This is a genomic window from Candidatus Sericytochromatia bacterium (assembly GCA_035285325.1).
In the GTDB taxonomy this organism is placed as follows: Bacteria; Cyanobacteriota; Sericytochromatia; order S15B-MN24; family JAQBPE01; genus JAYKJB01.
On record JAYKJB010000061.1, the window covers coordinates 1 to 57671 of the forward strand.

Annotated in this window: 48 protein-coding genes and 1 pseudogene (1 of these 49 running past the window's edge); 25 read left to right on the top strand and 24 right to left on the bottom strand. The window is 62.0% G+C overall.

Annotated elements, in window-relative coordinates:
- The 7 genes and pseudogenes from VKP62_07785 to rpoB form a co-directional block, all read right to left on the bottom strand.
- Window positions 1-217: GTP-binding protein (locus VKP62_07785; GenBank protein ID MEB3197091.1), on the bottom strand; the 217-nt coding region annotated here is incomplete at its 3' end.
- Window positions 218-325: 108 nt separating this feature from the next.
- Window positions 326-2413: an elongation factor G gene (gene fusA, locus VKP62_07790; GenBank protein MEB3197092.1), complete on the bottom strand. Its 2088-nt coding sequence runs from the start codon at window positions 2411-2413 to the stop codon at window positions 326-328.
- A gap of 62 nt (window positions 2414-2475) precedes the next feature.
- Complete coding sequence (gene rpsG / locus VKP62_07795) at window positions 2476-2946, bottom strand: 30S ribosomal protein S7 (GenBank protein MEB3197093.1); 471 nt, start codon at window positions 2944-2946, stop codon at window positions 2476-2478.
- Window positions 2947-2978: 32 nt separating this feature from the next.
- The gene (gene rpsL / locus VKP62_07800) at window positions 2979-3386 is read right to left on the bottom strand and encodes a 30S ribosomal protein S12 (protein MEB3197094.1); all 408 of its coding nucleotides are present in this window, start codon (window positions 3384-3386) and stop codon (window positions 2979-2981) included.
- A gap of 381 nt (window positions 3387-3767) precedes the next feature.
- The gene (locus tag VKP62_07805; GenBank protein MEB3197095.1) at window positions 3768-4901 is read right to left on the bottom strand and encodes a metallophosphoesterase; all 1134 of its coding nucleotides are present in this window, start codon (window positions 4899-4901) and stop codon (window positions 3768-3770) included.
- Between the two features lie 216 nt (window positions 4902-5117).
- A complete protein-coding gene (gene rpoC / locus VKP62_07810) occupies window positions 5118-10736 on the bottom strand; it encodes a DNA-directed RNA polymerase subunit beta' (protein MEB3197096.1) in 5619 nt (1872 codons plus the stop codon).
- Window positions 10737-10858: 122 nt separating this feature from the next.
- A pseudogene (gene rpoB / locus VKP62_07815) lies at window positions 10859-14041 on the bottom strand (DNA-directed RNA polymerase subunit beta).
- 404 nt (window positions 14042-14445) lie between these two features.
- Between rpoB and ffh the strand changes: the two are divergent.
- From ffh to VKP62_07830, 3 genes are all read left to right on the top strand, one after another.
- Window positions 14446-15894 (top strand): signal recognition particle protein, encoded by a 1449-nt coding sequence (gene ffh / locus VKP62_07820; GenBank protein ID MEB3197097.1) that lies wholly within the window; start codon window positions 14446-14448, stop codon window positions 15892-15894.
- Between the two features lie 66 nt (window positions 15895-15960).
- Complete coding sequence (rpsP, locus tag VKP62_07825; protein ID MEB3197098.1) at window positions 15961-16218, top strand: 30S ribosomal protein S16; 258 nt, start codon at window positions 15961-15963, stop codon at window positions 16216-16218.
- A 24-nt stretch (window positions 16219-16242) separates the two neighbouring features.
- Window positions 16243-16497 carry a KH domain-containing protein gene (locus tag VKP62_07830; protein MEB3197099.1) on the top strand — a complete coding sequence of 85 codons (255 nt, stop codon included), beginning with the start codon at window positions 16243-16245 and terminating at the stop codon, window positions 16495-16497.
- 42 nt (window positions 16498-16539) lie between these two features.
- Here the strand turns inward: VKP62_07830 and VKP62_07835 are convergent, their stop codons facing one another.
- From VKP62_07835 to VKP62_07845, 3 genes are all read right to left on the bottom strand, one after another.
- Window positions 16540-17070: a DUF1997 domain-containing protein gene (locus VKP62_07835; protein MEB3197100.1), complete on the bottom strand. Its 531-nt coding sequence runs from the start codon at window positions 17068-17070 to the stop codon at window positions 16540-16542.
- A gap of 287 nt (window positions 17071-17357) precedes the next feature.
- Window positions 17358-18302 (bottom strand): zf-HC2 domain-containing protein, encoded by a 945-nt coding sequence (locus tag VKP62_07840; protein ID MEB3197101.1) that lies wholly within the window; start codon window positions 18300-18302, stop codon window positions 17358-17360.
- Complete coding sequence (locus VKP62_07845) at window positions 18299-19036, bottom strand: sigma-70 family RNA polymerase sigma factor (GenBank protein ID MEB3197102.1); 738 nt, start codon at window positions 19034-19036, stop codon at window positions 18299-18301. The genes VKP62_07840 and VKP62_07845 overlap by 4 nt, the downstream gene beginning before the upstream one ends.
- Before the next feature lie 122 nt (window positions 19037-19158).
- Here VKP62_07845 and VKP62_07850 point away from each other — a divergent pair, with 122 nt between their 5' ends.
- Together VKP62_07850 and recR are read left to right on the top strand one after the other, a co-directional pair.
- Window positions 19159-19470: a YbaB/EbfC family nucleoid-associated protein gene (locus VKP62_07850; protein ID MEB3197103.1), complete on the top strand. Its 312-nt coding sequence runs from the start codon at window positions 19159-19161 to the stop codon at window positions 19468-19470.
- Between the two features lie 57 nt (window positions 19471-19527).
- A complete protein-coding gene (recR, locus tag VKP62_07855) occupies window positions 19528-20142 on the top strand; it encodes a recombination mediator RecR (protein MEB3197104.1) in 615 nt (204 codons plus the stop codon).
- Window positions 20143-20180: 38 nt separating this feature from the next.
- On the opposite strand, the gene VKP62_07860 is transcribed toward recR, so the two are convergent.
- Window positions 20181-21578, bottom strand: coding sequence for a KamA family radical SAM protein (locus tag VKP62_07860; GenBank protein MEB3197105.1), 1398 nt, complete (start codon window positions 21576-21578; stop codon window positions 20181-20183).
- A gap of 222 nt (window positions 21579-21800) precedes the next feature.
- Entirely contained in the window at window positions 21801-22985 is a 1185-nt protein-coding gene (locus tag VKP62_07865; GenBank protein ID MEB3197106.1) for a cysteine desulfurase family protein, read from the bottom strand.
- A 110-nt stretch (window positions 22986-23095) separates the two neighbouring features.
- Between VKP62_07865 and VKP62_07870 the strand changes: the two genes are divergently transcribed.
- The 17 genes from VKP62_07870 (at window position 23096) to VKP62_07950 (ending at window position 38398) form a co-directional block, all read left to right on the top strand.
- Window positions 23096-24094 carry a hypothetical protein gene (locus VKP62_07870; protein MEB3197107.1) on the top strand — a complete coding sequence of 333 codons (999 nt, stop codon included), beginning with the start codon at window positions 23096-23098 and terminating at the stop codon, window positions 24092-24094.
- A gap of 33 nt (window positions 24095-24127) precedes the next feature.
- Window positions 24128-24622, top strand: coding sequence for a MerR family transcriptional regulator (locus VKP62_07875; protein ID MEB3197108.1), 495 nt, complete (start codon window positions 24128-24130; stop codon window positions 24620-24622).
- 241 nt (window positions 24623-24863) lie between these two features.
- Window positions 24864-25976 carry a hypothetical protein gene (locus tag VKP62_07880; GenBank protein ID MEB3197109.1) on the top strand — a complete coding sequence of 371 codons (1113 nt, stop codon included), beginning with the start codon at window positions 24864-24866 and terminating at the stop codon, window positions 25974-25976.
- Window positions 25977-25979: 3 nt separating this feature from the next.
- Window positions 25980-26327: a hypothetical protein gene (locus VKP62_07885; protein MEB3197110.1), complete on the top strand. Its 348-nt coding sequence runs from the start codon at window positions 25980-25982 to the stop codon at window positions 26325-26327.
- A 30-nt stretch (window positions 26328-26357) separates the two neighbouring features.
- Complete coding sequence (locus VKP62_07890) at window positions 26358-27092, top strand: flagellar hook-basal body protein (GenBank protein MEB3197111.1); 735 nt, start codon at window positions 26358-26360, stop codon at window positions 27090-27092.
- 52 nt (window positions 27093-27144) lie between these two features.
- Window positions 27145-27936: a flagellar basal-body rod protein FlgG gene (gene flgG / locus VKP62_07895; GenBank protein ID MEB3197112.1), complete on the top strand. Its 792-nt coding sequence runs from the start codon at window positions 27145-27147 to the stop codon at window positions 27934-27936.
- Window positions 27937-28119: 183 nt separating this feature from the next.
- Window positions 28120-28818 carry a flagellar basal body P-ring formation chaperone FlgA gene (flgA, locus tag VKP62_07900; GenBank protein MEB3197113.1) on the top strand — a complete coding sequence of 233 codons (699 nt, stop codon included), beginning with the start codon at window positions 28120-28122 and terminating at the stop codon, window positions 28816-28818.
- Window positions 28815-29414, top strand: coding sequence for a flagellar basal body L-ring protein FlgH (locus tag VKP62_07905; protein MEB3197114.1), 600 nt, complete (start codon window positions 28815-28817; stop codon window positions 29412-29414). Before flgA ends, VKP62_07905 begins: the two co-directional genes overlap by 4 nt.
- Window positions 29415-29438: 24 nt before the next feature.
- On the top strand, window positions 29439-30578 hold the full coding sequence (locus tag VKP62_07910; GenBank protein MEB3197115.1) for a flagellar basal body P-ring protein FlgI: 1140 nt from the start codon (window positions 29439-29441) through the stop codon (window positions 30576-30578).
- Between the two features lie 57 nt (window positions 30579-30635).
- Window positions 30636-30977 (top strand): rod-binding protein, encoded by a 342-nt coding sequence (locus VKP62_07915; GenBank protein ID MEB3197116.1) that lies wholly within the window; start codon window positions 30636-30638, stop codon window positions 30975-30977.
- Window positions 30974-31699 (top strand): sigma-70 family RNA polymerase sigma factor, encoded by a 726-nt coding sequence (locus VKP62_07920; protein ID MEB3197117.1) that lies wholly within the window; start codon window positions 30974-30976, stop codon window positions 31697-31699. The genes VKP62_07915 and VKP62_07920 overlap by 4 nt, the downstream gene beginning before the upstream one ends.
- Window positions 31700-31780: 81 nt before the next feature.
- Window positions 31781-32203 carry a flagellar basal body rod protein FlgB gene (flgB, locus tag VKP62_07925; GenBank protein ID MEB3197118.1) on the top strand — a complete coding sequence of 141 codons (423 nt, stop codon included), beginning with the start codon at window positions 31781-31783 and terminating at the stop codon, window positions 32201-32203.
- A gap of 41 nt (window positions 32204-32244) precedes the next feature.
- Complete coding sequence (flgC, locus tag VKP62_07930) at window positions 32245-32664, top strand: flagellar basal body rod protein FlgC (GenBank protein ID MEB3197119.1); 420 nt, start codon at window positions 32245-32247, stop codon at window positions 32662-32664.
- Window positions 32665-32710: 46 nt separating this feature from the next.
- Window positions 32711-33085 carry a flagellar hook-basal body complex protein FliE gene (locus VKP62_07935; GenBank protein ID MEB3197120.1) on the top strand — a complete coding sequence of 125 codons (375 nt, stop codon included), beginning with the start codon at window positions 32711-32713 and terminating at the stop codon, window positions 33083-33085.
- A gap of 51 nt (window positions 33086-33136) precedes the next feature.
- On the top strand, window positions 33137-34960 hold the full coding sequence (gene fliF, locus VKP62_07940) for a flagellar basal-body MS-ring/collar protein FliF (protein ID MEB3197121.1): 1824 nt from the start codon (window positions 33137-33139) through the stop codon (window positions 34958-34960).
- A gap of 186 nt (window positions 34961-35146) precedes the next feature.
- Window positions 35147-37270 carry a flagellar biosynthesis protein FlhA gene (locus tag VKP62_07945; GenBank protein MEB3197122.1) on the top strand — a complete coding sequence of 708 codons (2124 nt, stop codon included), beginning with the start codon at window positions 35147-35149 and terminating at the stop codon, window positions 37268-37270.
- Window positions 37271-37408: 138 nt separating this feature from the next.
- Window positions 37409-38398 carry a flagellin gene (locus VKP62_07950; GenBank protein MEB3197123.1) on the top strand — a complete coding sequence of 330 codons (990 nt, stop codon included), beginning with the start codon at window positions 37409-37411 and terminating at the stop codon, window positions 38396-38398.
- Here VKP62_07950 and VKP62_07955 read toward each other — a convergent pair.
- From VKP62_07955 to VKP62_07975, 5 genes are all read right to left on the bottom strand, one after another.
- Window positions 38382-39596: a hypothetical protein gene (locus tag VKP62_07955; GenBank protein ID MEB3197124.1), complete on the bottom strand. Its 1215-nt coding sequence runs from the start codon at window positions 39594-39596 to the stop codon at window positions 38382-38384. The genes VKP62_07950 and VKP62_07955 overlap by 17 nt on opposite strands.
- The gene (locus tag VKP62_07960; GenBank protein ID MEB3197125.1) at window positions 39586-42030 is read right to left on the bottom strand and encodes a beta-galactosidase; all 2445 of its coding nucleotides are present in this window, start codon (window positions 42028-42030) and stop codon (window positions 39586-39588) included. Before VKP62_07960 ends, VKP62_07955 begins: the two co-directional genes overlap by 11 nt.
- Window positions 41990-42829, bottom strand: coding sequence for a DUF4350 domain-containing protein (locus tag VKP62_07965; protein MEB3197126.1), 840 nt, complete (start codon window positions 42827-42829; stop codon window positions 41990-41992). The genes VKP62_07960 and VKP62_07965 overlap by 41 nt, the downstream gene beginning before the upstream one ends.
- A 128-nt stretch (window positions 42830-42957) precedes the next feature.
- Window positions 42958-44013, bottom strand: a complete 1056-nt coding sequence (locus VKP62_07970) for a S8 family serine peptidase (GenBank protein MEB3197127.1) — start codon at window positions 44011-44013, stop codon at window positions 42958-42960.
- 141 nt (window positions 44014-44154) lie between these two features.
- Window positions 44155-46440 (bottom strand): hypothetical protein, encoded by a 2286-nt coding sequence (locus tag VKP62_07975; GenBank protein MEB3197128.1) that lies wholly within the window; start codon window positions 46438-46440, stop codon window positions 44155-44157.
- A 272-nt stretch (window positions 46441-46712) separates the two neighbouring features.
- On the opposite strand from VKP62_07975, the gene nrdD reads away from it, so the two are divergent.
- The gene (gene nrdD, locus VKP62_07980) at window positions 46713-48647 is read left to right on the top strand and encodes an anaerobic ribonucleoside-triphosphate reductase (protein ID MEB3197129.1); all 1935 of its coding nucleotides are present in this window, start codon (window positions 46713-46715) and stop codon (window positions 48645-48647) included.
- A 7-nt stretch (window positions 48648-48654) separates the two neighbouring features.
- Here the strand turns inward: nrdD and VKP62_07985 are convergent, their stop codons facing one another.
- Window positions 48655-49101 (bottom strand): flagellar hook-length control protein FliK, encoded by a 447-nt coding sequence (locus tag VKP62_07985; GenBank protein MEB3197130.1) that lies wholly within the window; start codon window positions 49099-49101, stop codon window positions 48655-48657.
- 404 nt (window positions 49102-49505) lie between these two features.
- Window positions 49506-50048 (bottom strand): flagellar export protein FliJ, encoded by a 543-nt coding sequence (gene fliJ, locus VKP62_07990; GenBank protein ID MEB3197131.1) that lies wholly within the window; start codon window positions 50046-50048, stop codon window positions 49506-49508.
- Window positions 50049-50190: 142 nt separating this feature from the next.
- Between fliJ and VKP62_07995 the strand changes: the two genes are divergently transcribed.
- On the top strand, window positions 50191-50781 hold the full coding sequence (locus VKP62_07995) for a hypothetical protein (GenBank protein ID MEB3197132.1): 591 nt from the start codon (window positions 50191-50193) through the stop codon (window positions 50779-50781).
- Here VKP62_07995 and VKP62_08000 read toward each other — a convergent pair.
- From VKP62_08000 to VKP62_08010, 3 genes are all read right to left on the bottom strand, one after another.
- Window positions 50674-51513 (bottom strand): HAD family hydrolase, encoded by an 840-nt coding sequence (locus VKP62_08000; GenBank protein ID MEB3197133.1) that lies wholly within the window; start codon window positions 51511-51513, stop codon window positions 50674-50676. The two genes, VKP62_07995 and VKP62_08000, sit on opposite strands and share 108 nt — an antisense overlap.
- Window position 51514: 1 nt before the next feature.
- Window positions 51515-53263, bottom strand: coding sequence for a family 10 glycosylhydrolase (locus tag VKP62_08005; protein ID MEB3197134.1), 1749 nt, complete (start codon window positions 53261-53263; stop codon window positions 51515-51517).
- A gap of 189 nt (window positions 53264-53452) precedes the next feature.
- Window positions 53453-54778, bottom strand: a complete 1326-nt coding sequence (locus tag VKP62_08010) for a S8 family serine peptidase (protein MEB3197135.1) — start codon at window positions 54776-54778, stop codon at window positions 53453-53455.
- A gap of 276 nt (window positions 54779-55054) precedes the next feature.
- On the opposite strand from VKP62_08010, the gene mnmG reads away from it, so the two are divergent.
- Window positions 55055-56965, top strand: a complete 1911-nt coding sequence (gene mnmG / locus VKP62_08015) for a tRNA uridine-5-carboxymethylaminomethyl(34) synthesis enzyme MnmG (protein ID MEB3197136.1) — start codon at window positions 55055-55057, stop codon at window positions 56963-56965.
- Window positions 56966-56998: 33 nt separating this feature from the next.
- Here mnmG and VKP62_08020 read toward each other — a convergent pair whose 3' ends face one another.
- Together VKP62_08020 and VKP62_08025 are read right to left on the bottom strand one after the other, a co-directional pair.
- A complete protein-coding gene (locus VKP62_08020) occupies window positions 56999-57424 on the bottom strand; it encodes a hypothetical protein (protein ID MEB3197137.1) in 426 nt (141 codons plus the stop codon).
- A gap of 59 nt (window positions 57425-57483) precedes the next feature.
- On the bottom strand, window positions 57484-57671 hold the final stretch of the coding sequence (locus tag VKP62_08025; protein ID MEB3197138.1) for a peptidoglycan-binding protein. It continues 3136 nt past the right edge of the window; 188 of the gene's 3324 nt are visible here — the last part of the coding sequence; its start codon lies beyond the right edge, outside the window — the gene reads right to left on this strand; its stop codon occupies window positions 57484-57486.

Consider the following 57671-nt stretch of genomic DNA (forward strand, 5'->3'; position numbering starts at 1 on the left):
CCGTCTCGTACTCCACGTGAGCCGTGTTGATCGTGATACCGCGAGCCTTCTCTTCCGGCGCCGCGTCGATCTCGTCGTAACGCTTTGCTTCCGCCTGGCCCAACGCGGCCAACGTCATCGTGATCGCAGCCGTCAACGTGGTCTTGCCATGGTCGACGTGCCCGATGGTGCCGATGTTCACGTGCGTCTTGTTACGCTCGAACTTTTGCCGTGCCATATCGTTAAACGTTCCTTTCTTGCATCTTAACCTAAGTTATATAGAAGGAGGGCGGCGAAAACTTGCTTCGGAACGAACGCCCGATCAAGCTTTCGCCGCGCAAGGAGGTCAGGCCTTGACGCCCTTGACCTTCGCGATAATGCCTTCCGCGATGTTCTTGGGCACCTCGTCGTAGTGACTCGGCTCCATCGAATACGTGCCACGACCCTGGGTCGCGGAGCGAAGGTCGGTGGAATAGCCAAACATCTCGGCCAGAGGAACCATCAAACGAATCGTTTGAAGTCCCATCGCCACTTCCATCCCTTCCACCACGCCACGCCGACGGCCTTGAAGGTCACCGATGACGTCGCCGGTGTACTCTTCAGGCACCACGACCTCAACCTTCATGATGGGCTCGAGCAGGACGGGGTTGGCCTTGGCGGCACCTTCCTTCAGCGCCATCGAACCGGCGATCTTGAAGGCCATTTCGTTCGAGTCCACATCGTGGTAGGAACCGTCGAAAATGGTGACCTTGACGTCGATCAACTGGAAGCCAGCCATCACGCCGCCGCCAAGAGCCTCTTCGACACCCTTTTCGACTGCCGGGATGTACTCACGCGGAACGACACCGCCCACGATCTTGTTGACGAACTCAAAGCCCTTGCCAGCTTCGTTGGGCTCAATTTCAAGCCAGACATGGCCGTACTGACCCCGTCCACCACTCTGGCGGACGAATCGCCCTTCCTGCTTGACGGCCTTGCGAATGGTTTCGCGATAGGCCACCTGAGGTTTGCCGACGTTGGCTTCAACCTTGAACTCCCGAAGCAGGCGATCAACGATGATTTCAAGGTGCAGCTCGCCCATGCCCGAGATAATCGTCTGCGCCGTCTCGGGGTCGTTGTGGACCCGGAAGGTCGGATCCTCTTCAGCCAGCTTGCCGAGCGCAACACCAAGCTTGTCCTGGTCCGCCTTGGTCTTGGGCTCGATGGCCACGTGAATGACAGGCTCCGGGAAATCCATCGCTTCGAGAATGATCGGCGACTTCTCATCACACAAGGTGTCACCCGTCGTCGTCACCTTCAAACCAACGCCCGCAGCAATATCACCACAGAAAATCTCATCAATCTCCTGACGGGTGTTGGCGTGCATCTGAAGAATGCGGCTGATGCGCTCGCGCTGATTCTTGACGGAATTCAACACGTAGCTACCCGAGGACAGCGAACCCGAATACACGCGGAAGAAGGTCAACTTCCCGACGAAAGGGTCCGTGATGATCTTGAACGCCAGCGCCGAAAAGGGTTCGGAGTCAGCTGTGCGACGGCTATCAGCCTCGTCCGTGCCGGGCTTGAGGCCCTTGACGTCTTCAATGTCGGTCGGAGCGGGCAGGAAGTTGATGACCGCATCCAGCATGGGCTGAACGCCCTTGTTCTTGAAGGCGGAGCCGCAGGTCACGGGCACCAGGTTGATCGCCAGGCAACCCTTGCGGAGGCCGCGAATGATCTCATCCGCAGTCAGCTCCTGTCCCTCAAGGTACTTGTTGAGCAGTTCGTCATCCTGCTCGGCCGCCGCCTCGAGCATCTGGTGACGATACTCCTTGGCCTTCTCGAGCAGGTCGGCCGGAATGTCTTCCTCCCGAATGTCCTTGCCCACGTCATCGTAGTAACGGATGGCGCGCATCGAGATCAGGTCCACCACACCGCGGAAGTTCTCTTCAGCCCCGATGGGAATCTGAACGGGAACGGGATTGGCCTTCAGGCGCTGACGCATCTGGTCGAGCACGCGATAGAAATCCGCCCCGATCCGGTCCATCTTGTTGACGAACACCATGCGGGGGACCTTGTACCGGTTGGCCTGGCGCCACACCGTCTCCGTCTGGGGCTGCACACCACCGACCGAGCAGAAAACGGTGACCACCCCGTCGAGCACCCGCAGCGAGCGCTCAACTTCGATGGTGAAGTCCACGTGTCCAGGGGTGTCAATGATGTTGATCCGGTGATCGCGCCACTGGCAGGTCGTCGCAGCCGACGTGATCGTGATGCCACGCTCCTGTTCATGGACCATGTAATCCATGGTCGCCGCACCCTCATGCACTTCACCGATCTTGTGCACCTTGCCGGTGTAATAGAGGATTCGTTCCGTGGTCGTGGTCTTGCCGGCGTCGATGTGAGCCGCAATACCAATGTTACGCGTCCGCTCGAGCGGAAATTGCCTGGGCATCGCTTATCCTTGCAAACGACCCATCCCCGGGGACAGAGGACTGGGGTAAAGGGAAACCAGAACTACCAGCGGTAGTGCGCGAAGGCCTTGTTCGCCTCAGCCATCTTGTGGGTATCTTCCTTCTTCTTGACGGAAGCGCCCACACCGGTGGCGGCATCATTGAATTCGCCCGCCAGCTTCTCGATCATGGATTTACCCGTGCGCTTGCGGGCATTGGCAATCAACCAGCGAATGGCAAGCGCCGTGCCACGGTCAGCCTTGACTTCGACGGGCACCTGATAGGTAGCGCCACCAACGCGACGCGGCTTGACTTCAATCAGAGGGCGAACGTTGTGAACCGCCTTCTGGAACGTTTCCAGCGGCTCCTTGCCCGCCCGGGCAGCGGCGTTATCCAGCGCAGTGTAGAAGATGCGCTCGGCCAGGCTCTTCTTGCCCTGGATCATCATCGTGTTGATGAATCGGGTCACCAGCACGTTGGAGAACACAGGATCGGGGGTAGGGGGACGCTTCGCGATGCGACCACGACGGGACATGAACGTACTTCTCCTCAAACAGTCTCGGCGGACTACTTCTTCTTACCGGCGGCTGCAGCGGCCTGACCCGGCTTGGGACGCTTGGCGCCATACTTTGAACGGCTCTGCATCCGCCCCTTGACACCCGCCGCATCCAGCGTGCCACGAACGATGTGATACCGAACACCGGGCAGGTCCTTCACACGGCCGCCGCGAATCAACACCACGGAGTGCTCTTGAAGGTTGTGGCCCACGCCCGGGATGTAACTCGTCACCTCGATGTGGTTCGTCAATTTGACACGGGCGACCTTCCGAAGGGCCGAATTCGGCTTCTTGGGCGTGGTCGTGTACACGCGGGTGCAAACACCTCGACGCTGGGGGCACGCCTTCAAGGCCGGAGACTTGGTCTTGACGATCACCTTGATCCGCTCCTTACGGACCAACTGACTAATGGTGGGCAACGGTCTTCCTCCTCAGGAAAAATGGTCCGAATGCGGCGATTGAACGACCCGTCAGGGCCGAATGAACCCGCACACCGGGGCAGGGCGAGGGCCGAGAGGCCCAGACGAACCCGCCACGACCAGTGTTCGCGCGGGAACTTAGCACTTCGGGCAGCGAGGCATGAGCCACAAACCACCCATAAGGACCTCTTAATATACCTGAATGCCTGAACGGGTGTCAAATTGCGGACTTCCGGCCGGTCCAGCCGATCAATCCAAGCCACGGCGGGCAGACCCGCACCCAGCGCGGATTCAGCGACGATCCTCAAGTCAGGCTCCACGGATCCGGGCGTACACGGATCCAAAGAGACGCGTGATCTAGAGTTTAATTTTTTATTAATTCTACCGCCGCACCCGGAACGAATCGAAGGTTCGTCCCTGCGTATCGATGGCGGCCACCTCCACCTCGTCGTCGGTGAGGTTCACCCCAAGAAAGTGATATACCGGACGCACATATGCACTGTGCGGCTGAGCGGCTGCGCGCCGTAACCAGGCCCCACCGCCACCTGTCACAAAATAGGTGGTGGGACGCCCATCAGGCACGAAATCCTCCAAGCTGCGCGACCGTTCGTAGTGATGATCGTGGCCAGAAAAAACGATTTCCACGTCATGGCGCTCGAACAAGGGGCCCAAAGCCTGCCGTACGTACAGACTGGAACCGTGCGCCCCGCCGCTGTAAGGCGGATGGTGAAAAAAGGCAAACTTCCAGCGAGCCGCACTGTTCCGCAGGGCCGCTTGCAACCAGCGATACTGGGTGCTGCCAGGCGCAAATGGCGAATTGGTATCGAGCGCAAAAAACTCCGCCAATCCAGCTCGAAACTGATACCATCGCTCGGTTTCGGCCGGGTGAGCGCGGGGCACCTCAAAAAACGCCAAGTAAGGGCCAGCCGAATCGGTGCGCTGGTCATGGTTGCCGATACTGGGATACACCACACAGCGAGAGAGAAGACGGTGATAAGGAAGCCAGAAGCGACCCGCGTAGTTCTCCGCCTCGCCTCCCTCATAGATCACATCACCGGTGTGCAACACGAAATCGGGCTTCCAGGCCTCCAATGCATCGGCCACCGCGAACTGCTGCGGCGCCCCACTACCGGAATCCCCCAGCACCGCAAAGCGAAGGCGCGACCCTGGGGCATCGGGAAGGGTACGGAAGGTCCCCCTGCCTAATTCGCGCTCTGCTTGCCGGACCACGTAGGCATAGGCCGTTGCGGGACGGAGCCCAGCGAGGCGAACGGCATGCTGGAGACCGGGGCTGGAGTCCCGTGTCAGGACGGGCTTACCGGCGTCGCTATACACATCGAGACGACAGGCGGCAGGATACCCCAATCGCCACATAACCGTCACGCTCGTGTCCGTACCCGCCTGGAGATAGGGCCCAACCAGCACGGGCGAGGACGAACTGGCGGCAAGCGCCACCTGACAGGCCAGGGCCCCCAAAGCCAAAGCCAGCCCAGCACGCATCCACCAGACTGCCACGCAGCACCTCTCAGACTGTGACCCCAATCCCCGCAAAGCCGACGTTCAACACATATGCTGGAAATGGAGAGCGGCATCCACTGAACCCTCGGATGGGGAACGCTGCCTCTTCATCCCTAACACAATGACGGCCGACGCGCGATGCGTCGGCCGTCATTGTAGTGGCTTTTCAGGACGGCCGCGAGTTCGCGCGACCGTCCTTGAAGACAGCTGCCGTTAGATCTCCTCGTCCGGGGCGGACTCATCGCCCAGTTCGTCCTCATCCCCATCTTCGGGCATGATGGCTTCCCCGGGAGAAAGGTCCTCGGAAGACATCCCAGCGGCGGATTCCTCCGCGAGACGAGCGCCCACCCCAACCGGCGCGCCGATCAGCTCTGAAGCAGAACTGGGCAGCAGGTAGTCGGGAGCGACGGGCTCATCGTCCTGTTGGTTGAACAAGCCGGTACCGGCCGGAATCAAGCGACCGATCACGACGTTCTCCTTGAGGCCGTGGAGCCAATCCTTCTTGCCTTCGATCGCCGCCTCAGTGAGAACACGGGTCGTTTCCTGGAAGGAAGCCGCCGAGATGAAGGACTCGGTGTTGAGCGAGGCCTTCGTGATCCCCAGCAGAATCGGCGTGGTCACCGCGGGGCGCCCTTCCTTGTCCGTGATCATGCGCTGTTCCCGGTCAAGCTCGAGAACATCGACCATTTCGCCAGGGAGCAAGGTGGTGTCACCCGGATCGTCGACCTTCATCTTGCGGGTCATCTGCCGCACGATCACTTCGATGTGCTTGTCGGCGATCTCCACCCCCTGCGAGCGATAGACCATCTGGACTTCGTCCACCAGGAATCGCTGCAGACGCTCGACCCCCTGCACACGCAGTACGTCGTGGGGATTGATCGGACCGTCCGTGAGCGGATCCCCCTTGGCGATCGCCTCACCGTCGGACACGATCAAGCGCCCCCCCGGCGGCACGGCATACTCCTCGGTTCCCACCTCGGTCTCGATAAAGACGCGGACGTTCTCATCGAAGTCGATCAGCAGCTTGACCGTTCCGTCGTGCTCCGCAATCACCGCGGACTCCTTGGGTTTGCGACCCTCCAGGAGTTCCTCGACACGAGGCAGACCCTGAATGATGTCGCCGGTCTTGACGCGATCGTAGACGAGCGTCGCGAGGTTCTCACCCCGCTGAACCATATCGCCCTGATCGACCATCAACTGAGTACCGCTGCTGATCAGATAGGGACGCCCGTGACGGATGGCCACGTGCCCCTTGTCGTGCAGACGAATCTTGCCACCATCCGGTGCTGCCAAGCCGTCGGCCAAGGGATCACCTTCCCGCACCATGGCACCGTCTTCCAGAGCAAGCTTGCCCTTGAACGGAACCAGCACCTCATGTTCCGGCGTGATAAGCACCAAGCGCCGGACCTCGCGCCCATCCCCCGCGTCGTACGAGGAGGGGAACTGAACGATGCCGTCGGTGTGGCTCAGAATTTCGGTCTTCACCACCGTGGTCTTGGGCTTGATGGTGGCGCCATCCTTGGCCTCAAGGGTGGTGACGATGAATTCTTCCTTGTGTTCGCCGAAGCGGCCCACTGAGGGAAGGTCACGCCGCAGGGCCATGTTCTCGAGGATCACGATGGCGAAGTCGAACGTCTGCTCCTCGCCTTCCTTGGGTTCTCCCTTGGGCGTGATCTCGATTCGCCCGGCCAGATTGCCAAGGCCAGGCCCCTTGGTCAGCACCAGTTCGGTCCGGATCAGCGGTGTGCCAGCCTTGACGCGTTCACCGTTCTTGACGGCCAGACGCGTGAGCGACTTGAGCCCAAGCTCATCCGTGGTGCTCTTGAAGTTCAGGGTCGAATCCGCTGGCAGCACATGGAACCGCTCGATCAGCCGAACGATCACGATGCGCTCGCCCTCGGGGCCCTCGATAACCTTCACGAGACCCTCGTGGGGGGCCGTGAAGCCCTGCGCGATGACGGCGCCCTTGGCCACCAGATCATCTTCCTTCACGTGAAGTTCGAGTCCATCCGGAACGTCCACCCGGGTGCCGGGATACACGTAAGCTTCCTTCACCATGTCGTTGTCGATGAACAACTCCAGGATGCCAGCCGTCTTCGTGTAGTAGTCATGGCCGTCAATCAGGCTCGTGCCCGGCTCGACGAACATGCCCGACTTCAAGCCGAAGCCCAACGCACTATCCGGCTTGTTGATCGTGATCATCTCTTCAGGGACGAAAAGAATCTCGCCCTTCTTGGTGACCAGACGACGGTCGGAGCGCTCGGAAAGGCTACCCTCCACGAAGCGAACTTCACCGGTACCAGACACGGTGAACTTTTCGTCCACATGGTCGGCCAGCACCACGGCATCCCCTTCGACCCGCTGACCGTCGACGACGCGCAGGGTGTACTGGGTGCCGTCCGTTGCCTTCAGGAACAGATCCTTCTTGCCGGCGGTCACTTCGGTGCCAGGCAACACCATGTTGGCCGTGACAATCGCAATGTCGCGACCAGCGGTGATGACGGTGCGCCCGTCCAATACCTCGGTGCGGATGTCGGCGCCGAGCCGCAGTTTGCCGCCGTGCTCGGTGACCATCCGGTACTCCGTCAGCACCTCGCCCTGCTTGACACGCTGGCCAGGCTTGATGGCCGCGTGGTATCCAGCCGGCAACGTATAGGTGTCGCCAGCCAGAACCCAAACCTCGCCCGCCCGGTCGGCGGTCTTGGTCACGTTGCCCTGACGGTCGCGACGCTCCGAAGGCCGGAAGCCGACGAACTCCACCGTGCCGGCGATGTCCGCCGAGATGTCCTTGTAGGCCTTCTCAAGCGACTTGCGGCTGGTCCGGCCGGACTCCACGACCGACTCGGCAATGAGATCACCCTTGTGGACCTCTTGCCCCTCGGCCACCAGCACCCGATAACCGGCCGGCACGACCACCGAATAGGCCTTTTTGGCCGTCTTCAGGCTGAGGACATGTTCCCGCTCGGTCACCATGACCACGTCTCCGTGGCGGGTCCGATGTTCGCGCGCGGACAGGTCGCCCACGACCATCTGGCCGTTGTGGTCCGCCTTGACGACGGCCGTGCTCGAGTTCTTGGTGAACACGCCGCCGGTATGGAAGGTCCGCATGGTCAGCTGAGTACCCGGCTCACCGATCGACTGAGCCGCGATGATACCCACCGCTTCACCGATATCGACCTTCTGATTGTTGGTCAAAGACCAGCCATAGCATTCCCGACAGACACCATTGCGGCTCTGGCAGGTGAGCGGGGAGCGAATCTTCACCGCCGGGACGTCAGCGCCGACGATCATCGAGGAAAGCAACTGCGTCAGCACCGTGTTCGCAGGCACCAGGATGTCCCCGGTCGCCGGGTCGAGCACATCGTCTGCGAGCACACGACCCTTGAGACGCTCACCAAGCGATACCACCACCGAATCGCCATCCTTGATGGAAGTCAAGGCGACGCCACGGTTGGTGCCACAATCCTCCTCGCGAATGATCACATCCTGTGCCACGTCCGCAAGCCGGCGGGTCAGGTATCCGCTGTCAGCCGTGCGGAGCGCGGTATCGACCAAGCCTTTACGAGCGCCGTACGAGGAGATGATGTACTCCGTGACGTTCAGGCCTTCGCGGAAATTGGCCTTGATCGGAAGGTCGATGATTCGACCAGACGGATCGGCCATCAAGCCACGCATGCCGACGAGCTGGCGCACCTGAGACAGGTTACCGCGGGCCCCGGAGAAGGCCATCATGTAAACCGAGTTGAGGCGGTCGAACTTGTCGACGATCAGCTTGGTGACATCTTCTGTGGCTTCCGCCCAGGTGTCGATGGCCTTGTTGTGGCGCTCGACCTCCGTGATGGAGCCGCGCAGATATGCCCGACGCGAACGCTCGATTTCTTGTTCTGCCTGCGCCAGGATCGTCCGCTTCTCGTCAGGGGTGGTCAGGTCGTGGATGGCCACGGTGACGCCTGCGCGGGTCGCGTACTTGAACCCGAGGTTCTTGAGCTGGTCGGCCAGCAAGGCCGCATCAGCCGGTGAGTACTCCTCGAAGGCACGCATCACCACGTTTTCAAGAACCTTCTTGTTGACGATGGTGTTGATGAACGGGAAACCGGCCGGCAGAGACTCGTTGAAGATGATCCGGCCGACGGTGGTCTCGATCACCTGGCCCTTGCCACCGTGTTCCAGGTCGGCCACCTCCTCGGTGCTGGTCTGGAGACGATCGTGCTTGATCCGAACCTTGATCGACGCGTGCAAGTCGAGGTGACCAGTCTGGTAGGCGCCGACGGCATCGGTCAGCGTGCCGAAGACCAGGCCCTCGCCCTTCTTCTTGGAAGCATCAACCGTCGTGAGGTAGTAGCAACCGAGCACCATGTCCTGAGTCGGCGTGATGATCGGACGTCCGGTAGCGGGAGCCAGCACGTTGTTGGTGGACATCATCAGCAGGCGGGCTTCCGTCTGCGCTTCCACCGACAGAGGAACGTGAACGGCCATCTGGTCACCGTCGAAGTCGGCGTTGAAGGCCGTACAAACCAGCGGATGCAGCTGAATCGCCCGTCCCTCGACCAGCACAGGCTCAAAGGCCTGAATGCCGAGTCGGTGGAGCGTCGGGGCACGATTCAACAGCACCGGATGGCCCTTGATGACGTCCTCGAGGATGTCCCAGACGATGGTCTCGCCGCGTTCGATCTTCTTCTTCGCGGACTTGATGTTCTGGACGATTCCGCGCTCGACGAGCTTGTTCATCACGAACGGCTTGAAGAGTTCGAGCGCCATCTCCTTCGGCAGCCCACACTGATGCAGCTTGAGGTAGGGGCCGACGACGATGACGGAACGACCCGAGTAGTCGACGCGCTTGCCGAGCAGATTCTGACGGAACCGCCCCTGCTTGCCCTCGATGATGTCCGAGAGCGACTTCAGCGCCCGGTTGTTCGGACCCACCACGGCGCGACCACGGCGGCCATTGTCGATGAGCGCATCCACCGCCTCCTGCAGCATCCGCATTTCATTGCGGATGATGATGTCAGGCGCGTGCATTTCACGCAGGCGATACAACCGGTTGTTCCGGTTGATCACGCGCCGGTAGAGGTCATTCAAGTCGGAGGTGGCGAAGCGCCCGCCGTCGAGCTGCACCATCGGGCGAAGGTCCGGCGGGATCACAGGAATCACGTCCAGCACCATCCAGCTCGGATCCGTGCTCGACTGAATGAAGGCGTCGACCACGCGCAAGCGCTTGATGGCCTTGGCCCGCTTTTGTCCCGAAGAGCTCACGATCTCCAGCCGCAGCTTCTCCCCCAACTCAGGCAGGTTGAGCTCAGCCAGGAGAATCTTCATCGCCTCGGCGCCCATGCCGGCCTCGAGGGTGCAGTTCTCGTCCGCCATCAGCGTCTCGTAATCATCTTCCGAGATGATGTCCATCCGCTGAAGGTTGGTGGTGCCTGGATCGATGACGATGTAAGAGTTGAAATACACCACATCTTCCAGCTGGCGCAGCGGGATGTCGAGAATCTGCGACAGGTACGAAGGAATGCCCTTCAGATACCAGATGTGGGCGACCGGCGCGGCCAGGTCGATGTGGCCCATGCGGTAGCGACGGACCTTGGAATCGGTCACCTCAACGCCGCAGCGTTCGCAGATTATGCCCTTGTGGCGAACGCGCTTGTACTTGCCGCAATGGCACTCCCAATCCTTGGCGGGGCCAAAGATCCGCTCGCAGAAAAGGCCGTCACGCTCGGGCTTGAGCGTGCGATAGTTGATCGTCTCGGGCTTGGTCACGGCCCCGCGGGACCAGCTACGAATGCGGTCCGGAGAAGCGATGCCGACTTTGATGTAATCAAAATGCTGAGTCATAGGATTTACCGAAAGGTCTCCTTCTCCTCGACGCCCATCGGCATCGACATCACACGGGACAGCTGCGTACGCAGACGATTCCGGGTGTCTTCATCTTCTTCAAACAGCTCGATTTCGCGTCCATCCTGCGTCGCCACGTGAACGTCTAGACACAGGGACTGCAGCTCGCGAATGAGCACCTTGAAGGACTCCGGGATGCCGGGCTTCGAGAGGTTCTTGCCCTTGACGATCGCCTCGTAGGCCTTGGCACGGCCAGGAACGTCGTCCGACTTGATGGTCAGGATCTCCTGGAGGGTATAGGCGGCCCCATAGGCTTCCAGGGCCCACACTTCCATTTCTCCGAACCGTTGTCCACCGAACTGCGCCTTGCCTCCCAGCGGCTGCTGGGTGACCAGCGAGTAGGGTCCCGTGGAGCGCGCGTGAATCTTGTCGTCAACCAGGTGGACGAGTTTCATCATGTAGATGGTCCCGACCGTCACGGGCCGGTCAAACGCCTCACCGGTACGCCCGTCATAGAGCGAAATCTTACCGGTGTTGCTGATCCACTCCCGACCAGACTGCTCGCGAGCAGAGTCCAGCTGGTGTCGCAGCAGGTCGTAGCTACTTTCCTCACCGAACATTTCGTCGAACGGCGGAATCTCGAAGAAAATACCGAGGTTCTTGGCAGCCCACCCCATCAACGTCTCGTAGGATTGCCCCACGTTCATGCGTGAAGGCACGCCCAGCGGGTTGAGCACGATGTCAACGGGCGTCCCATCGGGCAGGAAGGGCATGTCCTCGGCGGGCAGAATCTTCGAGACGATGCCCTTGTTGCCGTGGCGTCCGGCCACCTTGTCACCCACCGAGATCTTCCGCTTCTGAGCGATGTAAACACGCACCACCTGGTTCACACCCGGCGGCAGATCATCCCCCTGCTCCCGCGTGAAGACCTTGACGTCGACGACCCAGCCTTTCTCTCCGTGAGGAACACGCAGAGAAGTGTCGCGCACGTCGCGGGCCTTCTCACCAAAGATGGCTCGCAGCAGCTTCTCTTCCGGGGGATGTTCGGATTCACCCTTCGGGGTGACCTTGCCCACGAGGATGTCGTCGGGTTCCACCTCGGCACCAATGCGAATGATGCCCCGTTCATCGAGGTCCTTCAACGCATCCTCACCGACGTTGGGCACTTCGCGGGTGATCTCCTCGTTGCCGAGCTTGGTGGCCCGCGATTCGATCTCGTACTTCTCGATGTGAATCGAGGTGAACACGTCGTCCATGACCAGGCGCTTGTTGATCAAAATCGCGTCTTCGAAGTTGTAGCCTTCCCAAGGCATGAAGGCCACCAGCAGATTCTGACCGAGGGCCAGCTCACCGAGGTGGGTGGCAGGGCCGTCAGCAATCACCTGTCCCGCCTCGACGCGGTCTCCGCGCTTGACGATCGGACGCTGATTGAGGCAGGTATCCTGGTTCGAGCGCAGGAACTTGGTCAGCGGATACCAGCGGTCACGGCCGCTGTCGCTCTTGATCTTGACGCGGGTGGCCTCCACCTGGGTCACCGTGCCTCCTTCGATCGCCGTGACCACCAGGCCCGAGTCGATGGCGGCGCGGGTTTCGAGCCCCGTGCCGACGCGCGGACGCTCGGGGCGGAGCAGCGGAACAGATTGACGCTGCATGTTGGAGCCCATCAGCGCCCGGTTGGCGTCATCGTGCTCGATGAAGGGAATCAGGGCCGTGGCCACCGAAATGATCTGAATGGGGGAAACACCAATCAGGTCGACTTCGTGAGGAGCGGCGAACAAGAACTCGGCCTTGTAGCGCACAGGCACCTTGTCGTCGCGGAAGCGCTTGCCGTCCGGGGTGAGGGGCGTGTCACCGGCAGCCGTGCGGAAGGCGTCTTCCTCTTCGGCCGTCAGGTAAACGATTTCATTGGTGATTTCACCGTGCACGACGCGCCGCCAGGGCGCCTCGATGAAGCCATAGTCGTTGACTCGCGCGTAGGTCGCGAGCGACCCGATCAGACCGGCATTCGGACCTTCAGGCGTCTCAATGGGACAGATGCGGCCGTAGTGCGAGGGGTGGATGTCGCGCACCGCGAAGCCCGCGCGTTCCCGCGTCAAACCACCGGGGCCCAACGCCGACAGCCTGCGCTTGTGCGTCAGTTCCGCCAGCGCATTGGTCTGGTCCATGAACTGCGACAGCTGAGACGAGCCGAAGAACTCCTTGATGGCGGCCACCAAAGGCTTGGCGTTGACCAGGTTCTGGGGCGTCAGCGTCTCGGGCTCCTGGATCGTCATCCGCTCCCGGATGATGCGCTCCAAGCGTGTCAAGCCGACCCGGAACTGGTTCTGCAGCAACTCTCCGACCGACCGAATGCGACGGTTGCCGAGATGGTCGATGTCATCCACTTGACCCACGTCGAAGTTGAGGTTGATCAGGTAATCGATGACGCCGACGATGTCCTCGCGGGTCAGAATCCGCTCGGCCATGGGCGTCGACAGGCCCAGCTTCTTGTTCATCTTGTAGCGACCGACGCGCCCAAGGTCGTAGCGCTTGGGGTCGAAGAAGCGGGCGCTCAGAACCGAGCGGCCGCCTTCCACGGAAGGCATGTCGCCGGGGCGCAGCTTGCGATATACCTCGACAAGCGCCTGCTCCATGGTGTCGGTCTTGTCCGCATCCAGGGTCTTCTGCAGGAACTCCTGGTGGCGGAACAGTTCCTGCATCTCGTGGTTCTGGTAACCCAACGCCCGCAACAGGACGGTTGCCAGCAGCTTGCGGGTCTTGTCGATCCGAACGTAGATCAGGTCATTGACGTCCGTCTCGAACTTCAACCAAGCCCCGCGATTGGGGATGATGGTCGCCGAGTACACCTTCTTGCCCGACGGGTCGGTCTCTCGCTTGTAATAGACCCCGGGCGACCGGACGATCTGAGACACGATGACGCGCTCGGCGCCGTTGATGATGAAGGTGCCCTGATCCGTCATAACGGGCAAATCGCCGACAAAGATTTCCTGTTCCTTGACCTCACCCGTCTCCTTCGAGACAAGCCGCACCGGGATGCGCAGCGGGCGGGCGTACGTGGCGTCGCGGGCCCGGCATTCATCAACCGTGTACTTGGGCGTTCCCAAGGTGTAGTTGGTCAGGAAGTGGAGTTCCAGACGGTTGGAGTAATCATTGATCGGAGAAAACGACAGCAGCTCCTCCTTCAACCCTTCCTCGAGGAACCACTGGAACGAGTTGCGCTGAATCTCGATGAGATCCGGCAGGTTATCGGCCAATGAGGTCACACCGCTGTAAGGGGTTACCCGGAGCTTATTCGTTGTAGGCATTCACACCACCCTTAGCTTGTAAGGACAAACGGACGTCTTCGCGCCCACTGCGCACCCCGCAACGGCGGGCCGGCTTGCTGACCGCTTCTTCAGCGTCACTGAACTGGGGGGCGCACCCCATTCGGTGGCTGGCGATCACTTAAGATTCCATTAAATTTTGCGCAGAACAACCATCTTACGCTCCCCCATGGACAACGTCAAGGGCGCATCAGGCCAGGGATCCAACCCTGCCGCGAGGGCTGGCTCAGCTTGACTTCGCGACCTTTGCGGCGGTATGATCGACCGTGATTTTGGGTAGATCGTCGCGCGAGTTTGCGCCGTGCAGACATCTCCAGTACGAGTCGAACATCCGGGTCACCGACTGCCATCGATTCGAAAACCCACCCAGCAACCCAAGCGGTGCGATGTTCGAGACACTGTCAGACAAGATTCAGGGCGTTTTTAGCCGCCTCGTGCGCGGCCAAGGCAAACTGACCGAAGACAACATTTCCGAGGCCTTGCGCGAGGTGCGTCGGGCCCTGCTCGAGGCCGACGTCAACCTGGGCGTGGTCAAGACGTTCGTGGCGCGTGTCAAGGAACAGGCACTCGGCGAAGCCGTCTTGTCGGGTTTGAATCCCGGGCAGACCTTCATCAAGATCGTCCACGATGAACTCATCACGGTGATGGGCCAGGAAGCCGCGCCCTTGGCCAAGGCCCCAACCGGCGTCACGGTCATCCTGATGGCCGGGCTTCAAGGCATGGGAAAGACCACCACCGCAGGCAAGCTGGCCCTCCTGTTGAAGCGACAGGGCATGCGCCCCTTGCTGGCAGCCGCTGACATCTACCGCCCCGCGGCCATCCAGCAGTTGCAAACCCTCGGCAAGCAGATTGACGTTCCAGTGCATGCCCCGGGGGCGATCGATCCGCTGGAAATCGCCGCTCAGGCGTTACAGCGAGCAGAGGCGGAATCATACAACTACCTGATTGTCGACACGGCGGGGCGGCTGCACGTCGACGCGTCGATGATGGATGAGATCACGCGTCTGAAAGCCTTCCTGAAGCCTGCCGAGGTGTTGCTGGTCGTCGATGCCATGATCGGACAAGATGCCGTTCAGATGGCTTCCTCGTTCAATGAGGCCTTGGGGATCAGCGGCGTCGTCCTGACCAAACTCGACGGCGACACGCGCGGGGGAGCGGCCCTCTCGATCCGCCAGGTCACCGGCTGTCCGATCAAGTTTATGGGAACCAGTGAGAAGCTGGACGGCCTCGAGGCCTTCCACCCAGAGCGAATTGCCACGCGCATCCTTGGTATGGGAGATGTCCTCACGCTGATCGAGCGGGCCCAGCAAGCCATCACCTTGGACGAAGCCAAGGCGCTCGAAGCAAAGATGCGAAAGGCCGAGTTCACGCTGGAGGACTTTGCGCAGCAACTTCAACAGATGAAGAAGATCGGTTCGATGGGGCAAATCCTCGAGATGCTTCCCATCCCTGGCTTGAAACAAGCCATTTCCGGGGACCAGTTGGCGCAGGGCGAAGGTCAGCTCAAAAAAATGGAGGTGATCATCGCCTCCATGACCCCCAAGGAACGCCGCCAACCCAAAATCCTGGACCTCTCGCGCAAACTACGCATTGCCAAAGGCTCCGGCACCAAAGTGGAAGACGTGAACAAGTTGCTCAAGGACTTTGATAACCTGAGCAAGATGATGAAGCAATTCGCGGGCTTCCAGAAGTCAATGCCCAAACACCTGCAGAAGGCCATGAAAAAGGGAGGGTTGCCGCAAAACCCGACGGCAGGCCTGCCCGGAATGCCGCTCAGCGGAGCCCCTTTTGAACTCCCCAAGTTGCCTGGAGGCTTTCCTTTTAAATTCAAATAGGGCTTCACTCGCCCCTTTGTCCTCAAACGTTCCCCTCCCCTTGATTGATTGACAGGAGCAAGTCAAATGGTAAAAATCCGTCTCAAGCGGATTGGCGCGACCAAGCGCCCCAAGTACCGCGTCGTCGTCCAAGACAGCCGCACCCGCCGTGACGGGGCCGTGATTGAAGAAATCGGCTTCTATGATCCGCAGGCCAATCCTGTGGAACTGCGCATCGACGCCGAAAAGGCCAAGAAGTGGTTGAGTAACGGCGCACAGCCCACGGAAACCGCACTTTCCTTGCTGCGCAAAGCGGACGTCGTCCCTGCTGCTGCGAAGAAATAACGGGTTCAACCTGTGATGGACCCCGTGCAAAACGTGGCAGAAGTGCTGCTGAAGGCGATCGCCTCCAAACCCGAAGCCGTTGGCATCGAGGTCGCGGAAGACGGCGTTCGCACGACCCTCACGGTGACGGTCGATGAAGACGACGTACCGCGCATGATCGGCCGTAAAGGCCGCACCATCAACGCGGTCCGGACGATTGTCAAGGCAGCGGGGCTCAAGTCGTCGCGCCAGGTCAGCCTGGAATTGATTGCGCCTGACTTGCAGTCGTCAGACCACTGAATCGGTATGCCACGAACGCCGGCCTTGCGGCCGGCGTTTTTGCTAGGCCCGGGATGAAGCCAGACCACGTCGCAGCAGCGGGCCCAGGCGGCCCGCGAGCGCGTGCATGGCTGTTTTCATGATGCCACTGCCCGCGCGCTGCAACGCCTGCGGCGGTATGAGCAGCGCGGCCCACGCGGGGATGCCGAGGGAGACTCGCATCGAAGCCTGGCAGGCCACCACGCAGCCCTGCGAAGCTGGCAGGAACTGGGCCTCACCCGTGAACCCGGCGTCGAATTGAGAGCCGTGATGCGAGGCATCCAGCAGGACCGCCTCTTGTGAGTGCATCGCGATGCGATCCGGCGGATGATTCTGAAAGGCGACATCGAATCGGGGACTCAGACTGAAACCCAGCGCCCCGTGTGGCGCCAAACTCACGCGATAAGCCCCACACGTCAGGCGCTCCACCCGATCGCGCCCCAGGAAATCGCGCAACAGGTCGTCATTGTCGGCAAAATAACGGAACGCAACCTCCGGTGAACAGGGCAGCGCGATCTCGTGCTGCACGTGCGCTTCCATCTCAATCGGAATCATGGCCGCTCCTCCCGCCAAGAGGAGTCAGGCGCCGGCGTGGAGCGGGCGTGGCCCCGCACGGGCACAGCCCGAAAGGTCCGACCGTGAGGAGGCGACTCGATCCGCTGAGCGGGGGGCGCCGGCAGCGATAGGCCCGGCCCAACCTGCAGGGGCAGAACCTCCACCGTCACCGCCCGGATGGCAAGCGGCGAGGGCGTGGGTGAGGCAGCCGCCAGCGCGTCAGAGGGCCACACTGCCACGAGCCACAGCAAGCAAGTTACCCCGCGAAGCCAAACGCCAAGCACCTCTCAACCCTCCACGGGCAGCACGATCGTCGTTCGCCGCATCAGGGGACCTTTCCGCGCCACCGCCTCGATGGCATAACGCCCGGGACGGATGCCGCGTACCACGATGGGGACCACCGTCTTGCCCTTCGCCAGCGCGCCACGCCAACTCACGGACTGCGCCAGCATCGGCTGAGCGCGCTCATCGACAAACTGCAGGCCCTCCGGTAGGTCCACCTGAAACACGACGCCATCGACAGGCTCATCCGTCTCGAACCCGATGTGTACCGCCACATCCTGCCGCACCGGCACCACCGCCGTCTCCAGGCGGGGCAGCCCGACGCCTGGCAGCCAGTTCCACACGAACAAGGCCGCCATCGCAGCCGCAGCGCCGAACAGCGCGGAGCGCGCCTGAATCCAGGCCAGGGCCCGAGGTGGCCTGAGCCAGGCCCTCGGCGAGGCGGTCCCGGAACGAGGTCGCACAGCGGAAACATCCGAGGCTTCTTGACGCAAGCGAGAAAAGGCGATCGCCTCAAGCGCCGTCGGGAGGGGAGGGGCCGGTACGCGACGCAGCAAGCCCAAACCGCCCTGATAGGCCGCGAAGGCGCGCCGGCAATCCGAACAGCCTGACAGATGTGCCTGCCAGGCCGCGAGATCTTCGCGTTCCAACGCCCCTTCGAGCGAGGCGGTGAAGCTGTCCTGAGCTTCCTCACAGCCCATGTCCCAGGCAGGCGTCCTCCGGACCTTCAGGCTGGCCAGACGCTCAGAGATCCTGACGGGAAGGTCCTCGGGCATCACCGGCGCCGGCATCCGACCGAGACAATCACGTACGACCCGAAAGGCCGCTGCATCGCGGCGGCAAGCGGCACAATCCAGGAGATGCGACCGCATCGCAGCCGCCCCCTCGGGCGCCAGCGCTCCGTCAAAATAGTCCGTCAGCCGGTCTCGCACGTCCTGGCAACGCATCATCGGGGCATCCCTCCCAGACCCTCGGAGATGGCCGTCGTCTGCAGGTCCAGGTAACCGTCGAACACCTCCGGTGCAGCCAGAATACGATCCTTCAGCGCCAGTCGCGCCCGATTCAGGCGGGATTTGACCGTCCCGAGCTGCACGTCCAGGATCGCCGCGATCTCCTCGTAGGAGTAGCCTTCGAGGTCATACAGAACCAGAGGCTCGCGCAACTTGTCCGAGAGTTCTGCGATGAAGCCCTGCAGGAGTTGCTGCAGTTCCGCCCGCTCAGCCCCCGGCTCGGTCAGATGAACCGGCCGTTCGGGCAGTTGCTCCGTCGCTTCTTCGTGTCGACGATACGCTCGCTTGACATCGTCCAGCATGGTGTTGCGCACAATCCGCCCCAGCCACGTTCCCAGTTCCGCCTCTTCGCGATAGTCGGCGAACGCCCGAAAAGCCTTGACCATGCTGTCCTGCAGGATATCCGCCGCGTCATCCGGGTTGCCAACCAGATGATGGGCCAACCGATACAGGCGCGCCAGGTGAGGAGAGACGAGTTGCTCGAACGCCAGGCGGTCCCCGCCCCGCGCCGCTTGCAGCAAGTGACGATGCGCCGTCGCATCCATCATCCCGAAGGCCTCCTCCTTCAGAGACGAGCGAACCAGCCCAGCGGTTCCATCGAATGCCCCGAAGAACGCGTCATTGTAGCACTGCCGAACGACTCGGGCATCGGAGGCGATGCTATAATGACCCATCCAAGTTGGTCTTGGAGACGGCTCTTCGGAGGCGAACCGTCGTTCCCCCAGCGTTTGCCCACCCGGGCAAGCCAGGCAGTGAGGCGAAGAAGACAGTGCGCGGTCCCGGTGGTTTTGGCGGCATGGATATGGGCAAGCTCATGAAGCAGGCCCAGAAGATGCAAGAAGCCATGCAAAAGATGCAGGAAGACCTGAGCAGTCAAACGGTCGAAGGAACGGCCGGCGGCGGGGCCGTCACGATTGTGATGTCTGGCTCCCAAGAGGTCACCGGCATCACGATCAAGCCCGAAGCGGTCGACCCGGATGATGTCGAAACCTTGGAGGACCTGATTCTCGCAGCTTTCAAGGATGCCAAGGCGAAAATTGAATTGCTGACGCAGAGTCAGATGGGGGCCGTGACGGGGGGGCTGAACATCCCTGGCCTGAAGTTCTGATCACCGCCTTCACACCACGCAACTCGAGGAGGCCCGTGGCCTCCTCTTGGAGTCTTTATGCTGTATACCAGGCCACTCGCCCGGCTGATCGAAGAGCTGGAAAAACTACCGGGCATCGGGTCGAAGTCATCTCAACGGCTGGCCTTCCATCTGATCAAGCAACCGGAGGCGGCCATCGAAACGCTCGCGCAAACGTTGCTGGACGCCAAACGCCAGGTGCGTTTCTGCTCGACCTGCCAGAATTTGAGCGCCGACGACCCGTGTGAAATCTGCCTGCATCCGAACCGCGATCGCCGGGTCGTCTGCGTGATCGCAGAACCGCGTGATCTGGTGGCTCTGGAGCGAACCCGGGAATTCAAAGGGCTCTACCATGTGCTTGGCGGGCTGATGTCGCCCCTTGACGGGGTGGGCCCCGAGCAACTGAAGGTCAAGGAATTGCTGGCCCGGCTCCAGACCCAGAGCGAGGAAGCGCACACCGTGCAAGAGGTCATTCTGGCCCTGAACCCCTCCGTCGAAGGGGAAGCGACCAGCCTTTACCTGAGTCGGCTGTTGAAGCCGGCCGGTCTGCGCGTCACGCGCATCGCCTTTGGCTTGCCGATGGGGGGCGACCTGGAGTATGCCGATGAGATGACGCTGGTGAAGGCCCTGGAGGGGCGCCGCGAAGTGGTGTGAGGGTGCAGCCCCTCGTCGCTCGGGGCCGCCCTGAATCCTTAAAGGAGCTCTTGAGCCTTCCTGACGGCTTCGCGGACCATATCATCGTAGATCGTCTTATCACGCCAGCGCGCCTGCGCCACCGGCCCAAGGCGGTCGATCGGGTCGAAATAGATAAAATGCTGGCCAGGCTTGACGCTGGGCGCCGTGAAGACTGAGATGCCATTTTCACGGTCATAGTACTCATAGCTATGCACGTCCCGCTTGCCGCCCCCGCCGGGAGCATCACACACGAAGGTGGGGGTGTTGAACCCCGCCGTGGTGCCACGCACGTACTTCTCGATGTCCAGCGCGGTTTGCAGGGTCGTGCGCAGGTCTTCCACCCCTTTGACCAGGTCATGCAAGTAGACGTAATACGCATGGACGTTGATGAACCCGAGGCGTTTGACCAGCAGCCGCATGGTTTCCGGGTCATCATTCACGCCACGTTGCAGGACCGACTGATTTCGGACGAAGATGCCCCGCTCAAAACAGCGCGCCATGGCTCGCTCGGTGATCCACGTGATCTCGTTGGGATGGTTGTAATGGGTGTGCAGCACCACCTCTTTGCCCATCTTTCGTCCCAGTTCGACGACGTGAGACAGGGCGTCGAACCAGGCCGTATCCGTCAGGATCTTCATCGGCATCACCGCCGGTCCCTTGGTGGCAAACCGCATGCGCCGGATGTGGGGAATGTTGAGCAGGGTTTCCCCGATGGTTTTGAGGTGGGGCGCGGCCAGCTGGTACATGTCACCACCGGAAATGACGATGTCCTCCAATTCGGGACGCTCAGCGATGTACTGAAAGACCCGCTGCCAGCGCTTGGGGCTGGCGTTCAGAGAAACCTTCTCAACCTCCTCGGTATCACCACCCACCGCGTAGGAGCGTGTGCAGAAGCGACAGTACACCGGACAGACATCCAGAGCCAGAAACAGAGCCTTGTCCGGATACCGGTGCGTCAACCCAGGCACAGGGGCATCGCCTTGCTCGTGCAGGGAGTCGAGCGTGAGCATGGGATGGTCGGGTCGCAGGCGCGAACCGAGTGGCAGGAACTGGGTGCGGATCGGGTCATTGTACGGATCGGTCCAATCAATCCCGGCCATCATATACGGCGAGACCCGCACCGCCATCGGGGCTCGGGCGAAGCCTGCCCGCGCGTCTTCGACAAACTCCGGCGAGACCAGCCCCTGGATGGTCTCGATCAGCTTTTCGACGGTGGTGATGGAATTCTTCCCCTGCCAGATGTGGTCCAGAAAGGTGGCCTCATCAATGTCCTTGTAGGCGGGAATGGCGCGCCAGAATTCCCCCTGGCGCAAATTCCGATGAGCAAACGCTTCCGGACCAGCCGGCGGGCGCTTATGGATGATCGGCGGCTCAGCGTCGAGCGGCACGAGCTTGTCTGGTGGCGTGGTAACCATCGCGGTGTTCCTCGTCTCAAAACGGCCTGGAGGCCAGGGCAACCATCCGCCCGGTCCTCACAGACCGTAATGCGGGTGCCGACCATTGGAGAAGGCAGGGTGAAACAAGGCGCACGTCATCGGGCTACCAATCAGTTGGGGGCGAAGTCGGGCGCGAACGGCCGACCGGCGCTCTTCCAGTTTAGCGTGTCTTTCGGGCGCGGCCAAGCCCACGCCCGCGAATCACGGACGCTGAGCCCGCAGCAGGTCCCAGAGTGGCGAAACGGCACGCAAAGCCCGCACCACCTCAATGATCCGATTGACGGCCTCCTCGACCTCCGTTTCGGAGGTGTAACGTCCCAACCCGAAGCGCACACACGCGGCAGCCTGCGCGTCATTCAAGCCCAAGGCACGCAGCACGTGAGACGGCACCTGGGCGGCAGAACTGCACGTCGCCCCCGAAGAGGCGGCCAAGCCACGCAGATTCAACAGCAAGTCATCGGCGCGGATGCCATCGAAGCGCACCATCGCGTGGCCAGGCAAACGCAGTTGGGGATGCCCGACCATGTGAATGCTCGGCAAAGCCTCCGCGAGCATCCGGAAAAAACGATCGCGCAATTGCGCGACGCGGGCCGCCTCGGTCGGCATCAAGGTGGCGGCGAGTTCAGCGGCCTTGCCGAAACCGACAATGCCCGGCACATTCAACGTGCCAGAACGCACCCCTCGCTCCTGGCCGCCTCCGTGAATCTGAGGCACAAGCTGCACGCGAGGCTCACGGCGCCGAACGAACAGCGCGCCGACGCCCTTGGGGCCATACACCTTGTGCGCGGACATCGACATCAGGTCAATGCCCATCTCGTGAACATCCAGTGCGACCTTGCCGAATGCCTGCGCCGCATCCACGTGAAACAGGATGCCGTGCCGCTTGGCGATGCGACCGATCTCGCTGATGGGCTGCAAGGTACCGATCTCGTGATTTCCTTGCAACAGGGTGATCAACACGGTCTGCGTGGTCAATGCATTTTCCAGATACTGGGGGTCCACCAGCCCGGTGGGATCGACCGGCAGGTAGGTGACACGCCAACCGCGATCGGCGAGGTGGCGCAACGGAGCCAAGGTCGCCGGATGTTCCGTGACGCAAGTGAGGATGTGGCGGCCTTCCCCGGCCAGCGCCTCGGCGGCTCCCAGCAGGGCCAGATTGATCGACTCGGTGGCGCCGGAGGTCCAGACGATCTCCCGGTCCGACGCGTGGATCGCGCGAGCCAGTGCCCCCCGGGCGGTCTCGACGGCGTCCTCCGCTTCCCATCCCATCGCGTGCGAGCGGCTGCCCGCATTCCCGAACCGGTCAGTCAAAAAGGGCATCATGGCCTCGAGAACCGCCGGATCGAGCGGTGAGGTGGCGTGATGGTCGAGGTAAATGTGCTTCATTCGGCGTCATGCTCCCGGCCTGCCGCCCCGGGAGCTTTCTCATCGTTCCGGGAGACCGACACGCACCACGCTATCATGAAGCGTCTCACGCAGATCAAGAGGCTCATCCGATGACCCATCCCCGTTCGACTGATCACCCACACGCCTGCCGCGCCGTCGTCACGGACGCCCCCTACGCGCTGGTGAAGGTGAGCGGAGCTGACCGGCTCACCTTCCTGCACAACATGACCACCGCAGCGGTCAAAGGGCGCTCCCCCGGTAGCCGCTGTGAGGCGGCCGTGGTGGATCACAAGGGCCTGCTGCTCGCATGGGTCGGCCTGCTCGTGGACCGTGATTGGGTCTGGGTCACCCTTGAGGCAGGGGACCAGGATGCGCTGATCGCCTGGTTCGACCGCTACATCATCACAGAGGATGTGACCGTGGAGCGCGTCACGGCGCGGCACCCCGTCTGCTTGTTGCTAGCCCCAGCGGCCTATCGCGCTCCATCGGAAGATGGCAAGAAGACGCCGCTGAGCCGGATAGGTCAGGCCTTTGTGGTACCGGGCCTGATGAACGAAGCCATTTTGATGCTTCCGGAAAGTGACCCGACCACCTGGCTGGAGCCGCTCCGACAGGACGGATTTGAGGTATGGACGCACCAGGAATGGGAGGACTGGCGGATTGCCTGGGGACTCCCGGCGGCCCGTCGCGACCGAGACGCACGCACCAACCCGTGGGAATGGGGACTCACGGCGGCCATTTCCCTGGACAAGGGTTGCTACCTGGGACAGGAAGTGATCGCCCGCTTAAACACCTATGACAAGGTCCAGCGATGCTTGATGGGGCTCGATTTCGAGACGGATGCGGTCCACCTGGGGGCGGAGATCCAGATTCTGTCCGACCCCGCCGCCCCCGTTGCGATCGGTGTGATTACAAGCCTGACGCCACCCGTCGGGCCCTCCCCTGGGCGGGCTTTGGCCCTGATCAAACGAAATCAAGCGGAAGAGGGCCGCCCCGTGGCGATCGTCACGCCCGACGGCAGGACACACCTCGCACACCTTCGTGCGCGGTGGTTTCAACGCGGGCAAGCATCCCTTACGCTTGGCACGGAATCACCGCAAACCCAGTAGACATAACACCTTTCCATTTCAGAGCAGGCGTGTTTGCGCCGATGTTCAGGACAAGCGGCCCCCACCACTCACCCGACGTCGATGCTGATGACTTACACGCCCACCGCGCTACACGATACCCCTTGTTACACCTTGCACGAGGCTGCCATGGGCCTCGGCGTCAGTGAATCAACGCTGCGAGAATGGCTCTCCACCTTCAATTGTGAGCGTCATTTCGACGCCCAGGGGAGTGAGAAGCTGAGTCCCAAAGGCGTCGACTTCCTGCGCATGGTGAAGTCCCTGCGCGACGTGGACCGCTCTTGTGAGTCGATCGTGAGGCTGCTGGGGGCGTCGTCCGCTGAACCGCCCGCGGACGCAGAGGACAGCCAAGCGGTCGAAGACCCGGAGTATTTCCTGGACGAGCTCGACCTGTTGGAAGACCTGCCCTCTGCGGCCTCGGACCTGGAGCAGGTGGAATCTCTGAAGGCCGAGTTGAAGGACCTCCACGCCGCTCCGGCTACGAGAAAACCTTTCTGGAAGTTCTGGTAACCCGACCAGAGGCGCGTCCAGGACACACCCGAGCGGTTGGCCTGTCCGTCGCCCCCGTGAGCCTGATCATAGTCAAGCCTCCGGCCTTCGCTACATAATGCATGTCGACGCAGGCCGTGGGGGGTCCTCTTCGGAAGGCGTCGATCCCTCCTCCAGATAGGTCCCATCCCTTGTCTGCGACCGTTTTTGCGGTGATGCGCTGGGGTACAGACTGAATGTCGGGCGCGCGTTGAGGTCCCCCATGCCTGAAATACCAGGCAACTCGTCCATTCCTGGCTCGGGCGTCGCGGGAGGCCGTGTCCCGGCTCAACCGCTTGGTGCAGGGCTGGCCGGGCCGGGCGGTGCTGGCGGGACCGAGCGCACAGGGGGGCCTGGCGACGACCTCCAGCGCGCACGCGCGCTCAAGCCCTCTCCGCGCTATTTCGGCTTCCACACCGATGCCTCGATCATGGCGCGTTTGGCTGCGATGGGGGTGTCGCCAACGCTCTCGAACTTGCGAGTGGCCCAGCAATTGCTCCGCTACGGGCTCGGGTTGAACGTCGAGAAACTCAACGAGGTGGCGCAGACATTCAGCTTGCACGGTCAGGGCGATCCCAGCAAGCTGGAAGCGATCGTGCTTCTGATGGCCCGCCAGTTACCCGTGACGAATCCGAACATCCAGGCCATGACCCAACTTCTGGCCGGAGGCCCACTTCCACATCTGCTCGCCCGCCTCACGATGGCGATCAAGTCCGAAAATCACCCGCAGCTGTCCGCCCTGGGACAAAAGCTGAACGGTCTCTGGCAACTGGGCCACCTGGACAAGCCCCTGATGAAGCAATTGACAGAGTTCCAGCGCATCCTTCACGGCATCTCGGAGGAACGTGAACGGCTGGAGTCCCACACCCTGTCAACGGAAACCCGCCAGGAGCTGAACCGCCTGGGGGACCTCTTGGAGGCACACGAGCTGCTCTCCCAACAGCAGAACCAGGTGCTGTATCTGCCCTTCTTCATCTGGCGCCAACAGCAGCCCCTTCCCGCGGAGATCCTGATCACCGAAGAGGGGGGAGGGACGGAGCACACCAGTTCGTTCACCAAGATCACCTTGGCGGTCGATACCCTCACGATGGGCCGCGTGGTGGTGGACCTGAGTACGGTCCGCGGGCACCTGTCCGTGCGGTTTGACGCCCCCGATACGGCCGTCAAAAAACGCATCGATCCCCGTCTGGTAGCGCTGCGCCAACGTTTGACGGAGCGTCGCTATCAGGTCGACATCCTGGCCTGTCAGACCAATGGACCACTGCGTAGCATCTGCACCTTGTTGCCGCAGCGGCGCGACCTCAAGCGCCTGTCGCGCGTTCAGGGAGTGCTTTGACCGATGTCGCCCCCTGACCTGCCGCCGGATGACCGGCGCCGCCGTCCACGCAGCAAATCGCGCCCCGGTAGTCCGGCCTTGAGAGCGGTGCCTCCGCTCCCGGCGGAAACCCCTGTTTCTCAAGGCAGCGCCTTTCCCATCCGACTGGATCCGAACAGCCCGCCCGGTGAATTCCACTTTGTGGTCCCGGCTGCGGCCGGCCCCACGGAAGGACGGGTGCCACGCGGCGTGGAAGCCGATGGCCCGATTCCGCACGAACTGGTCAATGCCGTGGATGAGGTCCTCGGATTCATTTTCGGCCTGGACGATGCTCCCCCCCCTGGTAAAGCTGGACGCGGAAAGCGTCCCTGAAACCCTCGCACGCCTTGAGGTTGCCCCGCCATGCTCAAAGGAATTTACACCGCCGCGTCCGGAATGAACTTCCAGTTGCAGCAACTCTCGGAAGTGTCGGCCAATCTGGCCAACGTGAATACTCCCGGCTACAAGCGGACCCAGCTGGTGTCCGAGACGTTCGGTGACCTGGTGACGGCTTTCACTTCCCCGACGAGCCAGAACCGGGTCGGAGTCGGACTCCAAGAGGCTGGCCGCGCCCGTTGGGAGAGCCAGGGGGCCCTGGTGCGCACCAACAATCCGTTGCACCTCGCCCTGAGTGGCGACGGATACTTCCAGACGCTCGACGCCAACGGCACGGTCAAGGTGACTCGCAATGGAGACTTTCGACTCGATGCGGAAGGCTTTCTCGCCACGCAGGATGGCGCCCGGGTCCTCGGCGCGGATAACCAGCCGATCCGGCTCGCGGCGATCGCCTCGGACACCTTACGGATCCGCCAGGACGGCGTGTTGATGTCCGGAACGAATGAGGTCGGGCGGATCAAGGTGGTCGGTAACGAACAGGCCGCAGGGCCTCGCTTCCCTGTGAGCACCGCCACGGCCCCCGCGCTACAGGCGGGTTACTCCTTGGAACAGGGATACCTGGAGAATTCCAACGTCAACGTGGTGAGTGAAATGGTGAATCTCATCACGCTGAACCGGGCTTTCGGTTTCGACCAGAAGGCCATCACGATTCAGGACAACCTGTTGAACAAAACCGTCAACGATCTCGCTCGCATCCAGTGATGTCCAGCTTCGGTCACCCCTCAACACCCAATTCTCGCCTAGGAGAACCTTCATGATTCACGGCATCTGGACAGCCGCGACGGGTATGCAAGCGCAGCAGATGCGCATCGACACCATCGCCAATAACCTGGCGAACGTGAACACCACCGGCTTCAAGAAGTCGATGGTGGACTTTCAAGACCTGGTCTATCAAACCCTGAATCAGCCCGGGTTGGAATATGCGGGTTACCAGGTGGGTCGCGGTGTCCGCCCGATTGCCTCGACCAAACTGTACTCGCATGGATCCTTCCAGGTCACCAACAACCCTCTGCACCTCGCCATCGACAACTCCAGCAATGCGATCGGCCTGGTCAATGACTTCTTCGTGGTGCAGGAGCGGGACGGCACTCTGGCTTTCACCCGGGATGGCTCCTTCAAACTGGACGCCAACCGCCGCATGGTCACCTCCACGGGCCTGGTGCTGTCGCCGGAAATTCAGATTCCGGCGGACGCGACCGACATTCACATTCGGGAGGACGGGCTTGTCCTGGTGCGTCGCCCTCTGAGCGCGCAACAAGAAGAAGTCGGCGTGTTGCAAATCGCGCGATTCCCGAACCCCGCCGGTCTGGCGGCTGTGGGGAACAACTTGCTCAAACAGACCCCTGCCTCAGGCGAGCCCACCGTGGGCCGCCCCGCGCTGGAAGGTCGTGGCCTGGTCAAACAGGGCATGCTGGAAACCTCCAACGTCGACATCGTGACCGAGATGGTCACCATGATCGCGACGCAGAAGTCGTATGACACTGCCTCCAAAGCCATTCAGGTCTCGGACAAGATGATGGATACCGCCAACCAGCTCTCACGGTAAGGCTTCGATATCCAAGGCTTTCCTTCGCTCGGCTGTTCAAGCTGGTGCACGCCCGTGCCGATGCTCTGTTCAGCCGAGTTTTTCGTTGGCGTGCGCGTTCCAAGGTTCCACAGGAACCGTAACGCCCCTCACCGACCCATCCCCTGCATCTGGCTACGCTGGTGCCACACTATGTTCCGCGCCGTGCTCTTTTCCTTGGTGTTTCTCGTGCCTCAGGCGGCCTGGGCGCTGCCTGGGTTACGAGAACAGGACGTGCTCGATCTGGTGCGCAACGAAGCCTGTGCTCGCCTGCAGATTCCGCGACGGGACGTCGACGTGGCGTGGAAGGACATGGCCCTGGACAGCCTGGTCACGGCCTTACCCCCTGGTCGGGTCTCCCTCCAACTCGGCCCGGTCACCCGCCTCGGAGGCGCCCGCAATCTCCCCGTTCAGGTGCTGGTGAATGGCCAGAAGTATCGCACGATCTTTCCGCGCCTCGACGTCCAGATCACCCAGGACGTGCTGGTGACTGTCAATCGCATTCCGCGTGGCAGCGTGCCGCAATCAAGCGATTTCGAGCTGGTCCGTCAACCGGTCGCGCACATGGCTCAGCCCGCGTTGACCAGTTGGAGCCAGGTGGTCGGAAACGAGACCACCCGAGACATCTTGCCCGGCACGGTCCTGACCTCGGGCATGTTCCGCCAGGCCCCGCTCGTCAAAGCGGGAGACGAGGTGACGGTAGTGGTGCAAAGCGGCGGGCTGAGTATCCTGTCGCGCGGCATCGCCCGTTCAGCGGGAGGGAGCGGAAATCTGGTGAAGATCGTCCATCCGGATACCAAGCACGAGTTCGTGGCCCGCGTGACGGCCCCCGGTAAGGTGGAAGTCCGCCTGGAGGAACCATGAAACCCACGCCCATCGTCTCTGTTGCGTTGACCTGTGTGTGGCTGCTCGCGCAGCCTGCTCCGGCATTGGCTGATTCGCTCTTCACCGAGGGGCCCAATGAAAACCTGACCAGCTTCTCGCGACCGTTCCTGGGCGTGGGCAACCTGATCACCATCGTGGTGACCGAGCGAACCATCGCAGAGTCAAGCGCGCTCACAAACCGTCGCAAGGACGGACGGGTCCGCACCGACTTCGACTTCGGAGGCCTGATTCCGGGCTTGATCAAAAATGCCACGGACATCCGCGGCCGGGATGATTTCCAGGGAGAGGGACTCACCAGCCGCAACGGGCGCCTTCAAATGGATGTCACCGCACGCATCGAGGAGGTGCTGGCCAACGGTACCCTGCGCATCGTGGGATTGAAGCACCTGCGGGTCAATGACGAGGAGACCGACATCGTCATTCGCGGCATCGTGCGCCCCATGGACATCTCCCCGGACAATCGAATCGACTCCAGCCGCATCGCCGATGCCAGCGTGGACGTGAAGGGTTCCGGCCCCGCCACGGCCAAGGCGACGCCGGGCTTGCTGACACGCCTGTTCAACTGGCTCTGGTAATCCTCACGAGAAGGGACGCTGCCCATGCGCCTGTCAACCCGCCTGTTTGTCTGTATGAACCTCGCGCTCGGCTTCGCGGGCGCCCCTCAGGCACGGGCAGAAATTCTGACCCAAGGGGCGGACGTGCGGGTCAAGGACATCGCGTCCTTCCAGGGGGCACGTCCGAATCAGGTCGCGGGCTTGGGGTTGGTCGTTGGCCTGCAGGGCACGGGCGATAGCCAACAGGTCCGCATCACCAACCGGGCCATCGAAAACATGATCCAGCGTCTCAACAACATTCCGCCCAACGAGCTGCTGAACTCCTTGCAAACCCGCAACGCGGCCCTGGTGACCGTCACGGCAACCTTACCGGCCTTTCTGAAGCCAGGCCAAAGCGTGGACGTGACGGTGGCGAGCCTGGGTGACGCGCGCGCCATCACGAACGGCGTGCTGCTGCAGACGCCGTTGAAGGCGACGGACGGAAAAACCTACGTCGTGGCGCAGGGTCCCATTTCCACCGGAGGTTTTGTTTCGACGGCCTCGGGCTCCCAGACGACCAAGAACAACGTGGTGGTGGGTCGGGTCCCGAACGGCGGCCTGGTAGAGCGAGAAGTCCCCGTGACGGTCGTGGACAATACCGGCTTCATGCACATCAACCTGGTCAACCCCGACTATGCCACGGCGGCCCGCATGGCCGAGTCAATCAACAAGAGTGCCCTGGCGGTGGCTCAAGCCACCGATGCCGGCACCGTGCGCTGCTACGTCACCTCCGTGTATCGAGACAGGGTTCCCGAACTGATCGCGCGGATCGAACAACTGACCCTACGTCCCGACCACATCGCCAAGGTCGTGATCGAGGAACGCTCGGGCACGGTGCTGCTCGGTGCCAACACGCGCATCGATCCGGTGGCCATCTCGCACGGCGGTCTGATTGTGAAAGTCGACACCAAAACGGAAGTGTCCCAACCACCGGCATTCAGCCAGGGGCGGACGGTCGTGACTCAGAACTCCAACATCAGCGTGATGGAGCAACCGGCCAAAACCCTCTCCTTCGAATCCGGTGCCACGCTGGGTCAGTTGATCCGAGCGCTGAACGCCCTGGGGGTCAAACCCCGCGAAATGATTTCCATCGTGCAAAACATCAAAGCCGCAGGCGCGCTGAATGCCCACCTCGAAATTATCTGACCCGGCAACCGGATCGTCTACCAACGCCTTGGGGTAAAAGGGAATCAAGGAGCGCCCATGCAACCGATCGCCTCGCCTGCCTTTCTGCCGCTACCCGCCGCCGGTTTTCAGAAACCTGATGCGGCTGCGCGCGAAAACCAGCTCAAGCAGGCAGTCGATGATTTTGCCAGCATCTTGTTTTCGCAGATGTTCCGAGAGATGCGCGAGGCGGGTAAGGACGAAGACGAGGGCAGTGTCTTTGGCGGTGGGGATACCAATCTGTTCATGCACCTGATGGACCAAGAACTTGGCGATAGCTACGCCCGTGCAGGCGGAAATCCGCTGCGCGAAGCCATGCTGCGTCAACTGAACAAACCCACCGATCCGGCCCTCACAGGTCGCCAAGGGGGTAGCCTGTGACGACGCAGAAACCGGATACTCCCGCCAAAGTACGGGGCCATGCTGGGTTCGATGATGAGCAGATCAAAAAATATCTGCCGATGGTCCGCTCGATTGCCCGCCGCATCTCGACCAAACTGCCACGACACTACGACATCGAGGACCTCGTCTCCGATGGCATCATGGGCCTGATGGCCGCGGCCGACCGGTTTGACCCTGAACGCGGCGTGAAATTCGAAACCTTTGCCACCTACTACATCAAAGGCGCCATCCTCGATAACCTGCCCAAGCTTCCGACCATTCCGAACAAACCTCAGAAGCCCGTCGAAGAAGACGTCGTGCCCAACGAGGATGAAGAACTGCAGTCTGACGCGGTGGCCCTGAGCAGCAAGGTCACCCAGATCACCTACTCCTATATCCTCTCGCTTGATGCGCCGCAGGGCTCAGGAGACGACGGCGAAGACTTCAACCTTCTGAAGCAACTGGGCAAATCGGACACCGTCCAGCACGAAATGGAACTCGAAGAGTTGCAGCAGATTCTGCGCCTCGCCATCGAGCAGTTGCCGATTCAGGAACGCACCACGTTGCGTTACTACTATTTTCACCACATGTCTTTCTCCGAAATTGGCCAAAAACTGGGCCTCTCGGAATCGTGGGTGAGTCGCATCCACCGTCGCGCCCTCGAACAACTGCGCCACAAACTGGGCAAGAAGAAATCCATCGACGATTTCATCAGTTGGTGATCGAGGCCACGGTTCTCCCACGCCTCTCTCCGGCTTCATGGAAGAACATAACGTGGAGCCAGGACGGCTCCGGGAGGGTCCATGCACCTGACATCCCTGTCCATGACGGCCGTGGAGCGGTCGCTCGATGGCCTGGCGGCTCGACAAGCGGCGATCGCCCACAACATCGCCAACATCGCCACGCCAGGTTATGTCAAACGGGAGGTTCCGTTCGAAGAAACGTTGCTTCAGGCCTTGGACGAAGCGCATCGCCCGATTTCGAGCTCAGGTGGTTTCACGCCGGAAGATGGTGCCCCTGTCACATCTTTACATAACGATCCTCTGATATCGTGGCGCCCGGTTACCACGACTTCCTCGGAGGGCCCCCAACGGCTCGACGGGAACCAGGTGGCGGTTGAAAAGGAAATCAGCGCGATGGCCAGCAACGCCATCAAGTTCAACGCGCTAAGTGCCGTTATTGCGAAGGACTTTCAGTTACTGAGAACCATCGCCCAGGCCCGTTGAGTTCGCCCGAGGGGTCGCCCCTCTCGCCATAAGGAATCCGCATGTCGACCCTCTCCCAGGTCCTTGACATCTCCGCCTCAGCCATGACGGCCAACCGCTTTTGGTTGGAACGTATTTCCAACAACCTCGCCAATGCCAACACGACCCAGGGCCCTAACGGCGAAGCCTACCGACGGGAAATTCCCATCTTTGCCGAAATTTTGCGCCAAGAAGTCGGCGGGACCCAACTTCCGATGGGGGTCGAAGCCACGGGCGTGGCCAAGGACCCCTCACCCTTCCCGCGCGTCTACAATCCGGGGCACCCTCATGCCGATGCGCAGGGCTTCGTGTCGATGCCCAATGTCAACGTGGTCACCGAGATGGTCGACATGATCACGGCGTCGCGCACCTACGAGGCCAACATTTCGGTCTCCAGCGCGGCCAAGAATATGATGAGCAAGGCCATCGAAATCGGTAAGTAAGCGCGTCAGCTTCGGCCACCTCGCCCCAGTCAGGAACACCCTCGAGATGATTCAAGGCATTTCTTCCGGCACACCGACAGACCCCTTCAAGCTGTTTGAACGGGAATTCACGGCACCACTCAATCGGGTTCGGCAGAGTGCCCCTGTGATGGCCGACGGCATGCCGCTCGATGCGGCGGAAGGCCTGGGCGTCACCGATGGCCCCACCTTTGGGCAGGTCCTGCAGGATGCGCTGCAATCCGTGGAAGCGGAGAAGGCCAAAGCCGAGTCGCTCACCCTGGATTTTGCGACCGGAAAACCGGTGGACATTCACACGATGATGATTCAGGTGGCCAAGGCGGACGTGATGATGCAAGTCACCTCGGCGGTGGTGTCCAAGAGCGCCACCAGCCTCAACCAACTTCTACAGACCCAGGTGTAGGCGAATAGAATCGCCCGCCTGGCGCTTCGATGGGGATAGCGGAGACCAGCGGTGAACTTCTTTGCGGAACTTCCGGCACCAGCCAAGGCCTTGATCGGGGGCCTGGTTCTCTTGGTTCTGGTCTTGGCCGGGGTGGCCTTCATGCCTCGCGGGGGTGCCTCGGGTACCAATGACGCGCTCGCGGGCCCAGCCCCGGGTTACACCGTCCTGTTCACCAACATGGAACCCAAAACTGCGGGGGAAGCCGGCAAAACCTTGCAGGCCTCCCAGATTCCGTTTCGCATCTCGCGCAACGGCACGGCGCTGGAAGTTCCGGCAGACCGGGCAGACGACGCCCGGGTCAAGCTGGCCAGTGAGGGAATCCCCAAGGAAGGCGATCTGGGCTTTTCCCAGATCTTTGGCGAAAAACTTTCCTCGCTGGTCGCCACCGATTTTGAGAAGAAAGTGGCCTTCAACCGGGCACTGAACGGAGAACTTAGCCGCATCATCCGAAAGATCGACGGGGTTCAGGGCGCTTCGGTCATCGTGAACATGCCGGATGACCAGCTTTTCACGGAGCAACGGAAGCCCACCACCGCGTCGGTGATGATCAAGCAAGATCCCGCCAAGCGGCTCAGCAAACAACAGGTAGAGGGCATCCAGCACCTCGTGGCCAGCTCCGTCCCAGGCCTCAAAACCAACAATGTGACAGTTGTTTCAGACACCGGAACGCTGATGTCAGACGGCATGACCGAGAACGCCGGCGACGTCGAGGACCGGGTGCTCGCCAAGGCCCTCGATCGCCAACTCATGCTCACCCGCGAACGAGAAACGGCCGTTGAGAACAAGGTTCAAAGCCTGCTCGACAAGATTTTCGGGCCCGGCAAGAGCGTGGTGCGCGTGGCCGCAGACCTCGATTTCACGCAAAAGCGAACCAAAACCAGGCTTTTCGCGCCACCTGCCGATGGTTCAGGACGCGCGGCCCCCAGTCAGATGCAACGCGTCAGCGAACGCACCAACGGAGGCGCCGCCGGCGGTGGGCTGCCCGGCTTGGCTGCAAACACGCCCAAGGTCCCTGGTTATCCGCTGGAAACGATTGGCACGCCGAGCGGCAATAGCTACGAGCGAACGGCCGAATCCACCCAGCACGGGACCTACAGCATGAATGACACGTTGACGGAGGAAGAAGTCGGCACCATCAAGCGCCTGTCGGTCACCGCTCTGATCCAGGGGCTGCCGGCCGAGAGGATTCCCGCGATGGTCCAGATTGTCGCCGCCACCTCGGGTGCCGACGTGGCGGGCCGCGGGGACCAGATCGTCGTGCAACCGGTCGCTTTCGACTCTTCGCAGACCGATATGTTGAAGCAGCTGCTGGAACAGCAAGAGCAGGCCAAACAACCCAACAGCATCAAGAAGAAAGAGGGGGGCATCCCCTTGAGCTGGATCATCGGCGTGGCCGCCGGCTTCCTGGTGCTCTTGCTGATTCTGGCCATCGTGCGCCTCTCGAACCGCAAGGAGGACACCACGGATGTGCTGGTGGACTCGCTGGGTGACACGGGCATGCCCGCCAACTTCGACCCGAATGCCCTGGGTGCCTTCAGCCAAGGTGAGATGACCGGCCAGGTTCCCCAGATGGGAGAAGATGGCCCCTTCAGCTTCTTGGAGCAAACAGACCCTGAGATGACGGCCGACCTGCTGTCGCAAGAACGCCCGGCCACGGCGGCGGGGGTTCTCAGCCAGGTCAATCCGGGCTTCGCGGAAATGGTGCTGTCCGTGATGTCCCCTGAACTCCAGGACGACATCTTGAATCGGATGCAGAGCGGCTCGACGCTCCCGGCTTTCCAGGCTCGCCAGGTGGCAAACAACCTGAAGCGCCGACTTGGCGTTCCGGCGTAGGCCATTCCACCACGCTCGCCTGCACCCCATTCAGGTGGACGGAAATCCACCCCCCTGACCGCGTCACGGGGTCACCCCATGTGCGCAGATCACATGCCGCGGCGTATCACCACGCTAAACTGGGTAGAGATTATGTAAATCTGCGCGCCCTGGTCTGAGCGCGTCAACGATGAAAGGCCTCTCCACATGGCCGGTCCGGGCGCGTCCCCAGCCGCTTCGAATCTTTTGTACGACCTTGCCCTGGCAGCGGTCGTCATGTGCGTGCTGGCCATCCTGATTTTGCCCATTCCACTGTGGCTGCTCGATGTCCTGATCATCGCAAACCTCGCGATGGCCCTGATCACGGTTGTCGTCTCGCTGTACATCATTCGCCCACTGGACTTCGCATCCTTCCCTTCGCTGTTGCTGATCCTCACGCTGCTGCGCCTGAGTATCAACGTGGCGACCGCGAAATGTATTCTGCTACACGCTGAAGCGGGTTATGTCATTCATACTTTTGCCGAATACGTCATCCGCGGGAACTACCTCGTCGGTATTTTGATCTTCCTGATCCTCATCCTGATGCAGTTCATCGTCGTGACGGAGGGTTCCAAGCGGGTGGCCGAAGTGGCCGCACGCTTCACCCTGGACGCGATGCCCGCCAAGCAGATGGCCATCGATGGCGAACTGGCGCAAGGCATGATCGACCTGCACGAAGCTAAGCGACGGCGGCGTGACGTGGAGCGCGAAGCCAACTTTTTCGGCTCGATGGACGGTGCCAACAAGTTCGTCAAAGGCGACGCGATCATGGGGATCGTGATCATGGTGGTCAACATCATCGGCGGATTCCTGGTAGGCGTCCTGATGAAGGACATGGAGATGGCGGACGCCGCAGAGACCTACACCCTGCTGACGGTCGGCGATGGGCTGGTCACCATGATTCCCTCGCTGCTCATCTCGCTCTCGGCAGGCTTCGTGGCCACGCGCGCGAACTCGGACTTCAATCTGGCGATGGACCTGAAGACCCAGCTGTTCACGGACGCCAAGACCATGGGCATCGCCTCTGCCATCTTGATGTTGTTCGGCTTCTTCCTCCCACCGCACTGGCCATTTTTCCTGATCGCCCTGGCGGTTGCCATCACGGCCTTCCTGGCCTACCGCGCCAAATTGCTTGGAAACCAAACCACGGCCGATGGCTTGCCCGCAGAGCCCGGCGACGCGGCCTATGGCGGCGACGAACCAGACCCGGACGAGGACCTCAAAAACCCCGAAACCGTGATGAAGATGATCGGCGTGCCCCCCTTGACCCTGGAACTGGGGCTCGATCTGGTTCCCCTGGTGGATCCCACCCTCGGCGGCGAACTGATGGACAGGGTCGTTCCGATGCGGGTGACGATCGCCATGGAACTCGGCTTCATCATGCCCGGCATCCAGTTCAAGGACAATCTGAATCTGCGTCCCAACACCTACCAGGTCCTCGTGAAGGGCAACGTGGTGGCATCAGGTGAGTTGCTGATTGGCTATATGCTCGCGATCCAGAACAACAACACCGATACGTCAGAGGAACTGGTCGGATTCCCGACCACCGAACCGGCCTTCGGCAAACCCGCCGTCTGGGTGGCAGGAGCCGAAGCGCAACGCGCCACCCAACTCGGCTACATTGTGCAAGATCCGACCAACGTGCTGATCGCGCACCTCGATGAAGTGGTCCGCGCGCACGCGTCGGAAATTCTCAGCCGTGAAGAAGTCCAGATCATGCTCAACAAGGTGCGTGACAAGGCTCCCACCACCGTCAAAGAACTGGTACCGGACAAGCTTGAACTCGGCGAGGTCCAACGTGTTCTGCAATCCCTGCTGAAAGAGAGGGTCAGCATCCGCGACCTGGCCACGATCCTCGAAAAACTGTCGGATTTCTCGAAGACCGTCAAGGATCCCCTGCTTCTATCCGAACTGGTCCGAGCGACCATGGCGCGCCAGATCTGCGCGTCACTGGCCGACGAGAATGGAAACCTGTACGTCATCACGCTCGACCAGCGCACGGAGCAATCCATGAAGGATGCCATCGTTCAAGGCCCGGCAGGACAGGTCATGGCCATCAATCCACAAATTCGCGCACTGATCGTGGAGCGCCTGTCTCAGGCATACCAGGAAGCCGCCATGCAGGGCCGCACACCGGCCGTGCTGTGCGACCCCGTGGTGCGGCCTCACCTCAAACCTCTGATGGAGCGATTCTTGCCCACCCTGACCGTACTCTCGCACAGCGAGATCCACCCCAAGTTCCGCGTGCAAGCTGTCGGGAATGTGAGTCTCAGCGCCATCGCGGCCAGCTGAGGCAGGCCGAGCCCCCTCCATTCAGGGCCTCCTCTCCTCTGAGTTGCGGGCTCAAGTCTCTGCCTGTTTGGTACGACACATGGGTTGGCGAACCGAGCGAGCCCAAGGATGGGCACGCGGTAGACAAGGGAGACGTCCATGCTGTCCACGATTCACAACTCGATGCTGGCAAGCCGGGTTTCCGACTTCACCAAGAAGACCAATCAGGCCATGGACCGCATTTCGAGCGGCAGCAAGCTGAACACGTCTTGGGAAAACCCTGCCGCCTTCAGCGTCGCGGAAACCTACCGCACCGAGGTGAACACCGCGCGCTCGGTAGCAAGCTCGCTGCAGGACGCCATCAACATCGTCCGCATCGGCGAGGACGGCATCCGGAGCATCGTAGACGTCTTGCAAGACATGCGCGAGGTGGTCGTGCAAGCGGCCAACGGAACCAACACGCAGGAAAACTTGGGTTTCTATCAAAAACAGCTGGACACCATGAAAGGTGTGCTGTTTCAGGCCTACATCACCGCCAAGAACTTTCGCGTCAGTTTTGAGGGCGATGAAACGGCAGACCGAGTCTTGAACTTCATGGTGGGCACCAATCCAGGTGACACGATGGCGGTCGACTATAACCCGCTGAGAGACACCATGAAGGCACTGGTCATGGAAGCTTATGGATACAAGGCCCTATACGAAGATCCACAAGCTAAACTCTTCCTCGGCACGCTGGGAGTGTACCCGCCCCCCCCACCGTCCATGCCCGTGCCTCCCAGCATGCTCCAACCGGGCTTTCCGCTCGGCACCACGTTTGACCAGATGTATCCCAACAAGTTGCTGATCAACCCGTCAACACCGGAAAACGTGTCCGCCGCCTTCGCCACGCTCGACAAGGCCAAGGGTGGACTCCTTCAGCAGGAGACGTATCTTGGCACGGTGAGTCAACGCCTCGAACTGCATCTCACAATCGTACAGAAGTTTGAAGCCTCGGTCGCCACGGCCGAGTCGTCCCTGCGCGACGCCGATCTCGCGGTGGAATCCACCAACCTGACCAAGGCGCAGGTGCTTCAGTCCGCCTCGCAAGCCATGCTGGTTCAGGCCAACGCCCGCCTGTCTCAGGTCCTTGAACTCATTCGCCAGAACTGAGCCCGGCGCTGGGTTGGGGCGGGGCGAAGAAGTAACTCAGGTGTTGAGAAGCGGCCTGGTAGACCTCGACCACATGTGACCAGGCCACAGGCTGACCATCGCCGCCGAGCTTGAACAAGCCCTTGGGATCCTGAGCGGCCTTGTACAGCGTGTCGAGTGTGCTGCCCGCCTCCGCATTGGTGCCCATCAGGTAGACCGGCGTTGGGGCGATCCGCTGCAACAGTTCAACCAGCGAGGGTCCCGGAGGCCCACCACCGAATTTCAAGCCCGCGGCGACGCGCCAGTAAAGTCGGCCCGGTAAATGACGGGGGTCCCATTGAGAGCCCAAGGAGTCTGCCCAGCGCAGCGTGGGCGCCAGCAGGACCAAAGCGTCCACGTTGCGCCCCTCCACCGCGGCATACACCGCCGGCCGGGCCGCATCCTGCTCTGCAATCACCGCGACACGCGAATGGCCCTGCTGGCGCAAGTATGCCACACCGGCGGCCACGTCGTGCCGTTCGCGAGCGTCAGGGGTTTTGAAACCCCCGCTTTCCCCCTGCCCGCGTGGGTCGAGCACCAGCACATCGAAATCATTGGCCCACCAGGAGGCCAGGGCAACCACGGCAAACGCCCGTCGATGGGCCCGCCAGGAGGGCACATAGAGCAGGGCGAAGGGCCGGCGAGCCCCCAGATAGGTGGCACGCAGGTCGACACCATCCGAGGTGCGAAGCGACACCTCCTCGGACGCGACCTCATAAGCCACCGTTTGCGCCGGTAAGGTGTAGAAGGGGTTACCGGACAAACCTCGCTGCCAATGGCTCTTCGCCCCCACACTGGCCAGAGCCAAGGCGAAGCTCAGCCCACTAAATCCCACCACCAGCAGGGGACCCCGATCCCAACGGCGGCTCGCCACGACCATCGAGGCCAACAAAACACACGCCAACGCAACCGACAGCCATGACCCATACGCGAACCAGGGAAACCATTCGAAGAGCGGCGTTGCAAACTGAAAACACCCGGTCACCCCGCCCAGCAGACCGGCACCCACAGCCACCCACGCCGCCTGAGGTGTCAGGACCGAGGAAGCCCACTCGAGCCAAGGTGGGTAGACTTCCAGCCAGGATGCCTCTTCCTCATCGCCCTCGTCATCGACGTCAGTCCAAGCCAGCTGTTGCGACCGCTCGACAAGGGGCTGTCGTTCATGATTTTCAGGCTGCATCGGAGCGTTTCCAAATGCCGACCAGCACGTCTTCTGTCGCGACGATCCCGATCAGCCGCTCACCGGTCCATTCCAGTCTTGCTGATTCCGTCCCCCAAGCCGACTGAAACCTCCACCCTCGCCAATCCATCCGCAGTTGCAAGTCAAACGCCCGCTGGGGGCCCCGATTCAGCACGAAGGCCATCCGCCAATCCGGCCCCTCTCGCACCACCAGTTCCAGGTCCGAGGCAGGCGTGACGAAAGGCGTGACGCCCCACCCGTGAAGCAACTGTTGCAGGAACGCCTTGATGGACGCCTTGTTGGCGGGTTCGTCCAGATAATAGCCAGGCGAATCGAAGGCCGCGCCGAGAAGGGTTCCCAGAAAGACACTTCGCCCCCCCCCAAGACGGGCCACATAGCCGGCCAAGCGTTTTCCTTGCCACAGCAAGGGTTCCACCTCGCCACGCGGCGTCGACAGGGTCACCAGGCGCGAAGCCCAGATGCGTGCTCCATCCAGACCGCTTCGCAGCCAGAGCCCCGCCCGCGTGGCGTGTTTGTTCAAGAGCATGGCGGGATACATGCCCTCCACCGTGTAGGCACAAAGGCGGTGGCGAAAGGACCGGGCCACGCGCAGGTAGAATCGCACGTAATCCCAGGCGATCCGCCCCATCACCCACCACGACTGGGGATTCGAAACCGCTTGCACGGTCGCTGGAAAAAGATACGTATTTTCCTCGAACGGCGTACCCAGCGTGACCAGGGTGCCACCTTCCCGCACAAATTGTTCGAGTTTCTGCCGATTCCGAGCGTCCAGAACCCCGATGGCATTGAAGAAAACCACCTGAAAACGGCGCAACGTTTCGAGGCTCACCTGTTCCAGGTTGCATACGGTGGGCTGATGTCCCGATTCAGCCAGGGCGCCAAACAAGCCGGCATTGACCGACACAATCGTCATGACCTCATCAATGGGACGTTGGGACCCCTTCAAGAAGGCCCCCACCGGGTCCAAGGCAGCCGACATCATTTCCCGCGTCACCGCAGGATTGTGCAAAATCGCAATGGGAGAGGCAACCTCCTGCGTTTCCGCGAGCACGGCGCCACAATGTCGCTTGAAGTCGGCCAAGCGATTCAGCACCGCCAGCCGTCCCGTAGGCTCCCCATCGAGGCCCACGAAGGAATCAAACACGTAATCCCCGTCGGGATCACGCCCATCGGCCAGGATGTAAAAGAAAATCGCTTGAGTGCCGTGGGCATAGGCCGCCATGGCACTGAGAAAGGTCGCTTCGTTCCTCACCTGACATCCCGGATCCAACCAGCCGGCCCCCAGTTCGGCCGACATCAAGGGTCCGTCCTGCAAACACGATCCGAATAAGCGCGGGACGTAAGAAATGCTGAACGGCTGATCGAAGGTGACCGGCAAATCGGAATAGCGGGGATAAATGTCGAAGGCGAGCGGCGCAACGCGATTTTTCTTGCCAAGATGAGAAGGCCAGGAATCCAGCCAGATGTCATTCAGGAACAGGAATATCCCCAGGTCCAGTTCCAGCCACATATCGCGCAATGCAGTCAGATAGCGGACGATGTAATCCTCGACCCAGCGGGCCATGGTGTCCATCTGCGCCGCATTGAACTGCCTCTCCTCTGGCGGCTCCACCGCATCGAAAGACACGAATGAAGTCCCCCAGGCCGCGTTGAGGGCCTGAACCGTACCGAAATGTTCCTTCAAGACCAGGCGTAGCAGGGAGAGCGTCTCTGGATTCCGGTCCGTCAGGTGAGGCCCCTGCCCGAACTGCGGATAGCCGGTTTCATTGTCGATCTGAAGGGCCACCACCACGCCTCGCCCCACATAGGGACGCAGAATGACCGCCACCTGCTCGAACCAGGCGCGGACCAACGCCAGATAACCAGGATGGTTCAAGGCAGGCTGAGGAAAGGCCTGGGGCCGATGAACCACCATCAAGCACTCGGGATGGCGCTCCTGCAACCACAATGGAATGCCAAATCCCTGGTACTCGGCGAAGATGAACGGCCCAGGCTTGATGAACACGGGAAGACCAAGCTCTTCGCAAAGGTCCAAAAATCCCACGAGGTCACGATCGGGATGACTTTGCCCCGTGAAATCAAAATGACCCGGCTCCCACTCGTGCCAGACCCATGGAACATAAGCCGAAACCGAATCGAGGCCCGCAGATTGAAGTGTTTGTAGCGTTTCTCGCCAGCGGGCCCGCGGAAGCCTGAAATATTGGAATTCCCCGCCGAGAAGCAGATTGGGAACACCGTGAACTTCGATCCGGCGTCCACGAAAGGAAATCGACAACGAAAGGCCCCCACGCGCCACAATGTCCCACGGTGGGCCACGCGCTTCCCATGACGCTTCACCGAGACCCCCCCAGTATAATTGCAGCGCCCCCGTCTCACCAGACGAGCAGACGTTCGAGCAGTCGTCGATTGGCACCCGTCTCGAGGTTTGGCTTGCCCACGCCGCTCGAATCGGAATCCCGCCAGAGAGACGTATCGGCAACGGCCATGACCTTCCCACGTCCGAGCGGTCCAACCGCCGCGACCACGTGGTTATCGCCGATTGCCAGAACCGAGTAGGCACTGGTTTTGGAGACCAACAGGGGCCTGGCCGGACCGCTCAAGCTCAGTTCACACGTCCCCCACATGGTCACGGCGTCCCGCGCTTCCAGAGAGAGGAGCGGCGCAGCTTCCGGTGTCGTGACCACCAGCCTGAAAGGGTCTTCCGCATTGCTTTTGAGCGTAGCGCCCGTGAACTGGATGCCGGCCGGTTGGACCAAGGCGTTCACGCAAGTCTTGTCGAAGTCCCGCTCCCCTCCCCACTCCCCACAGACAAGCAGGCGTCCCCCGCGTCGCACCCAGTTCAGTATCCGTATCGTCTCCGAAGAGGCGAGCCCGCGTGGCATCAGCAGAACCAGCAAGTCGACCTGGTTGAGATCAACCTCCGGGTAACGCCGCAGCTTGGACTTGGCCCACGCCCCCAGCGCGGATTCCAGCCCCGACAGTTCGGTCCTGGCGCCGTCCACGCGCCAGGCCAATCGGCCACGCAGACTGGAAACCCTCAATTCAACCGGCAGGGACAGCCCCGACTTGAGCGGCACAAGCTTGTCAGAGAACCCAGGTTTGATAAACGAAAGGGCATTGGCCCGGCCCTTCCAGCGAAAATGACCGAGCCCATCGGAAATCACGCTGTTCACCCCATCGGTGACCACCGTGCCCGGGAGGGGCCGGCGCATGGGGTCAACCACCCGACCCGACAGTGACGTGAGTTGGGTCGATGTCGGCCAGGCCGCACAACCGAACAGTAGTCCAGCCAGCAGGACTCCGAAGGCGCACTGACCACCATGCCCCACACGCGCAGGCATCAGTGGAGATCGTGCTCCGACAAGCGCAGGGCGCGCGACAGATTGAGCCGTCCATAGCCGGTCTGGGAATCGTGTCCGGTCAGGTTCAGATCATCCGTGGCCGCCAGGATGCGGGCTCGCACTTGCATCGCCGAGAGGCTCGGTTCCAGGCCCCACAGAACGGCAGCCGCCGCACTGACGTGGGGAGCGGCCATGGAGGTACCAATCAGGCCAGCCCAGATCTCGCGGGAGACCTCTGCCGCCTGCCAGTCGCTCACGGTGAGGTAGGTAGGCCAGGCCGACACAATCGGCGCCGAGTCGTCCCCAGCAGGCGCCAGCAAATCAAGAGGCGCCCCGAAGCTGGAATAAGCGACCCGTTCTCCAGTCAGACCTGTTCCCCCCACGGTCAGAACCTCCTCCATCGACGCGGGAAAAGAGACGGATTGCCCATCATTTCCGGCGGCAGCAACCAGCAACGCGCCTTCCGCAGCAGCGCGCCGAATCGCTCCCGCCAATCGTTCCGATGGTTCGGGACTGGACAGACTCAGATTGATCACCTGAACCCGAGTGTGAGGGTCGCTCGGGTCACGCCACGCCAGGGCCGCCTCGATGCCGCGAGCGAGGGCCACGTCATTGCCAACCCCCTCACAGGGAATCACCTTGACGGGAAGAACCCGCACATCAAAGCCGGCGGAAGCGGCAAGAATGATGCCGACCACGTGGGTTCCGTGACCATTCCCATCGCGAAAGCTGTAGTCGACCTGCCCTGATCTCGCGCGATAGAGATCGGGGCCAACCAGATCAATGCCGGCGTAGACGCGCTCCTGAAATGCCGGATGCCCTGCATCGATCCCCGTGTCCAGTACAGCCACCACCACCGACTGACCTGTCGAGGCCGAGGGGAGCTCAATCTGCTCAAGATTCCAAGGCACCGCCGCTGATTCGGAAGCCGCCCGAACAGGCCGAGTCTGCACCGGGAGGACTCCCACGGGCCTGGTCTCGGCCACTTGTAAAGGAGAATGGCAACCAACCAGCAGCAGCGCGAACAGGCAGTTTCCAATCAAGCCAAGCTTCACGACACACCTCAATGCTCTTGAGGTCAGTCTAATTCAAGGGGGCGTGAGCGCCTCGGCCGATTCAGACAGTCAGGTTCATCCGTGCGAAAAGGCTCATCCCCCCGGCGACCCGGAGGGATGAGCGAGCTTGACGGTCAGACGTCAGGAGTTGGTCTGAAGGCCGGAGGTCGGCACGCCAGGCGCCTCTCTCAGAGCGCCAGGCCAGGGTTCAGGCACTCTCAGCGCCTTGGTGTCGTTGTTCTGCACCACCGGCACATCCTGGCCGAAGGAGACCACGAGTCGGGCATTGGTGGGGTCCTGATACACCGCCGTGGAGGCCGGCTTCGTCAGGGAGAGGGCCAGCCGAACCGTGCTGGTTCCATCCGGTTGCGTCACCAGGGTGTAGTTCAACATCGGGTGCATCGCTGGCGTCTGGAACTGAACACCGGCATCCTTCAGGGCAGCCGCTTCGAAGACCACGTACGCGAAGGTAGGCGTCACCTGCTCGATCACGTAGCGCGGCACTTCGCCCTGATACGGAATGAACAGGTTATCTCCTTGGGTGTCGACCGAGACGTTGGAGAGCGAAGAGCGCACGGCAGAGCCTTCAGCCACGGCCACCTGGCTCAGTTTAGGCTGAGGAATCACCAGCAGTTGCTTACGCTCCGGATCTGCGGCAATCGATACCTCCGAAGGGTTGGTGAAGCTCATCTCGAGCGCCAGCAGACCCGGGCGACCCCGGCGGCTCAACTTCCAGCTGCCCCAGGCCAGCTGACGCCGGGCCTCTTCCTGCAGATGCGTGGCACTGAGCACGTCCGCTTTCAGTTCAATCACAGCCAGATTCGCCGACTTGGTTGCCCAGCGGAACAACGGCGTCCGTCCCTCGTAAGGAATGGCCAAGCCAAACCGCTCAGCGTCATAGAAGGGGCGGCGCAGGCGAGTCTCGATCACGCCGGCGGGGGCGGGGTTGCGGCGCACCACCGCGTCCTTGGGCGCGATGGGCTCCAGACGAGGCTCGCCGGAAGGTGCTGGCAAACCGGCTTCAGCCACCACTGGGCCTGGCCGGGATTCGGAAATGGACTTCCCGTCACTATTTCCCGTGGATGCGGGCTTGCCCTCGGCCACCCAGTTCGGGTTGACCAGGTTCGCCAGTACTTTCTCGGTTGGCACGACCGCCACCACCAAGGCATCTTGCTTGAGCTGATGGTCCAGCCGGACCGAGACACCGGAAGCGAACGAGAGACGCGTCACGGTCTGTCCCGGACGCCGGGCCATCACCCAGCGCTGAAAGGCAAAGTCCGGGCGTTCCTCATAACGAACGCCTTGGAAACTTGGAAGGGCTCCCGCCACATCGATGTAAGACCACCGCTTGTTCAGGCGAACCGATTGAAGGGCTTCGGCGGACAGGCTCCCCTTCAACACGGGCACGACCAGATGGCCCTCAGCCTGATCGACGTGAGGAAGGCCGAGGCGAACCAGCGGACGAGCCGCCAAACGATGAGGCGTCGACTTCACAAGGCGGCGATTCTTGTGGGTTCCGCCCCCCCAGCGGACGAGCCGCAAGGAAGAGGGCACGCGACGAACCACGGACTGATTGGCAGCGGCCAGCAGCACCAGTGGCATCGCGACGGGACGGCTCAACAACCGCCGCCCGGCCGTGGCCTCACCCATCATCTCGGCACGCAGGCCTGCGCCGTGCGAGTGCGACACCAGGGCCACCGGTTTGAGGTCGCTGCCAGCCGCCGCCGCTTGCGGGGCCGTTGGCAACGCCGCGCGCTGGACTTCGCCAGACGGCCGGGCACCGGTTTTGGGTGCAACAGCCGGACTGTCAGCCTCGCGGCTAGACTTGCCACCGGCTTCCGCCTGCTGCGTGGCGGGCCTGGCCGCGAGCGTGCGCTCCAGTTCAGCCGCCTGCCCGCGAACCTGCTTCGGCGTCAGCCCCACCAGCGGAGGCCGGGAGGGACGGAGCGGCAGCACCGGTTCGGGGGTCTGGGCCGCCGCCGTCTTGACCGTCCGAGCCTCTGCGCGCCGCGCGAACGAGAACACCACGAAACCGCGGTTCTGATCGTAGCGCGCTTCTGGCTTCACCCCTTCGCGCAGGGTCAAACGAAGCCTGACAGCGCTGAGCGACGGTTCCGAGGACAGTGACCAGCCGGCCAGCGGGCTGTAACGCAAGCGGTTCCCCATGGAGGAGCCGCCCAGAAGTTGACAGCCCGTGAGATCCGCCACGAACTGCCGCGGCGACAGTTGCTGCACATGGACCCGAGGATCTCCACCCGTGACCGGGACCAGGAGTTCATCCCGATCGTAGTCGTAGCTGGCGGCTCCCACGACCGCCACCTGGAAGGCATCAGGAGCGGCACACGCAACGTCGGGTTGGGAGACACCCAGCGCTGCGGCAAACACCCCAAGTGCCATCAATGGCTTGAAAAACGAATCCGGTATCATAGTCTTTAAACCTTCTTCATCGCGACCAGCTAAGGACACACCCTGGGCGAGCGGGGTGGGAGGGCCCTGCCCGAGCGTCCGACTTCAGACTAAGATGAAGTCAAACCTGAATTTGGTCTTTACACTGATTCGCGGTCATTATGCCCAGGCACCAGGTCAAGCGAATGTGCGAAACGCACAAAATCAACCTGGTTGAACGCCTGCCATTTCAGCCTCGCGCGGCGTGGTGCTTGACGTTTTTTCCGGATCAAAATTCTTTCGAGGAGTGATACATGAAATCGCCCGGTACGAACCCTCTGGAGATCAAAAAACGCGACGGACGTGTCGTGGCCTTCGATCGCTCCAAGATCGTCACGGCGATCATGAAAGCCGCGCAGTCTCTGCAGGGAAGCGATTATCGTCTGGCCGAGGAACTGACTGATCTGGTGGTGACCTCGCTTTCCAAAACCCATCCAGATATAACCCTGCCAAGCGTCGAACGTGTTCAGGACGTGATCGAAAAAACGCTGATCGAACAGGGGCACGCCCGGACGGCCAAGGCCTTCATTCTCTACCGTGCCAAGCGAAGCCGGATCCGCGAGACACAGTCTGCCTGGATGAACCTGGTCGCAGAGAAAATGGGGAATCAGCCCAGCGAAGGAGAAGGCCCGATGTCCGCGGCCAAGCACCATGCCGTCGGATGCGCGGCAGCGAGAGACTTTTACCTACATCGCGTGCTGCGCGACCGAGAGGCGGAGGCGCACCGCAGCGGTTCCTGGTTCATGCATGCGCTCAGCCACTATGACCTGAGCCCCCACAGCGCCAGCTTGGCCCTCGCCCCTGCCTTGAAATCGGGATTTCACTGTGGCCATAGCCACTTGAGGGCCTCGCGTCGACTCGCTTCTCTGCCCGCGCTGACGTCGGCTCTGGTCCACGCCTTTCAGAACGAAGTGCATGGGGGCGGCACCATCCCTCACTTTGAATCGGCTTGGGCCGACCTGATCGATGCAGACGTCTCGTCCGAGAGCATTGACGGGGCCGTCGAGGCACTCGCCTATCATCTGAACACCAGCTTGGCCGTTGGTGCCCGCGCCTTGCCGCGAATCACGCTGCAGATCGGCCTGGATACAAGGCCCCAGGCACGCGCCATCACCTCCGCCCTGTTGACCCTGATGGGCCGGGAAGACGGCCAGAACGACATCTGGGGCGCGCCGCACGTGACGTATTGCTTGAAAGAGGGCGTCAACCTGGCCCCCGGCGACCCCAACCACGATCTCACCAAGCTGGCCTTGGCGGCCTTCCCGCACGCGTCGAATATGTCCTTCAGTTCTGAGCGCACGCCAGCTTGGCAATTCGGTCAGGTCGCCCGCCTTGCAGACGTACCCGCAGCGCCCTGCAATGCAACCATTTTCGCCAGACTGTCGATCAATTTGCCACGGCTGATTCTGCAATCCAAGCGTCAAGGTTTTGAAACCACCGCGGCCCTGCAAACCACCATCGCGGAAGCCTACCAACACCTCACCCACAGGCTCGAAAGCCTTGCAAGGCGCCCCGCGAGGGCTTTCCCGATACTTTTGAACACCCACCTGCCAGGCAGCCAGCCACCCGGGGCCGAGGAGGCGCTGGGCGATCGCCTGGGGCCCCCGCTGGCCTTGCTCAACCTGGTCGGGTTGTCTGAGGCGGTCTTCCTCCTCAGCGGCGTGAGACCAGAGGCGTCGCCAAGCGCACGGGCGGAAGGTGTGCAACTGATTAAAACGGCTGCACATTGCACCGCGGAGCTCTGCAGCTCGGGAAAATTACAGGTGCACCTGCAATGTACCGAGGCTCCCTTGGCCGCCAGCCATTTCGCCCGACTGGATCGCAGGGAGTTCGGCATCATCAAGGACGTGACCGACCGTCCGCGTTACACCACAGGCCTCCCAGGCGTGGACGTCAGTTCAGCCAAAGAGGAGCTTTTGGCGACGGAAGCGACGTGCGCTCGCTTGCTGAGCGGAGGCAGTTGGAGCGAATGGCCAGAAGGCCTGCCACAAGAACAGGCCCTTGACTGGCTGCAACGGGGCTACCACGAAGGGATCGGGGGATGGGGGCGCACCCGTCTCCTCGTGGCGTGCCCCGCTTGCCGGGCAACCCTGGCCTCGACAGAGTCCCCAGGCTGCCCCGTGTGCGGGTCGACAGAGCCCTTGACCCGCGTGCCGCTCCCTCACGCTTACTGGGAGTCGGACGACTGAGCAGTCGTCAGACCAGATCGACGACTTGGTCGCCCTGCGACGGCCGGCGGCGGCGAGCCCCTTGCTGGAAAGGGGCCGAACCCGGATCTTGGCGAGCGCCTGCTCCCCCAGTCGCTGAGCGGGCCATGACCACCTTGAGGGGCCCGGGCACAAAATGAGAGGTGGTCAGAATCTGATGAATCGCCCCGACCTGCTGCTCCAAGGCCAACTTGGCGTGTAGGGTTTGTGCCGTCAACTGAACCTCCACCAAGCCTTGCTGGTAGCTGACATGAAGGTGAACCGGCCCCAGCGCCGGGGGATCCAGGTGAAAGTCGAGGTGGCTGACAGGTTGGTCATTGCGAATCGCCTGGGTCAACTGTCCAAACACCAGCCGCGGCACCTCGCCCGCCACGTGGCCCCCCTCCGAAGCAGCTGAAAATTCTCCCACCGGTGGCAGCCAGGGCAGGAGCTGCAAGATAACAGGCGTCTCTGATGCCGAAAACCGGGGTTCCCTGCCCTCAAGCCCCATGTCTCGAGGGGGTTCCTGGTCCTCTGGACCGAAACCTGGCTCGACACGACGTTTTGGCGTCACGGCAGCCCCTGGGAGCCCCGTCACGACCGGCGAGGCCAACAGCTCGGAGAGGCCGGGTGACCACGCTCCCGAGACACTCCCACCCAGAGGAAGCGAAGGTGAAGCCACCGAGAGGGATCCCGGAGGTGCCAGTTCACGCTGCACGAGAGCTGCGAAGTCGACCTCCGCTCGGGTGCGCCCTGCCGGAGAGGGCTGTTCCCGTCTGTCCTGCTCAGCCCTGAGCGCCTGTTCGCTGGCTGGGGAAGGCAATGGCGGAGGCGTGGGCGTGGCAAACGACAAGGGCAGCATCAGCGATGCTCCCTCTCGCGACGCTCGCGCAACAATTTCAATAGCCGCAGCTTCTCCATCTTCTCGAGCCGTTCCGCCAGTTCGCGGTTCTCTTCCTCCAGCACTAGTCGACGCTTCATGAAGATGGTCCCGGCCATCTCATCGATCCGTCGCGCTTCCTTGCGGCGTTCCTGTTCTTGCCATTCAGCCCGCTTCATTTCCCGATGCTTTTCCAGCTTCTTTCGCTCCCGCCGCACCGCTTCTTGAACCGACTGAATGGCCTTGAGGGATTGTTCTGCTTCCTGCAGAGACCGCTGCTGGGCCCCCATTTTCTGGCCGAGAAATTGGATGTAGTCGTGGTGAGCCGCCACATCAGAGGTCGCCCCCTGGGCCATCTGGGCGTTCAGGCCCTTCTGGGCCGACACCCGGCGAAACTCGATCTCGGCGAGCTTGGCCACTTCCTGGTCGCGCCGGGCCGCCGCCGCCATCACTTTGGCGTCGACCTCTTGTTCCTTGCGCTCGATCAGCTCGAGCACCCGTTGCAGGGAATACTGAAACGCCACAACACGCTCCGACCGCGAGCCACCCCCATGTCATACCCCAAATGGCAGGCGTGTGCGGTGATCCGCGCCGGGACAGGCTTCGCCGCCTCGCATCAGCAGCACTTCCCTGGTCTCACCCCAGCGATTAGAGTAAGATGCGACTATGCCACTCCTGCGTCTGTCCGGCCTGCTATCTGCGCTGCTGGTGCTCTCCCTGCTCGGGCCCCTGCCTGCCCAAGCCCGAAACCCGAATCATCCGCCCTTCCGAGAAGCCAAGGCCGACTTTCACGACAAGGAACTCGCCTTGACCTATGGCATGGGAGGCCCGGCTTCACTCGATTTTGCCTTGCTGCCCCCCTTGAGCGTGGGGGCGGCCGTGGATCACGTGCTACAACCGCGTAGCTGGGCTTACCGGGCGGTCTTGAAGGTGGTGGACGAAGAGCAATCAGGCATCGGGATCGCCTTCACTGGCGCGGCCACGCACATTCGCGAGTTGATTGTCGGCCAACCCGACAATGCCGCATTGTGGGGCTGGCAAGCCGGCATGACCACCTCTCTCATGCTCGAAATGGGGTTGACGCTGCGACTCGGCATTCAAGCTTACGACACCAGCCTGGACGAACCCGGGGGACAAGCCGTCCTCCTGTCACCGGAAATCGCCTACCGCATGGGACTGATCGAATGGATCGTCGTGCCTCGCTGGCCCCTCCAGGAATGGGGATGGGACTGGATGGGCGCCCGGATTCGTCTGTAGGGCAAATACGCCCGGCAAGACGTGCGGGGTCCAGAGGCCCAAGCGCGCCGCATCCGACACCCCGGACAACACCCCAATCCCTCCAGCGGCTCCAGCCGCACGGGCCATCTCGAAGTCAGCCGGGGCATCTCCAACCATCCAAGCCTCGCCAGGTGCAATTCCGGCCCGCTCACAGGCCAACAAAAACAAATCAGGCCAGGGCTTGCCGCGCGCGACGAGGTCAGCCCCCACCACGGCATCGAACCAGGGCAGTACCCCGAGGGCCTCAAGAAACTCAGACGAGGGTCGGCTGTGGTCGGAGGTGGCGAGCGCCAAGCGCCAGCCTTGGGCCTGAAGCCCACGCAAGGTAAGCCAGACGCCTGGTAATGCTTGAGTATGCGCCAGACGCGAAAACGTGCGGTCGACGGTTTCAAAACCCAGCTGCACCCCGGCCTCGATGTCTGCAACCGATCGCCCGGCCCCACGAACGACCTGCCGCGCAGCCTCCAAGGCATCCTGCCGACGACCGACCACCAAGACCCCATCGGGGTCGATGGCCCCGTCCGGGGCGACACCCCAAGCAGCCAAAAGACCGGACACCAGATCGGGAGCCGCGAATTGAGAGGCGACGGCGCTCGCCCTGGCCCGTGCCATCGCCCCCCAGAGCCGATGAAAGTCTACCAGCACGCCATCCTTATCAAACACGAGGAGGCGACCCTGCACCGGCCCAGCCGGCAGGAGCAGGCGTGGCATATCAGTCGCCCTGGCCGCCAGCGCGCTCTTCGGCACGTTCGCGGGGAGGCGGAGCAGGTGGAACGTAGCGGTTCGCCTCCACGCGATGCTGATTGGCTGCGAGCAGCGCATCCGCATACAGCATGCGCGACAGGAATTCTCTGCGCGCGGCGAGGGGCCACGGCGCCAATTCGGCCATAGACCGCACCTGGCGCAGACGCTCCCGCAGGGCCGGGGCTTGATAATAGACCCGATCACGCAGAGGCAGGCTCTGGCTGATCCGCTGAACTTCTTCGTGCAGCATCAAGGCCGTGGCCGCCGCCTCGAAATCACCTTGGGCGTGGACCAGACGCAAATGCTGCATGACCTGCGCCAGGGTCTTTCGGACTGCCCGCGGAAAGCTGCGATGAGGCAGCAATGCCGGCTCCCGGAAGGGGCCTGCCCGAAGGTCCTCCAGTCGCGCCAGATCGAAATGCCCCAGGGCGAACAAGAAACCGCCGGGGACGTGCTCCGCCCTCAACTCGGCCCATTGCTCGAACAGGTCACTGGGCTGGTCAAAGCGATGCAAGCCCAGAATGGGAACCAGTAGATTTCGCCGCGTGTGTCGGTCCGTCTCCCAGGACAACCAACGAGAAAGCTCCTGCGTTTTGCCCGTGTAGAGCATCGGCGAGGGCCAATCAATCCAGGCATTGTCCATCCAATGTCGCCAGTTCTGAAGTTTCGCGGCCCGTGCATAGGCCTCCCCCCGAAATACGGCGGCCGAGATGGCCAGGTGCGGGCGATGAACACGCGCGCGAGCGGCGATCTCCTGGACCGTGGTGTGCACCTGCTGCTCACGCCAGAGTTGCCACTCAAGCCGCAAGGGCGAGTCTGCGGGCAACGGATCAGGCGGGTAAACCCCGTGCTGGGCGTGGTAAGCCAGGGCGAACTGGGTTTTGCTGACCTCGTCTTCTGGGATGGCCTCGTCGTATCGAATGTAGTCCAGCAAGAGGCCGTCCACATCGTAATGGCGGGTCAGTTCCTCAACCGCTCGCAAGACGAAATCGCGGGCATCGGGATGGGCCGCGCTCAGAAATCGCGATTCTTTCCCTTCGGCCCGTGCCGCCAAGGCCGGCAAATGCCCCAGCAGGGGATTGCCAAACCCCGGTGAACGCACCCGGAAGGTCCAGATCCAGGGATGCACTTCCATCCCGCGACGGTGCGCCTCCCGAATCAGGACCTGCAGGACATCCAGGTCCTGGCGAAAGTCCGGATCGCGGTCGAGCAACTGGCTGGGATAGATGGCATAGCCGCGTCGACACACCTCCGGCAGAAGCACGTTGAAATGGGCCCGCGCAAACTGCTGGACGAGGGCCACAATACCTGACTCGGAGCGCGGCAAGCTGGAGGCATCCAGCAGGATGCCCCGGGTTTCAGCGCCTCGCGATGGCAGCAAATGAAGCGCTGCTTCCCGCAAATACCCCTCTCCGCGGGTGAGCCAGGCGCGGACCTCCGTCTGCGCCCCGCCCGTGCGCAATGTCAGAGCCGCGGTCTCAATGGCCATTTTCGCCATCGAGAGACTCACGCCAGCCCGCGCCAACGGAACATCGAGATGGGCGACACGAGCACTTTCCAGGCGTCCCTCTATCCGCTTCAACTCGCCTTTGGCCTGGATCAGCGCCTGTTCATACGCCTGCCGGGACGGATCGGCCTCCTGGGCGTGCGCAGAATGCGGCATCCACCCGAGGAGACAGACCAGACTTGAAAGCAGCAAACGCGTCAGGGAAGACAAGGACGACCTCGCGCGACAGGGCTGCACCAGTCTAACGGCACTTGGCGCCACAGGGAAGCAAGCAGTCTTGCTGGCTGCGGGATGGGCGGCCTGGGAGCAGGAAAAAAACAGACTTGTCACCCTCCGGCCCTGAGCGAGGTAGCCATGAAAAAGGCCCCGGCCGATGCGGCCGGGGCCATAAGCTGAAGGTCAGCGAGCGCTGAAGGTGACAGCCTTGTAGGCGTTGATCCGACCGAAACCGAACTTCTCGTTCCAGTTTTCGCCGTTCATATCAGGCGTCTTGTCGGCCGTCTTCTCAAGCAGTTCCTTGACCTGGGCAGGCGCCATGCCCGGGTACTTCGAGCGCACCAGGCCGGCGAGCCCAGCCACCAGAGGGGTGGCCATCGAGGTCCCGGTCATGAAGGAGTATTCCTTGGTGATCCGACCGCCGCTGTTCTTGGTCAACCACACATCGTAGGTGGGCGTGGTCGCGAAGATCTTCACCCCAGGGGCGCTCACGGAGCAGTACTTGTTGAAGGAGGAGAACATTCCGATCTTGTCGTCCGCATCGGTCGCCCCCACCGAGATGACACCGGGGTAGGCCGCCGGATAGGAGATCGGGTTGCCCTGATGGCCGCTGTTCCCCATCGCCGCCACCACAACGACATTCTTCTTCAAGGCGTGCGCCACGGCCTCACCCAGCGAGGCCATGGTTCCAGGGCCTCCCAGGCTCAGGCTGATGACATCCGCGCCATGGTCAGCCGCCCATGTAATGCCCTTGGCCACTGACAGCAAGGAGCCAGAACCGGCACCGGCCAGAACACGGACGGGCATGATCTTGCAGTTGACGGCCATGCCGACAATGCCCACGCCATTGTTGGTCACCGCCGCCGCGATACCGGCGCAGTGGGTTCCGTGGCCGTTGTCGTCGGCTGGACTGCCCACGCCGAACAGACCGCCCACACCGGTCGCGTTGTAACCCTTGACCAGTTTCTCCTTGAGATCGGGATGCCCGAGGTCGGCGCCGGTGTCGACAATGGCCACCACGACGTCCTTGGAGCCACCCTTGGTGGCCGCGATCGCCTCGGCCTGCTGGGTCTTGGCGATGCCCCACTGGTCCTTGGCCATCGGGTCGTTGAAGGTCTCCTTCGGCGCTTCCGTCTTGGCGGTGAAGCCACTGGTCAGCGTGTCCAGGCCGTCGGCCAAGGTGATCGTCACATCGGGCTCGATGTATTCCACGCCAGGCCCGAATTCACGCTTCAGTTCGTTGATGGAGCGACCCGCCGGCGCCTCAACGCCATAAATGTTCAGGCTATCGATGGCCCGCTCGGCCTTGGTGCCCGAGCCCTGGCGCATCCGCAGCACCTGACCGGGGCGCATCTTGACGATGAACTTGCCCGGGATCGGCTTGCCGGCGACCAACATGGCCTCCTGCGTCCGTGCCACCGCGGCCGAAGGATTGACTGACTTGGCACAACCAGCCGTGGAAGCGAGCATGACGCTGGCAGCCAGTGCCAAGGAAAGTTGGCGATTCATTCGAGGAGAACTCCTTTCGGCGCGAAGACCGTTACAATGGGCAGAAGCAGGTCATCGTTAATTGTAACTTACGACCTTCTTATAGCTCATTTAAACTTCAACTTGCTTCGAAACCTACTTTTTTAGGGTCAGGATCGCCTGAACACGCTCACGACGGCTCTGATCAAGAACTGATAAAATCAAGAGAGCGGTGTCGCGCTCGGTGCCTGATGGCGCGAGCTGGACCTTGATGGGGCTGCCCCCCGCGCTCCCTTGCTTGAGAAAGGCGAATTCATCGTGTCGAATCCCGTGTGGGACGTCATCGTCATCGGCGGCGGCCACGCCGGGGTCGAGTCGGCGCTGGCCTCCTCGCGTCTGGGCGCCAACACCCTGATGGTGACGCTGAATCTGTCGGCGATCGCCACCATGCCGTGCAATCCGGCCATCGGTGGACCGGCCAAGGGGCACCTGGTGCGCGAGATCGACGCCTTGGGCGGAGAAATGGGCAAGGCCGCCGATGCCACCGCCTTGCAGGTGCGGGTGCTGAACGAATCAAAAGGGCCGGCAGTGCAGGCCCTCCGAGCGCAGAGCGACAAGGCCCGCTACAGCGCCTATATGACAGACATCTGCCATTCTCAGCCCAACTTGAGCTTGAAAGAAGGCCACATCGACGCCCTGGAAGTCGGCGCTGATGGCGAGCTGATTCTCACCAGTGCGCAGGGTGAGACGCTGCGCGCGCGCGCGGTGGTGGTGACCACGGGCACCTTTTTGAATGGGATCTGCCACACGGGCGATCGCCAGACCGTGGCCGGCCGGGCGGGAGAACCCTCGGCCCAGCGCTTTTCCGACAGCTTGAGGAAACTCGGCTTCGAACTCCATCGTCTCAAAACCGGCACGCCGCCTCGCCTCGATGCCGCAACCATTGACTACCAGCGCATGAGCGAAGAGCAAGGCGACGAGGCACCGCCTCCCTTTTGCCTCGATCACGACCCGACCAGGCCGCCCAATCCTTTGCCACGTCTGTCCTGCTGGCTGACCCACACCACGCTGGAAACGCACGCGGTGATCCAGGCCAACCTGCATCGTTCCCCCATCTACGGGGGGCAGATCGCCAGCATCGGTCCGCGCTACTGTCCCTCCATCGAGGACAAGGTGGTGCGCTTCCCGGACAAGGAGTCGCACCCCGTTTTTGTCGAACCTGAGACGGCGCTGCAAGATGTGATGTACCTGCAGGGATGTTCGACCAGCCTGCCGGAGGACGTTCAGGACGCATTCGTCCGAACGATTCCTGGCCTGGAGCAAGTCCGGATCGTGCGATACGGCTACGCCGTGGAATACGACTGCATTCCGGCTACCCAGTTGCACGCGACGCTGATGACCAAGCAGGTGCCAGGCTTGTTCACGGCTGGCCAGATCAACGGCACCAGCGGCTACGAGGAAGCGGCCGCCCAGGGCCTGGTCGCGGGCATCAACGCCGCCCACTGGGCCCTGGGCCGCGCCCCTGTCGTCATCCCTCGCACCCTGGCCTATATCGGAACCTTGATCGACGACCTGGTAACCAAGGATATCCGCGACCCTTATCGCATGCTCACCTCGCGCTCTGAGCACCGCCTGACCCTCCGACAGGACAATGCCGACCAGCGTCTGACGCCACTGGGACGCGAGATCGGCCTGATCGATGACGAGCGCTGGCGCCGCTTCGAGGCCAAGTGCGAGGCGATCGCCCAAGGACTGGCCTGGCTGAAACAGGCCAAGGTTTATCCGGGCTCCCCGCTCGCCCAACGCCTGCAAGCCCAGACCGGCGAATCGATCGAACGGGTCTACACACGCGAAGAGTTGCTACGGCGCCCGCCCATCCCGGTGGAACTGCTGTTGCCCGATCCTGAGGAAGCGGGCTTCAGCCTCGCTCCCGCGGTCGCCTGGCAACTGAGCATCGAGGTGAAGTACGAGGGTTATATCAAGCGCCAGCAGATGGCCATTGAGCGCCAGCAACAACTGGAATCCAAGGGATTGCCGGCCGACCTGGACTATCGGGCGATCAAAGGGCTGTCGCGCGAAGCGCAGGACAAACTGGACCGCATTCGGCCCCGCACGATCGGACAAGCCTCCCGCGTGGGCGGTGTCACCCCCGCGGACATCTCGCTACTCCTGGTCTTTCTGGCGCTCTCGGAGCGGAAGGAACGGGACAGACTGGAGCCCGTCGGCTGAACGATCCATCCAGCCGACCCGGGGGAGGTCAGCTCAGGGCTTCACCTCAATGCTTCGGGTCGACACGCTGCCGCCAAAGCTTTGCACCTCAAGGACCCAGCGCCCAGGCGCAAGGCCCGGCACCTTCACATCGAGCTTGAAGGGAACGAGGACCTGCATGACGGGCTCCGTGGTCACCCGCCGCAACCAGGGCCGAACGGTGACAACCCCGTCTCCCGTCATCACCTCAGGCTCCGCGCAAGCCCAGCTGGGGTCAGGGAGATTTCCCTGCAGATGCACGACAAAGGCCTGCTTGGGCTTGAGGGTCGGCGGCGCGTCGACCGTATCGAGATAGCCAAGTCGCCGATTCGCCTGGTCCTCGCGCGGTGCCTGTGACTTGGCAGCCATCGCGAGGGCAGCTTGTCCGAGCAATCCGATCGTCACGAGTCCAAGGGCCAAGAGCCCGGTCCTGTGCTTCACGCCTGATCCTCCTTCAAGGGAAAGGGGCGCCCGCAGGCGCCCCTTCGAATTTGGTCGCTCTAGGGCGTCCGGCTTGACTCTTGAACGGCGTTGAGCAAGGCATCCGCCGTCCGGCCATCCACATAGGGGGTGTACACCGCCTGCCCCTTGTCATCCTTGAAGCCCGCCGCGATGTCCCGCCTCCGCTTGAAGTCAAGAATCGCCTCGGTGGTCGATTCATCGAACTGGCCGCTCGTCGGCACCGCGT

Coding starts and splice junctions, on each gene's coding strand:
- fusA (MEB3197092.1), bottom strand. CDS start 2,413: ATGCCCAGGCAATTTCCGCTCGAGCGGACGCGTAACATTGGTATTGCG.
- rpsG (MEB3197093.1), bottom strand. CDS start 2,946: ATGTCCCGTCGTGGTCGCATCGCGAAGCGTCCCCCTACCCCCGATCCT.
- rpoC (MEB3197096.1), bottom strand. CDS start 10,736: ATGACTCAGCATTTTGATTACATCAAAGTCGGCATCGCTTCTCCGGAC.
- ffh (MEB3197097.1), top strand. CDS start 14,446: ATGTTCGAGACACTGTCAGACAAGATTCAGGGCGTTTTTAGCCGCCTC.
- rpsP (MEB3197098.1), top strand. CDS start 15,961: ATGGTAAAAATCCGTCTCAAGCGGATTGGCGCGACCAAGCGCCCCAAG.
- VKP62_07835 (MEB3197100.1), bottom strand. CDS start 17,070: ATGATTCCGATTGAGATGGAAGCGCACGTGCAGCACGAGATCGCGCTG.
- VKP62_07840 (MEB3197101.1), bottom strand. CDS start 18,302: ATGATGCGTTGCCAGGACGTGCGAGACCGGCTGACGGACTATTTTGAC.
- VKP62_07845 (MEB3197102.1), bottom strand. CDS start 19,036: ATGGGTCATTATAGCATCGCCTCCGATGCCCGAGTCGTTCGGCAGTGC.
- VKP62_07850 (MEB3197103.1), top strand. CDS start 19,159: ATGGATATGGGCAAGCTCATGAAGCAGGCCCAGAAGATGCAAGAAGCC.
- recR (MEB3197104.1), top strand. CDS start 19,528: ATGCTGTATACCAGGCCACTCGCCCGGCTGATCGAAGAGCTGGAAAAA.
- VKP62_07860 (MEB3197105.1), bottom strand. CDS start 21,578: ATGGTTACCACGCCACCAGACAAGCTCGTGCCGCTCGACGCTGAGCCG.
- VKP62_07865 (MEB3197106.1), bottom strand. CDS start 22,985: ATGAAGCACATTTACCTCGACCATCACGCCACCTCACCGCTCGATCCG.
- VKP62_07870 (MEB3197107.1), top strand. CDS start 23,096: ATGACCCATCCCCGTTCGACTGATCACCCACACGCCTGCCGCGCCGTC.
- VKP62_07880 (MEB3197109.1), top strand. CDS start 24,864: ATGCCTGAAATACCAGGCAACTCGTCCATTCCTGGCTCGGGCGTCGCG.
- VKP62_07885 (MEB3197110.1), top strand. CDS start 25,980: ATGTCGCCCCCTGACCTGCCGCCGGATGACCGGCGCCGCCGTCCACGC.
- VKP62_07890 (MEB3197111.1), top strand. CDS start 26,358: ATGCTCAAAGGAATTTACACCGCCGCGTCCGGAATGAACTTCCAGTTG.
- flgG (MEB3197112.1), top strand. CDS start 27,145: ATGATTCACGGCATCTGGACAGCCGCGACGGGTATGCAAGCGCAGCAG.
- VKP62_07905 (MEB3197114.1), top strand. CDS start 28,815: ATGAAACCCACGCCCATCGTCTCTGTTGCGTTGACCTGTGTGTGGCTG.
- VKP62_07910 (MEB3197115.1), top strand. CDS start 29,439: ATGCGCCTGTCAACCCGCCTGTTTGTCTGTATGAACCTCGCGCTCGGC.
- VKP62_07915 (MEB3197116.1), top strand. CDS start 30,636: ATGCAACCGATCGCCTCGCCTGCCTTTCTGCCGCTACCCGCCGCCGGT.
- flgB (MEB3197118.1), top strand. CDS start 31,781: ATGCACCTGACATCCCTGTCCATGACGGCCGTGGAGCGGTCGCTCGAT.
- flgC (MEB3197119.1), top strand. CDS start 32,245: ATGTCGACCCTCTCCCAGGTCCTTGACATCTCCGCCTCAGCCATGACG.
- VKP62_07935 (MEB3197120.1), top strand. CDS start 32,711: ATGATTCAAGGCATTTCTTCCGGCACACCGACAGACCCCTTCAAGCTG.
- VKP62_07945 (MEB3197122.1), top strand. CDS start 35,147: ATGGCCGGTCCGGGCGCGTCCCCAGCCGCTTCGAATCTTTTGTACGAC.
- VKP62_07950 (MEB3197123.1), top strand. CDS start 37,409: ATGCTGTCCACGATTCACAACTCGATGCTGGCAAGCCGGGTTTCCGAC.
- VKP62_07955 (MEB3197124.1), bottom strand. CDS start 39,596: ATGCAGCCTGAAAATCATGAACGACAGCCCCTTGTCGAGCGGTCGCAA.
- VKP62_07965 (MEB3197126.1), bottom strand. CDS start 42,829: ATGCGCCGGCCCCTCCCGGGCACGGTGGTCACCGATGGGGTGAACAGC.
- VKP62_07975 (MEB3197128.1), bottom strand. CDS start 46,440: ATGATACCGGATTCGTTTTTCAAGCCATTGATGGCACTTGGGGTGTTT.
- nrdD (MEB3197129.1), top strand. CDS start 46,713: ATGAAATCGCCCGGTACGAACCCTCTGGAGATCAAAAAACGCGACGGA.
- VKP62_07995 (MEB3197132.1), top strand. CDS start 50,191: ATGCCACTCCTGCGTCTGTCCGGCCTGCTATCTGCGCTGCTGGTGCTC.
- VKP62_08000 (MEB3197133.1), bottom strand. CDS start 51,513: ATGCCACGCCTGCTCCTGCCGGCTGGGCCGGTGCAGGGTCGCCTCCTC.
- VKP62_08010 (MEB3197135.1), bottom strand. CDS start 54,778: ATGAATCGCCAACTTTCCTTGGCACTGGCTGCCAGCGTCATGCTCGCT.